Origin of the sequence: Caulobacter segnis, from assembly GCF_029543125.1 — a bacterium.
GTDB lineage: Bacteria > Pseudomonadota > Alphaproteobacteria > Caulobacterales > Caulobacteraceae > Caulobacter > Caulobacter segnis_D.
The window spans coordinates 1-57,671 of record NZ_JARQWW010000007.1 but is presented as its reverse complement, the minus strand read 5'-3'; the positions used below and the strand labels follow the sequence as shown (position 1 = coordinate 57,671).

Annotated in this window: 46 protein-coding genes (1 of these 46 running past the window's edge); 21 read left to right on the top strand and 25 right to left on the bottom strand. The window is 67.5% G+C overall.

What is annotated here, in order from left to right; genetic code table 11:
* Positions 1-589 carry the start of an acyl-CoA dehydrogenase family protein gene (locus P7B02_RS18380; protein WP_277787816.1) on the bottom strand. Its footprint begins 611 nt before the window's first position, so only the first 589 of its 1,200 coding nucleotides appear in the window; the start codon lies at positions 587-589; the stop codon falls past the left edge of the window.
* 82 nt (positions 590-671) lie between these two features.
* The gene (locus P7B02_RS18375) at positions 672-2,996 is read right to left on the bottom strand and encodes a TonB-dependent receptor (RefSeq protein ID WP_277787815.1); all 2,325 of its coding nucleotides are present in this window, start codon (positions 2,994-2,996) and stop codon (positions 672-674) included.
* A 135-nt stretch (positions 2,997-3,131) separates the two neighbouring features.
* On the opposite strand from P7B02_RS18375, the gene P7B02_RS18370 reads away from it, so the two are divergent.
* Positions 3,132-3,869, top strand: coding sequence for a helix-turn-helix transcriptional regulator (locus tag P7B02_RS18370; RefSeq protein WP_277787814.1), 738 nt, complete (start codon positions 3,132-3,134; stop codon positions 3,867-3,869).
* A gap of 74 nt (positions 3,870-3,943) precedes the next feature.
* Here the strand turns inward: P7B02_RS18370 and P7B02_RS18365 are convergent, their stop codons facing one another.
* The 5 genes from P7B02_RS18365 to P7B02_RS18345 all read right to left on the bottom strand — a co-directional run bounded on the left by P7B02_RS18365 (position 3,944) and on the right by P7B02_RS18345 (position 15,611).
* Complete coding sequence (locus P7B02_RS18365; RefSeq protein WP_277787813.1) at positions 3,944-4,729, bottom strand: SDR family oxidoreductase; 786 nt, start codon at positions 4,727-4,729, stop codon at positions 3,944-3,946.
* Positions 4,730-4,792: 63 nt separating this feature from the next.
* A complete protein-coding gene (locus tag P7B02_RS18360; RefSeq protein ID WP_277787812.1) occupies positions 4,793-6,430 on the bottom strand; it encodes a tetratricopeptide repeat protein in 1,638 nt (545 codons plus the stop codon).
* Positions 6,427-8,460, bottom strand: coding sequence for an N-acetylglucosamine transferase (locus tag P7B02_RS18355; RefSeq protein ID WP_277787811.1), 2,034 nt, complete (start codon positions 8,458-8,460; stop codon positions 6,427-6,429). Before P7B02_RS18355 ends, P7B02_RS18360 begins: the two co-directional genes overlap by 4 nt.
* Before the next feature lie 176 nt (positions 8,461-8,636).
* Complete coding sequence (locus tag P7B02_RS18350) at positions 8,637-14,564, bottom strand: beta strand repeat-containing protein (RefSeq protein WP_277787810.1); 5,928 nt, start codon at positions 14,562-14,564, stop codon at positions 8,637-8,639.
* A gap of 405 nt (positions 14,565-14,969) precedes the next feature.
* The gene (locus tag P7B02_RS18345) at positions 14,970-15,611 is read right to left on the bottom strand and encodes a response regulator transcription factor (protein WP_277787809.1); all 642 of its coding nucleotides are present in this window, start codon (positions 15,609-15,611) and stop codon (positions 14,970-14,972) included.
* A 210-nt stretch (positions 15,612-15,821) separates the two neighbouring features.
* Here P7B02_RS18345 and P7B02_RS18340 point away from each other — a divergent pair, with 210 nt between their 5' ends.
* The gene (locus P7B02_RS18340) at positions 15,822-16,367 is read left to right on the top strand and encodes a helix-turn-helix domain-containing protein (protein WP_277787808.1); all 546 of its coding nucleotides are present in this window, start codon (positions 15,822-15,824) and stop codon (positions 16,365-16,367) included.
* Between the two features lie 3 nt (positions 16,368-16,370).
* Here P7B02_RS18340 and P7B02_RS18335 read toward each other — a convergent pair whose 3' ends face one another.
* The gene (locus P7B02_RS18335) at positions 16,371-17,369 is read right to left on the bottom strand and encodes a 4-hydroxyproline epimerase (protein ID WP_277787807.1); all 999 of its coding nucleotides are present in this window, start codon (positions 17,367-17,369) and stop codon (positions 16,371-16,373) included.
* Positions 17,370-17,391: 22 nt separating this feature from the next.
* Positions 17,392-18,297, bottom strand: coding sequence for a dihydrodipicolinate synthase family protein (locus P7B02_RS18330; protein WP_277787806.1), 906 nt, complete (start codon positions 18,295-18,297; stop codon positions 17,392-17,394).
* A gap of 59 nt (positions 18,298-18,356) precedes the next feature.
* On the opposite strand from P7B02_RS18330, the gene P7B02_RS18325 reads away from it, so the two are divergent.
* The 5 genes from P7B02_RS18325 to P7B02_RS18305 are packed head-to-tail and all read left to right on the top strand — an operon-like array spanning position 18,357 to position 24,739.
* Positions 18,357-19,619, top strand: a complete 1,263-nt coding sequence (locus P7B02_RS18325; protein WP_277787805.1) for an NAD(P)/FAD-dependent oxidoreductase — start codon at positions 18,357-18,359, stop codon at positions 19,617-19,619.
* Positions 19,616-20,818, top strand: a complete 1,203-nt coding sequence (locus P7B02_RS18320; protein WP_277787804.1) for a M24 family metallopeptidase — start codon at positions 19,616-19,618, stop codon at positions 20,816-20,818. The genes P7B02_RS18325 and P7B02_RS18320 overlap by 4 nt, the downstream gene beginning before the upstream one ends.
* Positions 20,819-20,868: 50 nt before the next feature.
* The gene (locus P7B02_RS18315) at positions 20,869-22,284 is read left to right on the top strand and encodes an amino acid permease (RefSeq protein ID WP_277787803.1); all 1,416 of its coding nucleotides are present in this window, start codon (positions 20,869-20,871) and stop codon (positions 22,282-22,284) included.
* Entirely contained in the window at positions 22,281-22,934 is a 654-nt protein-coding gene (locus tag P7B02_RS18310) for a GntR family transcriptional regulator (RefSeq protein ID WP_277787802.1), read from the top strand. The genes P7B02_RS18315 and P7B02_RS18310 overlap by 4 nt, the downstream gene beginning before the upstream one ends.
* A 35-nt stretch (positions 22,935-22,969) precedes the next feature.
* Complete coding sequence (locus tag P7B02_RS18305; RefSeq protein WP_277787801.1) at positions 22,970-24,739, top strand: DUF885 domain-containing protein; 1,770 nt, start codon at positions 22,970-22,972, stop codon at positions 24,737-24,739.
* A 172-nt stretch (positions 24,740-24,911) separates the two neighbouring features.
* On the opposite strand, the gene P7B02_RS18300 is transcribed toward P7B02_RS18305, so the two are convergent.
* The 3 genes from P7B02_RS18300 to P7B02_RS18290 all read right to left on the bottom strand — a co-directional run bounded on the left by P7B02_RS18300 (position 24,912) and on the right by P7B02_RS18290 (position 28,262).
* Positions 24,912-26,483, bottom strand: a complete 1,572-nt coding sequence (locus P7B02_RS18300) for a leucyl aminopeptidase (protein WP_277787800.1) — start codon at positions 26,481-26,483, stop codon at positions 24,912-24,914.
* 84 nt (positions 26,484-26,567) lie between these two features.
* Positions 26,568-26,972: a hypothetical protein gene (locus tag P7B02_RS18295; protein ID WP_277787799.1), complete on the bottom strand. Its 405-nt coding sequence runs from the start codon at positions 26,970-26,972 to the stop codon at positions 26,568-26,570.
* 141 nt (positions 26,973-27,113) lie between these two features.
* Positions 27,114-28,262, bottom strand: a complete 1,149-nt coding sequence (locus tag P7B02_RS18290; protein ID WP_277787798.1) for an acyl-CoA dehydrogenase family protein — start codon at positions 28,260-28,262, stop codon at positions 27,114-27,116.
* Positions 28,263-28,406: 144 nt separating this feature from the next.
* Between P7B02_RS18290 and P7B02_RS18285 the strand changes: the two genes are divergently transcribed.
* On the top strand, positions 28,407-28,835 hold the full coding sequence (locus tag P7B02_RS18285; RefSeq protein ID WP_277787797.1) for a hypothetical protein: 429 nt from the start codon (positions 28,407-28,409) through the stop codon (positions 28,833-28,835).
* Positions 28,836-28,905: 70 nt separating this feature from the next.
* Here the strand turns inward: P7B02_RS18285 and P7B02_RS18280 are convergent, their stop codons facing one another.
* The 3 genes from P7B02_RS18280 to P7B02_RS18270 form a co-directional block, all read right to left on the bottom strand.
* Positions 28,906-30,948, bottom strand: a complete 2,043-nt coding sequence (locus P7B02_RS18280) for a S9 family peptidase (protein ID WP_277787796.1) — start codon at positions 30,946-30,948, stop codon at positions 28,906-28,908.
* A gap of 106 nt (positions 30,949-31,054) precedes the next feature.
* The gene (locus P7B02_RS18275) at positions 31,055-32,710 is read right to left on the bottom strand and encodes a sensor histidine kinase (RefSeq protein WP_347276667.1); all 1,656 of its coding nucleotides are present in this window, start codon (positions 32,708-32,710) and stop codon (positions 31,055-31,057) included.
* Between the two features lie 75 nt (positions 32,711-32,785).
* On the bottom strand, positions 32,786-35,062 hold the full coding sequence (locus P7B02_RS18270) for an NADP-dependent malic enzyme (protein WP_277787795.1): 2,277 nt from the start codon (positions 35,060-35,062) through the stop codon (positions 32,786-32,788).
* Positions 35,063-35,299: 237 nt separating this feature from the next.
* Between P7B02_RS18270 and P7B02_RS18265 the strand changes: the two genes are divergently transcribed.
* Together P7B02_RS18265 and P7B02_RS18260 are read left to right on the top strand one after the other, a co-directional pair.
* Positions 35,300-36,523: a parallel beta-helix domain-containing protein gene (locus P7B02_RS18265; protein ID WP_277787794.1), complete on the top strand. Its 1,224-nt coding sequence runs from the start codon at positions 35,300-35,302 to the stop codon at positions 36,521-36,523.
* Positions 36,520-37,620 (top strand): SO2930 family diheme c-type cytochrome, encoded by a 1,101-nt coding sequence (locus P7B02_RS18260; RefSeq protein ID WP_277787793.1) that lies wholly within the window; start codon positions 36,520-36,522, stop codon positions 37,618-37,620. Before P7B02_RS18265 ends, P7B02_RS18260 begins: the two co-directional genes overlap by 4 nt.
* 133 nt (positions 37,621-37,753) lie before the next feature.
* Here P7B02_RS18260 and P7B02_RS18255 read toward each other — a convergent pair whose 3' ends face one another.
* Genes P7B02_RS18255 through P7B02_RS18235 form a run of 5 tightly spaced genes read right to left on the bottom strand, consistent with a single transcriptional unit; the run spans position 37,754 to position 42,737 of the window.
* Positions 37,754-38,368: a TetR/AcrR family transcriptional regulator gene (locus tag P7B02_RS18255; RefSeq protein ID WP_277787792.1), complete on the bottom strand. Its 615-nt coding sequence runs from the start codon at positions 38,366-38,368 to the stop codon at positions 37,754-37,756.
* A gap of 6 nt (positions 38,369-38,374) precedes the next feature.
* Positions 38,375-40,030 carry a M28 family peptidase gene (locus P7B02_RS18250; protein WP_277787791.1) on the bottom strand — a complete coding sequence of 552 codons (1,656 nt, stop codon included), beginning with the start codon at positions 40,028-40,030 and terminating at the stop codon, positions 38,375-38,377.
* Positions 40,031-40,087: 57 nt separating this feature from the next.
* On the bottom strand, positions 40,088-40,600 hold the full coding sequence (locus tag P7B02_RS18245; RefSeq protein WP_277787790.1) for a lipocalin family protein: 513 nt from the start codon (positions 40,598-40,600) through the stop codon (positions 40,088-40,090).
* Positions 40,597-41,379 (bottom strand): DUF1365 domain-containing protein, encoded by a 783-nt coding sequence (locus P7B02_RS18240; RefSeq protein ID WP_277787789.1) that lies wholly within the window; start codon positions 41,377-41,379, stop codon positions 40,597-40,599. The genes P7B02_RS18245 and P7B02_RS18240 overlap by 4 nt, the downstream gene beginning before the upstream one ends.
* On the bottom strand, positions 41,379-42,737 hold the full coding sequence (locus tag P7B02_RS18235) for an NAD(P)/FAD-dependent oxidoreductase (RefSeq protein ID WP_277787788.1): 1,359 nt from the start codon (positions 42,735-42,737) through the stop codon (positions 41,379-41,381). The genes P7B02_RS18240 and P7B02_RS18235 overlap by 1 nt, the downstream gene beginning before the upstream one ends.
* A gap of 119 nt (positions 42,738-42,856) precedes the next feature.
* Between P7B02_RS18235 and P7B02_RS18230 the strand changes: the two genes are divergently transcribed.
* From P7B02_RS18230 to P7B02_RS18215, 4 genes are read left to right on the top strand one after another with little or no spacing between them, the layout of a single operon-like run.
* Positions 42,857-43,873, top strand: a complete 1,017-nt coding sequence (locus tag P7B02_RS18230) for an SAM-dependent methyltransferase (protein WP_277787787.1) — start codon at positions 42,857-42,859, stop codon at positions 43,871-43,873.
* Between the two features lie 11 nt (positions 43,874-43,884).
* Positions 43,885-44,289 carry a DUF2177 family protein gene (locus P7B02_RS18225; protein WP_277787786.1) on the top strand — a complete coding sequence of 135 codons (405 nt, stop codon included), beginning with the start codon at positions 43,885-43,887 and terminating at the stop codon, positions 44,287-44,289.
* Positions 44,290-44,349: 60 nt separating this feature from the next.
* Complete coding sequence (locus P7B02_RS18220) at positions 44,350-44,913, top strand: sigma-70 family RNA polymerase sigma factor (RefSeq protein ID WP_277787785.1); 564 nt, start codon at positions 44,350-44,352, stop codon at positions 44,911-44,913.
* Positions 44,910-45,611, top strand: coding sequence for an anti-sigma factor (locus P7B02_RS18215; protein WP_277787784.1), 702 nt, complete (start codon positions 44,910-44,912; stop codon positions 45,609-45,611). Before P7B02_RS18220 ends, P7B02_RS18215 begins: the two co-directional genes overlap by 4 nt.
* A gap of 112 nt (positions 45,612-45,723) precedes the next feature.
* Here P7B02_RS18215 and P7B02_RS18210 read toward each other — a convergent pair whose 3' ends face one another.
* Positions 45,724-46,998 carry a M20/M25/M40 family metallo-hydrolase gene (locus tag P7B02_RS18210; protein WP_277787783.1) on the bottom strand — a complete coding sequence of 425 codons (1,275 nt, stop codon included), beginning with the start codon at positions 46,996-46,998 and terminating at the stop codon, positions 45,724-45,726.
* 134 nt (positions 46,999-47,132) lie between these two features.
* Here P7B02_RS18210 and phnD point away from each other — a divergent pair, with 134 nt between their 5' ends.
* From phnD to P7B02_RS18190, 4 genes are all read left to right on the top strand, one after another.
* Entirely contained in the window at positions 47,133-48,119 is a 987-nt protein-coding gene (gene phnD / locus P7B02_RS18205) for a phosphate/phosphite/phosphonate ABC transporter substrate-binding protein (protein WP_277787782.1), read from the top strand.
* Positions 48,120-48,226: 107 nt separating this feature from the next.
* Positions 48,227-49,207: a methionine ABC transporter ATP-binding protein gene (locus tag P7B02_RS18200; protein ID WP_277787781.1), complete on the top strand. Its 981-nt coding sequence runs from the start codon at positions 48,227-48,229 to the stop codon at positions 49,205-49,207.
* The gene (locus P7B02_RS18195) at positions 49,207-49,872 is read left to right on the top strand and encodes a methionine ABC transporter permease (protein WP_277787780.1); all 666 of its coding nucleotides are present in this window, start codon (positions 49,207-49,209) and stop codon (positions 49,870-49,872) included. The genes P7B02_RS18200 and P7B02_RS18195 overlap by 1 nt, the downstream gene beginning before the upstream one ends.
* A gap of 19 nt (positions 49,873-49,891) precedes the next feature.
* Positions 49,892-50,695 (top strand): MetQ/NlpA family ABC transporter substrate-binding protein, encoded by an 804-nt coding sequence (locus tag P7B02_RS18190; protein ID WP_277787779.1) that lies wholly within the window; start codon positions 49,892-49,894, stop codon positions 50,693-50,695.
* Positions 50,696-50,820: 125 nt separating this feature from the next.
* Here P7B02_RS18190 and P7B02_RS18185 read toward each other — a convergent pair whose 3' ends face one another.
* The 3 genes from P7B02_RS18185 to P7B02_RS18175 form a co-directional block, all read right to left on the bottom strand.
* Positions 50,821-52,560, bottom strand: a complete 1,740-nt coding sequence (locus P7B02_RS18185) for an ATP-binding protein (RefSeq protein ID WP_277787778.1) — start codon at positions 52,558-52,560, stop codon at positions 50,821-50,823.
* A gap of 113 nt (positions 52,561-52,673) precedes the next feature.
* Positions 52,674-53,459, bottom strand: coding sequence for an SDR family oxidoreductase (locus P7B02_RS18180; RefSeq protein WP_277787777.1), 786 nt, complete (start codon positions 53,457-53,459; stop codon positions 52,674-52,676).
* A gap of 103 nt (positions 53,460-53,562) precedes the next feature.
* Positions 53,563-55,074 carry a CoA-acylating methylmalonate-semialdehyde dehydrogenase gene (locus P7B02_RS18175; protein ID WP_277787776.1) on the bottom strand — a complete coding sequence of 504 codons (1,512 nt, stop codon included), beginning with the start codon at positions 55,072-55,074 and terminating at the stop codon, positions 53,563-53,565.
* A gap of 134 nt (positions 55,075-55,208) precedes the next feature.
* Between P7B02_RS18175 and P7B02_RS18170 the strand changes: the two genes are divergently transcribed.
* Entirely contained in the window at positions 55,209-55,580 is a 372-nt protein-coding gene (locus P7B02_RS18170) for a DUF4180 domain-containing protein (protein WP_277787775.1), read from the top strand.
* Here P7B02_RS18170 and P7B02_RS18165 read toward each other — a convergent pair.
* Positions 55,577-56,227: a glutathione S-transferase family protein gene (locus P7B02_RS18165; protein WP_277787774.1), complete on the bottom strand. Its 651-nt coding sequence runs from the start codon at positions 56,225-56,227 to the stop codon at positions 55,577-55,579. The genes P7B02_RS18170 and P7B02_RS18165 overlap by 4 nt on opposite strands.
* On the opposite strand from P7B02_RS18165, the gene P7B02_RS18160 reads away from it, so the two are divergent.
* Together P7B02_RS18160 and P7B02_RS18155 are read left to right on the top strand one after the other, a co-directional pair.
* Positions 56,226-56,963, top strand: a complete 738-nt coding sequence (locus tag P7B02_RS18160) for a class I SAM-dependent DNA methyltransferase (protein ID WP_277787773.1) — start codon at positions 56,226-56,228, stop codon at positions 56,961-56,963. The two genes, P7B02_RS18165 and P7B02_RS18160, sit on opposite strands and share 2 nt — an antisense overlap.
* 77 nt (positions 56,964-57,040) lie before the next feature.
* On the top strand, positions 57,041-57,598 hold the full coding sequence (locus tag P7B02_RS18155; protein ID WP_277787772.1) for a DUF4287 domain-containing protein: 558 nt from the start codon (positions 57,041-57,043) through the stop codon (positions 57,596-57,598).
* The last annotated feature ends 73 nt before the right edge of the window (positions 57,599-57,671 follow it).

Sequence of the window (57,671 nt, the reverse complement as noted above, 5' to 3'; positions counted from 1 at the left end):
GCAGGTCCATGGGCAGCAGCAGGAAGGTGATCCCCGCCTGCGGCTTGCCCTCCGTCGACGTCCGCACCAGGCAGAACATGTGGGTCGCCCACTGGGCATGGGTCGTCCAGATCTTCGAGCCGTTGAGGACATAGTCGTCGCCGTCGGCCACGGCCTTCATCTGCAAGGACGCCAGGTCGGAGCCGGCCCCGGGTTCGGAATAGCCCTGGCACCAGTAGTCCTCGCCCGACAGGATGCGCGGAAGGTAGTGCGCCTTCTGCTCCGGCGTGCCGAACTTCATGATCACCGGCCCGACCATCTTCAGCCCCATGGGGGCTAGGTTGGGCGCGCCGGCGCGGGCGCATTCGGCGGTGAAGATGTAGCGCCGCATCTCGTTCCAGCCCGTGCCGCCGTACTCGACCGGCCAGGACGGCGCGACCCAGCCCTTGGCGTGCAGGATGCGCTGCCAGGGGGTGCTGTGACGTTTCTCGGTGAAGACGCTGGTGGCGTGACGCCCGACCTCGCGCAGTTCGGGGGTCAGGGATGCATCGAGGAAAGCCCGCACCTCGTCGCGGAACTTCCGGTCCTCCGGCTCCAGATCTAGGTTCAAACGATACTCCAAGCGGTCCGGAGGAAGGAACGCCGACACCGGCAAGCCGGCGTCGGCGTGAGGTTTCCCGAGGTGGGAACGACTAGAAGTTCACGCGCAATCGCAAGGCCACCGAACGCGGCCGCTCGATGGTCGCGAAGTAGGAGCCGGTGGCCAGCGGCACGTCGTTGGCGGTCTGGAAGGTGTGTTCGTTGGTCAGGTTGCGCATGACCAGATCCAGCGCCCAATCGCGGTCCTGCGGACCCACGCCCACCAGCAGGTTCACCTTGGTCGTCGCCTTCTGCAAGGTCCGGGGATCGAGATCCTGGGCGCCGTAGAAGTCGTCGACATAGTTGGCCTGGCCGTCGACCGTCAGCTCGTAGTTCCCGATCGGCTTCACCCAGCGCACGCCGAAGCTGATCGTCCATTCGGGCGTGATCTGGTTGGTGCGGCCGGTCAGGTCGTTGACCCCGGCGGCCGAGCACAGCGCGCCGTTGGCGTAACCGCCCGCCGCGATCTGGGCCACGGTGCAGCCGGCGTTCTTGTAGTCGGTATACTCGAAGTCGATGTAGCCGAGGGCCGCGGTCAGGGTCAGTTCGTCCACCGGACGCCAGCGGCCATCCAGCTCGACGCCCCAGGCCTTCGCCGCCGCCGCGTTGCCGACGACATAGGAGGTGCCGCCGGTGAACTGCGACGTCTGGATGTCGTCGTACTTCACATGGAAGATCGCGCCGTTCAGCTCCGCCCGGCCGCCGAAGCGCAGCTTGGCGCCGGCTTCGTAGGAGGTGGCCTTCTCCGGCAGATAGGCGATCTCGCGCAGCATGCGCTGCTGATACTGGTCGGCCGTCTCGCCGGGCCGCGCGCCGCCGGTGCCGAAATACGCGGCGTTGAAGCCGCCGCCCAGGGTGCTGTGCGCGGCGCTGATGTAGAAGCTGGCCTCGTCCGTCGGCTTCCACCGTAGGTTCGCCGACCAGGAGGTGTCGTTCTCCTTCATGCTCGGCCGCAGCACGTGCGGCGTCGCCTCCAGCACCGCGTTGGCCAGGGCCGCCAGGACCGGGGCCGGCAGCGGGCCGCCGGTCGTCGCGTTGGTCAGGGTGATCTCCTGCAGTGCGTCCTTCTTTTCGGAGGCGTAGCGGATGCCGCCGGTGGCTTCGAGCTTGTCGGTCAGGTCGATGGTCGCTTGGCCGAAGATCGCCCACAGCTTGCTTTCCTGCTGGAAGCGGCCGAAGCGGCTCAGCGGCGGGAACGGCACGCCCAGGGGCACGGTGTTGGCGTAGGTCCAACCGTCGTTGTCGAGCTGTGACTTCTGCAGATAGACGCCGGCCAGCGGCCGCACCTTGCCCACCGAGGCGAAGTTGATGCGGCTTTCCAGGCTGTACTGCTCGTACTTCTCGTCCTGCTTTACCTGCAGCACGTCGAGCGGGCCGAGATCGGCGTCGAAGGCGCGCAGGAAATCGTAGCCGGAATAGGCGCCGATGGTGGTCCATTCGCCGATGGGCGTGCGCCAGTCCAGGCGCGCCATCACCTCGTCCGTGCCGCCGTCCATGACGAAGGCCGAGCCGAGATCCAGGAAGGCGGAGCTGTTGCCCTGCCGCGCCTTGCCGTCGATGTTCCCCTCGACGCCCAGGCTGGACAGCAGCGGCGCCAGCGGCCCGCCGAGATGAATGATCTCGATCGGGTTGCCCTTGGTGTCGAAGTCGCTGTGGTCGTAGCGGACGTAGAGCTTGGCGTCCTCGCTGACGTCCAGCTCCGCCGACAGGCGGCCGGCCCAGTTGGTGTAGCGGGGCTGCGCCTCGTCGTAATAGCTGTTGTCGACCCAGCCATCCTTCATCTGGTTGTACTGGAAGCCGCCGCGCACCCGCAGGCGATCATTGATCGGCCCGGTGATGTAGCCCAGCACCTCGGTCTCGCCCTGCTCGAACTCGTAGCCGGCGGAGATCGAGCCGTCGAAGACAGAGGACGGCCGGGCGGAGTTGATGTTCAGCGCGCCGCCCACGGTGTTCTTGCCGAACAGCGTGCCCTGCGGTCCGCGCACCACTTCCAGCGAGCCCATGTCGAGGAAGGCGAAGCGGGACTGCACCCCGCGCCCGCGATAGACGCCGTCGACGAAGGTGGCCACCGCCTGCTCGCCCGCCGCCTGCAGGTCGGAGTTGATGCCCCGCATGGAGATGACGTCGGAGATCGGGCTCTGCGAGACCGTGAAGTTGGGGATCGTGCCGGTCAGGTCCTGGAACCGGGTCACCCCCTGGGCCTGCAAGGTCTCGCCCTTCACGGCGGTGATCGACAACGGCACCTCCTGAAGGGTCGCCGTGCTCTTGGTCGCGGTGACGATCACCTGATCCAGTGTGTTGTCCTGCGCAGAGGCGACGCCGCCAGCGCACAGGGTCGCAAGGACGGCGCTGGACGCTGTCCGAAGCCAAAGCCTCATTCCCGTTCTCCCTCAGGCCGCGGCTCGCGCGCGGCTCCTCCGACCCGAGCTTCATCGTCTCGAGTTCCACCGGAGCTTGCGGAAGGGGTTCAGGCGGAACAAGCTGTCGAAAATGATAGGGCGGGAACGGGCGACGTGGGGGCAGGTCTCGAACTTGTTGAAGAGCTGGCGCGTGACGCCGCCCGGCTAGGCGTCGAGACGGGCCTGCCGTTCATCGCCGCCAGCGCGGACATCGGCAGCCCGGAGCCCATGGTCGGCCTGGATGGCCGCCCCCTGGCCGAGACGATCTTCCAATGGGTGGACCCGGCGCTGGAGTACTGGCGCGACCGAGGATTCGCCCTACGCTCGCCCTTCGTCCACGCGGCGCGATTCAGCGCGGAGCCGTTCTACTATCACGACCGGCGGTTCGGCTCCTGGCGCCCCGCCCCCTGGATCGAGACCTTCGGGCGGGTGGAGACGCCGGACACCTTCGGCGTCGGCGCGGCGATCATCGCCCCCGCCTATCACCCGCGTGGGGTTATCGGGGCCATCGTCTGGGCGTCGCCCGATGCGGACGTGGATGTGAAGGCGGTGTTCGACGCAAAGGCCGGGCTTTTCCACGCCACGGCGTTGAAGCTGACCGGGGCCTATCAGGACGTCCGCCGCAGCATCCGGCCGGAGCCGGCCCGCCTGACCCGCCGCGAGATCCAGTGCCTGAAATGGGCGGCGGCCGGGAAGACGGACATGGAGATCGGGACCATCGTCCGCATCTCCACTCCCACGGTGCGCTTCCACATCACCAATGCAGCGGGAAAGCTGGGCGTTGGCGGCCGGTCGCAGGCGGTGCTGCGCGCGGCCAACCTCGGCTACATCGGCGCCGCCGCAGCGGGCTAGAGCCTACGGCTCTAGTCTTCTAAAAGTGAAGCGCGTCACGCGGCGAAACCGCTCACACTTTCGCCTGACGCGCTTTAGCCGAAACCGGTTCCGCCCAGGACCGAGCCGCCGTCGCAGTCGATGATCGTGCCGGTGATGTAGGCGGCGTTGTCGGTGCTGAGGAACAGGGCCACGTCGGCGATCTCGCGCTTCTCGCCATAGCGGCGCAGGGCGATGTTGTCCTTGATGCGCGCCTCAGCTTCCGGCGTCGGCGCCAGGCGCGCCATGCCCTCGGTGTCGGCGATCGGGCCGGGCGAGATGGCGTTCACCCGCACGCCCATGGCGCCCCACTCCATGGCCAGCACCTTGGTCAGCATGTTGATGCCGGCCTTCGCCGCGCAGACGTGGGCCTGCATGACGCTGGGCTTCACGGCCTGGGGCGCAGTGATGCTGATCAGGGACGCCCCCGGCTTGCGCAGGAATTCGAAGGACGCGCGCAGGACGTTGAAGGTGCCGATCAGGTCGATGTCCACCACGGTCTTGAAGCCGTTGGACGACATGCCCAGCGCCGGGGCGACGAAGTTGCCGGCGGCGCCGGACAGGATGATGTCGATCTCGCCGAACGCGTCGTGCGTGCCCTTCAGCGCCGCCTCGACCGCCGCATAGTCGCGCACGTCGGCGGCGAAGCCCACGGCCTCATGCCCCTTGGCCTTCAGGCCCGCCACGGCGGCGTCGACCTTGTCCTGGCTGCGGCTGATCACGGCGACCTTGGCGCCCTGCTCCGCGAACCGCTCGGCCACGGCGAGGTTGATGCCGCTGGTCCCGCCGGCGACGAAGGCGGTCTTGCCGGCCAGCAGGCCGGGCTTGAAGGCGTCGTTCATGGGCTTCCCTCACGCTTTTGGCGGCATAGTGAGGGCTGACCTCACGTCATGGCAATGCGAGGTTCAGTCGAGCTGCAGGCTCGACATGTCGAAGCCGTGGTACAGCGACAGGAACCGGAACGGGTTCTCCTGCCACGTCCGGTACATGACGTTGTTGATGTCCGAGGTGACGTCGAAGTAGCGCAGCTGCGCCTGCGGATGGCGGGCGCGCAGGTGGTGGCGGCCCAGCATCAGCGCCACCTGATCGACCCAACGGGTCAGCTCCTCGCGCTCCAGGACGCGAGCCAGATAATCGCTCACAAAGCGGAAGAAGGCGTCGGTCGTCGGGGTCGGATAGGCCAGGACGAGATTGGCGGTGATGCGTGCGCCGGCGTTCGCGCTGTTCTCGTTCTCGTTGAACATCAGATCCGCGCCGCGATTATCCTCCAGCAAATCCGAGACGCCGCGCTGCAGCAGCAGATCGATGTCGGAGATGAACAGCGGACGCTGCAGACGCCGCAGCCAGGCGCCCGCCTGCAGGAAGCGGATCGACTGGAAGTGGCCGATGGGACGCTTGGCCAAGCCCTTGGGCGGGGCGTCATAGACCTTGGTGCGGACCGTCGTCTCGTCGAAGGCGTCGCCGGCGAAGATCAGACGCTCGTCGTCGATCCCAACTTTTCGGGCGACCGGCTCCAACCGTCCCGCCCCGCCGATCACATGCACCACCACCAGGAACGGCACGTCGCAGTGTTTGATGACCGAGCGGGCGTACAGCCGGGCGTACTGATCCACATAGGCTTCGTCGGCTGCGACCAGGAACACCGCCTGCGCGCCGAGGCGTTCGGCCCGCGCGGCGACCTTCTTCCAGTCCAGCGACTTGCCGGCGCTGTCGGCGAGTTCGGTCGACGGCTCAGGCCCCGCATCAGGCGTGGGCGCGCGCACGGCGTCGAGATCGACCGACTTGAGCATGAGCCGGTAGTGCCGCGCCCAGCCCGGCCAGTCGGTGTCTTCCGGATCGTCGACCTGATGCAGGTCCGAGGCGACCAGCATCCGCTCCAGCTCCGCCTCGCGCTCGGGATCGAGAACCCCGCACAGAATGCTGCTGGCGACGTCGTGAACGTCCTTCAGACGCACCAGGGGATGGAGATGCGGCCGTTCCAGCAGGGCGAAGCGCCGGCGATGCTCCAGATCCCCCGCGGCATCCCCCCTGCCCCTGCAGACCTCGGCCATCGCCTCGTGAGCCGGAATGCACTCCGGATCGAGGATAAGCAGGTGCCGGGCGTAGCGCTCCACCAGGTCCAGACGGTTGAGGGTCTGGTTGCAGTTCATGGCCGCCTTGATCATCTCGACATTGGCCGGGACGACCAGGGCCAGGGCGGCGATGAAGGGTTCAGCCTGCTCAACCTCGCCCGCATTCATGTGGACGTTGAAACGGTCGATGGCGGGTTTGGCGTAGCGGGCGATGATCTCGCTGAGATTTTCAGCCGTCGGGTGCGCCGCGCGCAGCCGGGCCAGCGTCGTCAAGGCCTCTATCGAACGGCCTGACGCGTTGTAGGTCTGGGCCAGACCCTTGAGCGCCGCTTCGCTGTCCGGCCGCAGAGCGACGGCATGCTCGAACAGGGTCGTCGCATCGCTCCATCGATGCTCATCCCGCAACCGCGCCGCGAGGGTCAGCACCGGCTGCAGGTCCAGGATGGATCCGGCCGGCGCGGCCGCGTTCATCGGCGATCCGCCGCTTCGACATCTTCGGCGGTCCAGAGCCGGCTGTCGGCATGGAGCGGACGCAGGCGATGTCTCTCGGCGAGTTTGGAGCGGTAGAGGCCGTTGTAGTCCTCCACAGTCAGCATCTCGGTCGCTTCATGATCGAAACCGAGCCCCACGGCCAGATACTGTTCAAGGTTGGTCAGGTCAGGCTTGAAGACCTGCCCCGCCTGATGGTCCGCGCACATCTGCGCGTAGAGGTCTTCGAGGCTCAGGACCAGCCGATCCATGTCGAACAGCATGCAGGTGTCGCGATTGGCCTTCAGCCGCTCACGATACCCCGCCAGTTGCGCCGGATCATTGGCCAGCTCGATCGCACGGTCCACGTACTGCTGCGGCGTGGTGCAGATGAGCTCCTCCACACCGGCCGCACGGACCAGACTGCCGCAGACGCGCGAGGCGAAGCTGCGGCCCGCCAGGGTCAGGACCGGCACGCCCATCCAAAGCGCGTCGGACGCCGTGGTGTGCGCGCCATACGGTACTGTGTCGAGGAACAGGTCCGCCAGCACGTAACGCGCCAGGTGGAAAGGGTTGTACTGCTTTGGCGCGAAGACGAGGCGCTCAGGCTCTATGCCGGCGTCCGCCGCGTGCTGACGCAGCCGCGCGTTGGTGGTCTCGTGATGGTCCAGCAGCCAGAGCACGGAGCCCGGAACCTGTTTCAGGATCTCCATCCAACGGGCGAAGGTGAAGGCGGTGATCTTCTGGGAGCCGTTGAAGCAGCAGAAGACGAAGCCGTCATCCGGCAGACCGGCGTCGCGGCGGCTCGGCGGCTCCGGCGCGACCACGCGCTTGCGGTCGTTGGCTTGGTAGCAAGGCAGGCGGAGCACCTTCTCCGAGTAGTAGATCTCGAATTCCGGCGGGATGATCCACTCGTCGGCGATGATGTACTGGTGGTAGGGCGAGCCCATGGTGCTGGGGAAACCCAGCCAGTTCACCTGGATCGGCGCGGCACGGCGGGCGAAGATGCCGGTTCGGCTGTCGCGCGTGTGTCCGTTCACATCCACCAGGATGTCGATGCCGTCGGCGCCGATGCGCAAGGCGGCCTCGTCGTCGGTCATGCCCCGGATGTCGACCCAATGCTCGACCGCCGCGTGGATGCGCGGGCTGATCGGGCTTTCGGCCGGGCCGCAATAATAGGCGAAGACCTCGACCTTGCTGCGGTCGTGCAGCTCGAACATCTCCGACATCAGATAGCCGATGGCGTGGTCCCGCAGGTCGGAGGAGACATAGCCGACCCGGATGCGGCGGTCGGTCAGGTCGATCGGTGCGTCACGACGGTCGAAACGCGCCAGATCGAACGTCTCGTCCGTGGCCCGGATCGAGTACTGCACCGCCGACGCCAGTTGCAGAAGAGGGTCATCCGTATAGGCCGCCAGGGACAGCGGGTGGATGCCGCCGACCAGCTTCTGGCGATCAAACTTCTCCCAAGGCGTGACGACCGGCCATTTGCAGCCGCTGAGGCGGCGCGCGGTGTATTGCTCCTGGACGTCATGCAGATCGGGGTTGAGGTCGAGCGCCTGACGAAGCACCGCCTCGCCGTCCATGTCGAGGCCGTGCTCGCCGATGGCTCTGCCGAGCTGCTTGAGGGCGTTGATCTTGTAGTCGAGGGTCTGGCCGTTCAGCTGCACGGGCCGGTCAATGGCGGCCTGCCAGAAGGTCACGGCTTCATTCACCGCCCCCTGCCGCTCCAGGACGCTGCCGAGGTTGATGTAGCCGGGCAGGAAATCAGGATTGATCTCGATCGACTTGCGCAGAGACACCGCGGCGCCAGGCACATCCCCGATCTGCTGCTGCAGGACCGAGTTGTTGAAATAGGCTACGTAGGCGTGCGGATCGTCAGGATTGAAGGCGATCCAGATCCGGTACAGTTGCTCCGCCATGGGCACCGAGCCGGCGCTGGTCAGCGCGCCCGCGTGCCCGATGACTTCGGCTATGGACATGGCTCGGCTGGTGACCGCTTGCACCGCCGCGACAAAAATCTTCTCGGACATAACGCTTTCGAGGACGCCCCGGGGATCCGCAACAAGTCCCCGCCCGCATCGCGCGCGCGGAGAATCTCAGCGCGAGTGCAAGCTGGTTGCTCGATTCGATCAAGCGCAACTTGATGGAGAAAGGGCCGGACGCTTTCGCGCCCGGCCCCTCATTCCCATTGCAGTCTCTTAGTCTATCAGCCGGCGCTCAGAGCCGCCGAGCGCTGCTCCGCGGTCATCCAGGTGTTCACCTGCGTCACGTTGAAGGCGTTCACCTGCTCCGCAGACATCGAGGCGATGTTGGTGGTGGTCAGCGCCTCGATCTGAGCCTGGGTGAGACCCGGGATCTGGGTCGCCGTCAGCTTGTCGATGTCGGTGGTGCTGAAGGCGCCCACCGCCGTCGAGGACAGACCGCTCAGGGCGCTGTTGGTGAGCGAAGCGACCTGGGTGGCGTCGAACTCACGGAAGTCCGTGACGCTCAGCGCCGCCAGTTGCGACTGCTTGAGACCAGCCGTCTGGGTCGAGGTCAGGGCGCCGATCTGGGTGGAGTTCAGACCGGAGACACCCTCGGCGTTCAGATTGCCAATTTGCGCCGCAGACAGAGCGCCGAGCTGGGTCGTGGACAGGTCGCCCACATCCGTGGAGCTCAAGCCCGTGATCTGCAGCGTGCTGAGCGAACCGACCTGGGTCGAGCTCAGCGACTGGAACTGCGTCCGGTCAAGAGCCGAGAGATTGGCGGCCGTCAGGCCCTTCAGCTGGCTGGTCGTGAGCGCCGACAGCTGCGCCGTCGAGAACTCGCCCATGTCGGTGGTGCTCAGGCTCGAAAGCTGGCTGGTCGTCAGGCCCTGGACCTGGGTGGTCGACAGGCTGCCGAAGAGCGTGGAGTCCATGCCCTTCAGGTTGGTGGTCGACAGCTGGCCGATCTGAGCCGCCGAAAGCTGGCGGATCTGGGTGGCGGTGAAGTCCGCGAAGTCCGTCGTGCTCAGGCTGTCGCCCAGTTGCGAGGCGCTCAGACCAGCGATCTGGGTTTCATCCAGCGAGCGGACCTGAGTGCTGCTCAGAGCCGAGAAGCTGGTGGTCGACAGACCGCCAATCTGGGCCGCCGAGAGAGCATCCAGATGCGTGGTCGACAGAGCGCCCACGTTCTCAGCGCTCAGCGCGCCAAACTGGCCGGAGGTCAGCGACGCGATCTGCGTGGCGCTGAATTTGCCCATGTCGGTGGTCGAAAGCGCGCCGATCTGGGTCTGGCTCAGCCCCTGGACCTGTGCGGTTCCAAGCGCGCTGACCTGGGTCGAGGTCAGGGCCGAGACGTTGGTGGTGCTGAGGGCCGCGACCTGGCCGGCCGTCAGGGCCGACAGCTGGGTCGCGCCGAATTCGCCGATGTCGGTGGTCGACAGATTGGCGAATTGCGTGGTCGTGACCCCCTTCATCTGCGTGGCGTCCAGCATGCGGATCGCCGTCGAACCGATCGCCGAGAAGGCCTCGGTGCTCAGGGCGCCAAGCTGCGTGCCGGTGAACTCGGCGATTTGCGTCGCCGTGAACTCCGCCATGTCGGTGGTGCTCAGCGATTTCAGCTGGTTGGCCGTGAGGCCGCGCAGCTGCGCGCCATCCAGGGACTGGATCTGCGTGCTGGTCAGCGCCGTCAGGTTGGTGGTCGACAGACCGGCCAGTTGCGAACCCGTCAGGCCATCCAGGTCAGTCGCATCCAGCGAGCTCACCGAAGAGAGCGCACCGAGTTGCGCAGCGGACAGGGCGCTAAGCTGCGTGGCGGTGAATTCGCCGATGTCGGTGGCGTCGAGACCGCTGAGCTGAGTGGTCGTGAGCCCCTTCAGTTGGCCGGGCGTCAGGCCGCTGAACTGGGTGGCGTTGAGCGCCGACAGGTTGGTCGACGACACGACGCCGAGCTGAACGGTCGTCAGAGCGCCGATATGGGTCGAGCTCAACTCACTGATGTCGGTGGTGGAGAAGTTGGCGACCTGCGTGGTGGTCAGTGCCTTGACCTGCGCCGCCGACAGGGCGCCGACCTGAGTGCTGTTCAGCGTCGAGAAGCCCGTGCCCATCGCAACCAGCTGGGTGGTGCTCAGAGCGCCGAGTTGGGTCGATTGCAGCGCGCCCAGATCAGCGGCGTCCAGGCTGCTGATTTGCGTTGCGGTCAGGCCCTTGACCTGGTCAGCGCTGAGCGAACCCAGCTGCGTGGAGGTCAGCTTGGCGAAGTTGTCAGCCGACAGCGCGCCCAGTTGCGCCCCGCTGAAGGCGGAGACTTGCGTGGTCGAGAAGTCGTCGAAGTCCGTCCCGCTGAGCTGGGTCAGTTGACCCGCGGTCAGCCCGGCCAGCTGCGTCGTTTCCAGCGAACGCACCTGCGTGCTGCTCAGACCGGCCAGGGCCGTGCTGGACAATGCGGCCAAGTGAGCCGAGGTCAGGCCGTCGAGGTCGGTTGCGTCCAGGTTTTCGAGGCTGGAGAGCGCTCCGAGCTGCGGCGCGGTCAGCGATCCGATCTGGGTCGAGGTGAACTCACCGATGTCGGTGGCGTTCAGGCCCTTCAGCTGAGTGGTCGAAAGCGTCTTGACCTGCGCGGTCGTCAACGCCCCGAACTGAGTGGCGTCGAGAGCGGACAGGTTCTCCGGCGAGATCCCGGCCAACTGAGAGGTGCTCAGCGCGCTGATCTGCGTCGTGGTGAACGCCGCCATGTCGGTGGTGCTCAAGCCCTTCAGCTGCGAGGCGGTGACGCCCTTCATCTGGGCTGCGCTCAGCGCGCCGAACTGGGTCGAGGACAGCGCCGACAGGTTGGTGGAGGAAAGCGCGCCCAGCTGCGCAGTGCTCAGCGCCTGGATCTGGGTGCTGGTGAACTCGCCGACGTCGGTGGTCGACAGCGCCTGCAGCTGCGCGTTGGTGATGCCCTTCAGCTGGGTCTCATCCAGCGAACCGACAACCGTCGAGCTCAGGCCCGAGAAGGCGGTTGCAGACAGGGCGCCAAGCTGGCCCGCCGACATGCTGGAGAGCTGGGTGGTTGTGAACTCGCCCAGGTCCGTGCTGTTCAGGCTCTTAACCTGGCCCGCGGTCAGGCCCTTGAACTGGGTCGTGCTCAGATGACCAATCTGAGTGCTGCTCAGCGCCGATAGATTGGCGTTTGACAGGCCGCCGAGCTGGCTGGCGGTCAGGGATTCAATCTGGGTCTGCGACAGCCCCGAAACCGCGCCGGTCGTGAAGGCGCTCAGTTGCGACGCGGTCATCGAACCGATCTGGGTGCTGGTGAACTCACCAACATCGGTGCTCGACAGGCCCTTCAGCTGCGTGGCGCTGATCGCCTTCAGCGCAGTCGATGAGATCGCGCCGACTTGCGTGCTCGTCAGCGCCGCAAAGGCTTCGCTGCTCAGGCCATTCAGCTGAGCCGCCGACATCGCGCCGATCTGGGTGGTGCTGAATTCGCCCACGTCGGTGGTCGACAGCCCCTTCATTTGGACGGCGGTCAGGTTCTTGACCTGATCAGCCGAGAGCGAGCCGAACTGGGTAGAGGACAGCGCCGACAGGTTGGTGGCGGTGAGGCCGGCCAGTTGCGCCTTGGTCAGCGACCCCAGCTGGGTGGTGGTGAACTCACCCATGTCGGTGGTCGACAGCGCCTGCAGCTGCGCGGTGGTGACGCCTTTCAGCTGGGTCTCGTTCAGGGCGCCGACGACCGTCGAGCTCAGGCCCGAGAAGGCGGTTGCAGACAGGGCGCCAAGCTGGCCCGCCGACATGCTGGAGAGCTGGGTGGTTGTGAACTCGCCCAGGTCCGTGCTGTTCAGGCTCTTAACCTGGCCCGCGGTCAGGCCCTGGAATTGCGTGGTGCTCAGATAGCCGACCTGGGTGCTGCTCAGCGCCGACAGGTTGGCGTTGGACAAACCTTTCAGCTGGCTTGCCGTCAGCGACTGGATCTGGGTCTGCGACAGGCCCGACACCGCGCCGGTGGTGAAGGCGCTCAGTTGCGCGGACGTCAGCGAACCGATCTGGGTGCTGGTGAACTCACCGACATCGGTGCTCGAGAGGCCCTTCAGCTGCGTGGCGCTGATCGTCTTCAGCGCCGTCGCTGAAATCGCGCCGACTTGCGTGCTGCTGAGGCTGGAGAAGGCGGTGGAGTTCAAAGCATTGAGCTGCAGGCCGCTCAGAGAGCCGATCTGCGTGCTGTTGAACTTGGAGATGCCGGTCTGGCTCAGCCCCTTCATCTGAGTGGCCACCAAGCCTTTCAGCTGAGTGGCCGACCACCCCTCCACGTTGTGAAGCTCGAGCAGCTTATCCATGGCGTCCGTGGACAGCGCGCCGATCTGCGCCGCGCTCATGGCGTTGATTTGAGTGTGGTGAAGCTCGCTGATGTCGGTGGTCGACAGCGCCTTGATCTGCGCGGCGGTGACGCCGGCGAACTGGGTGGAGGTGAGCGTATCGAAAACGGTCGCGCCCAGCGCGCTGAAAGCCGTCACCGAGAGCGCGCCCAGCTGAGAGGCCCCCATGGAGGCGACCTGGGTCACCGACAGTTCGGCTGCATCCGTGGTGTTCAGACCCTTGATCTGAGCCACCGTAAGGCCCTTGACCTGCGTCGCGTCCAGGAACCCGACCTGGGTGCTGCTCAGCGCTGACAGATTGGCGGCGGACAGGCCGCCGAGCTGGCTGGCCTTCAGCCCTTGAATCTGGGTCTGGGACAGGCCCGAAACCGCGCCGGTAGTGAAGGCGTTCAGCTGCGCCGCGCTCAGGGAGCCGATCTGAGTGCTGGTGAACTCACCGACGTCGGTGCTCGACAGCCCCTTCATCTGCGTCGCGCTGATCGTCTTCAGCGCCGTCGCCGAGATCGCGCTGACTTGCGTGCTGCTCAGCGAGGCGAACGCCTCGGCGGTCAGACCGTTCAGCTGCCCCGCCGTCATCAGGCCGATCTGAGTGGTGCTGAACTCACCCACGTCAGTGGCCGACAACCCCTTCATCTGCGAAGCGGTGACGCCCTTGAGCTGCGTCGCGGTCAGGGAGCCGATCTGGGTCGAGGACAGCGCAGAAAGGTTGGTGGCGCTGAAGGCGCCCAGCTGGGCGGCGCTCATCGACGCGAGCTGCGTCGTGCTGAACTCGCCCATGTCGGTGGTCGACAGGCCCTTGAGCTGCGTGGCGGTGACGCCCTTCAGCTGGGTTTCGCTCAGCGCCCCGACAACCGTCGAGCTCAGACCAGAAAACGCGGTCGACGACAGCGTGCCGATCTGGGCGGCGGTGAAGCTGGAGACCTGGGTCGTCGAGAACTCGCCGAAGTCCGTGGCGCTCAGCGCCTTCAGCTGACCGACCGTGATGCCTTTGATCTGAGTGCCGTCAAGGAAACCGACCTGGGTGCTGGTGAGCGCCGACAGGTTGGTGTTCGACAGGCCGCCGACCTGGGCGGCGGTCAGCGACTGAATCTGCGTCTGATTCAAGCCAGCCATGGCCGTGGACGACAAGGCATTGAGCTGAGCGTTAGTCAGCGCCGCCACCTGAGCGCCGCTGAACTCGCCCACGTCGGTGCTGGACAGGGCGCTCATCTGGCTGTTGGACAGCGCCTTGAGCTGCGAGGTTTGCAGCCCGCTGACCTGCGTGGCGCTGAGCGCCGACAGATTCGTGCCGGAAACCGCCTTAAGCTGCGTCGCATTCAACACGCCGAGCTGATCGGCGCTGAACTCGCCCATGTCCGTGGTCGACAGAGCCTGCAGCTGAGACGTCGAGAGCCCCTTGACCTGCGTGGTCGTGAGGCTGGAGATCTCCGTGGCGTCGAGCGCCGAGAAGTTGGTGGCCGAGAGCGCGCCGATCTGCGCGGCGTTCAGGCCGTCGAGGTCCGTGACGTCCATCGCCCCGGCCTGGGTCGTGGTCAGCGCGCCCATCTGGGTCGTGCTGAAGGCCGAGAGCTGGTCGCTCGAGAAGGTGATGGTGCTGGCCAGCAGCGGGATCTGGGCTGCGGTGAGCCCCTGAATCTGCGTTCCGGTGAGCGCTGCGATCTGCGTGTCGGCCATCGCCTCGATGGCGGTGACGTTGATCGCTCCGAGCTGCGTTTTCGACAGCTCCTTCATCTGGGTGGTCGACAACCCCCGGATGTCGGTCGCCGTGAGGGCGGCCATGGCGGCGGGAGTGTAGGTCGAGATGATCGACATTTGACCGTTTCCTAGTCAGTAGCCCGAGCGACGTTCTGTGGCCCAAAACAACAGATTCGGAGGCTGCACTCCACCTAAGAGCGCTATCCCCCAGTGCCCACTACCCACACCACCCTTTCCAATTTGTTACGAAGTTCCTTCTCAGCGATGAATTTGAGAGAAATCGCGCGGCATTCCAAAAGAAGGCGACAGCTGAATCCCTGATCTTTCGTGCGCGGTCAGAGCCATCCGCCACCGCCGCCCAATAACAGCCGTCATGAAGCCTTCAATATTCGCATCACCTGCATGACGTGAGGTGCGAATAGAGTAAAATTGAAATTATCCAATTTCGAGCGCACCTAGATTCGTTTGATCTATATCAAACGACATCATAGATATCAGCGAATTTACCGTACTCTTCAGAACCTAGGCTTGCGGGCCTTCGACTCCGAGAGCTTCGGCCATGCGCACCAGGTCGGCCACGGAACCGGCCTCCATCTTCCGCATCATGTTGCCGCGGTGAATTTTCACTGTGATCTCGCTCAGCCCCATCAGATGAGCGATCTGCTTGTTCATGAGCCCGGCGGTGACGTGGACCATCACCTCGCGCTCCCGGGGCGTCAGGGCGGCATGCAGGCCACGCAGGTCGGCCACGGCGTCGGCCTCACGCCGGCGCTTGCGGTCCCGTTCGATGGCGGCGGCCACGGCGTCCAGCATGTCCTGATCGCGGAACGGCTTGGACAGGAAGTCCACCGCCCCCGCCTTCATGGCCCGCACCGTCATGGGGATGTCCCCGTGGCCGGTCATGAAGATGATAGGCAGGTCGATGTTCAGGGCCTGGAGTTGAGCCTGGAAGTCCAGTCCGCTGATCCCGGGAAGGCGGACGTCCAGCACCAGACAGGCGGCGTCGTCCTGGCGCTGGTGCTGCAGAAACTCCAGCGCCGAGCCATAGGTCTCCACCTTGTGGCCGACAGAGCGCAGCAGGCTGTCCAGGGACGCGCGGATCGAGGCGTCGTCGTCAACGACGAACACCCGTGACTGATCCGTGGCCGATGCGCTCAGATTCATGAAACCCGACTCCTCTGGCCAATCTGCCGCGAAACCCCTTGGCGGAAAAGGGGCCAGCTAACCGCGTTCAGCCACGGCCCTAAACCGAAGTATAGGTTGGTTAGACCAATGCCGTATTCCGCACCCACCTAGGTTGAATGGTGCGACATCCTGTCAAACCGCAATCTCAAGTCATCGAAACACACCGGCCCAGCCGCAGGAGATGACGAGATGACCTACCAAGCTTCCGCCTCCACCTTCGCTTCCTATTCGGCCGCCGGCGCGCCGGTGATCGCCGAACTGCTCGCCAACGCGCAGAAGACTCTGGAATCCGATCTGGACGCCGCCCGCAGCTATGTGGCGCGCGTCGCGGCCCTGCTGAACGGTGAAACGAGCGTCGAAGGCCGCGCGGCCATCAGCGGCGGCCTGGCTCCCTGGCAAGCCAAGAAGGTCGAGGCTTTCATTGAAGAGAACCTGGACGGCGGCATCACCATCGACAGCATGGCGGCCCTGGTGCGCCTGAGCGCCGGCCACTTCGGCCGCGCCTTCAAGGACAGCTTCGGCGAAACGCCCCACGCCTATGTGATGCATCGCCGGGTGGAGCGGGCCAAGCGCCTGATGCTGAGCACCCGCGAGCCGCTGAGCCAGATCGCCATCGCCTGCGGTTTCGCGGATCAGGCGCACTTCTCCAACCTGTTCCGCAAGCAGGTCGGCTCTACGCCGAACGCCTGGCGCCGGACCAACTGGGTTGAAACCGAGCTGGCCCAAGCCGCCTAGACGTCAGGTGACGACGAAGCCCCTCCAGAACGTGTCGGCCTGGTCGATCCAGATCTGATTGAAGCCGGTGGAGATCGCCGAACCCTCGATGGAGGGGATGATCGCCGGCTTGCCGCCCAAATCCGCCGCCGCCTCGACCCGACCGATGAAGCGGCTGCCGATATAGCTTTCGTGGACGAAACGGTCCCCGACCTTCAGCCGCCCCTTGGCCGCCAGATGGGCCAGACGGGCGGAGGTGCCAGTGCCGCAAGGGCTGCGGTCGATGGCCCGCTCGCCGTAGAACACCGCGTTGCGCCCGTCCGCCCCCTCGCCTTTCGGCTTGTCGGCCCAGAGCACATGGCTGACGCCGCGGATGGTGGAGTCCAGCGGGTGAACGGGCTCATAGACCTCCCGCACCAGCTTCCGGACGATCGGCGACAGCTCCAGAATCTTGGCCGCGCCCAGGTCGTCCAGGCCGGTATAAGCGCCCTGGGTCTCGATGATGGCGTAGTAGTTGCCGCCGTAGGAGACATCGACGCTCAGCGGACCGAAGCCCGGCACGTCGATCTCGATCCCTTCCGCCGCCAGATAGCTGGCCACGTTGCGGATGCGGACCCAGGTGACCTTCTGGCCTTTCCAGCCATATTCGATGTCGATGACGCCAGCCGGCACCTCGACCTTCAGCTTGCCCGGCTCACGGGGCTGGATGAGGCCGTTCTCGATGCCGAAGGTCATCATGCCGATGGTGCCGTGCCCGCACATGGGCAGACACCCGCTGGTCTCGATGAACAGCACCCCCACGTCGGTGTCGTCGCGGGTCGGCGGGTAGAGGAAGCCGCCGGACATCATGTCATGCCCGCGCGGCTCGAACATCAGGCCGGTGCGGATCCAGTCGAAACGGGCCTGGAAGTCGGCCCGCCGCTCGCTCATGGATCCGCCGCGCAGAAGCGGCGCGCCGCCCGCCACGAGGCGGACCGGGTTTCCGGCCGTATGGCCGTCGATGCAGAAGAAAGTGTGGCGCATTCCCAACTCTTGAAGCGGTGACTTAGGCCAGGGTGGGACGAGTCTCGGCCGCGCGCTCGACCATCTTGGTCACTTGCTCGCGACGCGCGCCCGACAGCGGCAGGCGCGGCATGCGCACGCGCTCCGAACCACGGCCCATGATCTGCTCGGCCAGCTTGATCGACTGAACCAGGTCATGCTCGGCGTCGAGATGCAGCAGCGGCATGAACCAGCGGTAGATCTCGCGGGCGCGGACCAGATCGCCGGCCTTCAGCGCGGCGACCAGCGCCAGCGATTCTTGCGGGAAGGCGTTGGTCAGGCCCGAAACCCAGCCCTGGGCGCCCAGCAGCAGGCCTTCCATGGCCACGTCGTCCAGGCCGGCGAACAGGGTGTAGCGATCGCCGAACTCATTATAGAGGTCGGTGAAGCGGCGCGGATCCGGTGCGCTTTCCTTCACGGCCACCACGTTCGGCACGTTGGCCAGCGAGGCCAGGGTCTTCATGGAGACGCTGGTCCGGTAGGCCGGCGGGTTGTTGTAGAGCATGATCGGCAGCGAGGTCGCCTCGGCCACCGTACGGAAGTGGGCGTGCAGCTCTTCTTCGGTCGGCACATAAACCATGGCCGGCAGCAGCATGATGCCGGTCGCGCCGATCTTTTCCATGTCTTTGGCGAAGGCCACGGCGCGGCTGGTGGTCAGTTCTGCGCAGCCAGCGATCACCGGAACGCGGCCCTTGGACGTTTCCACGGCGGCGCGCACGACGTCGCGCTTTTCCTGCGGCTCCAGGGAGTTGTTCTCGCCCACGGTGCCGATGATGATCAGACCGTTGACGCCGTCATTGATCAGGCTGTCCTGAACCTGCTGAGTGGCGTCCAGGTCGACCGCGAAGTCGGGGGTGAACTGGGTGGTGGCGGCCGGGATGACGCCGGACCAATCGCAGGTGGAAGACACTTGTTTCTCCTTCAAGATCGTCTACCGTATACGATATCGAAGACGCGACGGATGGCAAGGTGCCTCGGAAGGCTAAATCAGCGCTGGTGATCGGAGGGGGCGTGGTCGGTGCGGCCAGCGCCTTCCGCCTGCGCCAGCTGGGCCTCAGGACGACCCTGGTCGATCCCTGCGACGGCTCGGCCGCCTCCCTGGGCAACGCCGGCCATATCGCCGTCGAGCAGGTGGCCCCCCTGGCTTCCTGGCCCACGATCATGTCCGCCCCCCGCCGCTGGTTCGGCCGCGGCGGCGCGTTGGACGTCAGCGATCCGATCGTCTTCCTCCCCTGGGCCAGCCGCTTCATGGCGGCCGCGCGTAAGGAAAGCTTCCAGTCCGGATCGGACGCCCTGCGCTCTCTTCTTCTGCACGCCCTGCCCGCCTGGCGCCGCCTGGCCAAGGAGATCGGCCGCACCGACCTGCTGTCGGAAGCCGGCCACCTGCTGGTCTGGGAAAGCACACAGACCGCCAGCAAGGGCCGCGCCGCCTGGGAAGCCGCCGACACCGGCACGGCCCGCATCCAGCCCCTGCCGGAAGCCACCCTCGACAGCCTGTGGGGCCTGACGCGCAACCGCCCCGTCGACGGCATCCGCTTTTCCGGCACGGCCCAGGTATCGGACCTCGGCGATCTGGCCAACTCCCTGGAGGCCGCCTTCCTCGCCGCCGGGGGCGAGATCATCGCCAGCCGCGTTGAGTCGCTCTCCAACAAGAACGGCGCGGCGAGCGCTCATCTGGCCAACGGCCAGAACCTGACCGCCGACATCGTCCTGGTGGCGGCAGGCGTCGGCTCCGCGCGCCTGATGAGCGGCCTCGGCCATCGCGCCCCGCTGATCGCTGAGCGCGGCTACCACCTGCGCTGGACCGATCACGACTGGCCGGCCGACCTTTCGCCGATCGTCTTCGAGGACCGCTCGATGATCGTCACCCGCTTTGCCGGCGGGCTGCAGGCGGCCAGTTTCGTGGAGTTCGGCACGGCGGGACAGAAGCCGGATCCCCGCAAATGGGCCCGCCTGGCCGCCCACGTGAAGGCCCTGGGCCTGCCGGTGCGCGGCGAGCCCAGCGCCTGGATCGGCTGCCGCCCCACCCTGCCCGACTATCTGCCGGCCATCGGCCGCTCGGACACGGCGCAGAACCTCTACTACGCCTTCGGGCACCAGCATCTAGGCCTGACGCTCGGCCCCATCACCGCCGAGATCGTCGCCGCTCTGGCCGATGGTCGAGAGCCGCCGGTCGCGCTACAGCCATTCGACCTGAACCGTTTCGAGTCGAGAAAGGCCAAGCGCGCATGACCAAGGGCGTCGGGGGCTCCACCGCACAGATTGAACTGTCCCAACTGTCGGCGCCCGCCCAGCGGGTGCGGCGGATCGGAGCCGACGACCACCTGCAGCGCCTCGACAAGGCCCGCCGCCTGATGAACGACCACGGCATCGACGCCGTGATCGTCAACGCCGGCCACAGCCTGCGCTATTTCACCGGCCTGGCCTGGGGCGCGACGGAACGTCTGGTCGCCCTAGTCCTGCCCCGCAAGGGCGAGCCGGTGATGATCTGCCCCGCCTTCGAGATCGGCTCCCTGGAAGCCGGCATGAAGATCCCCGCAGCCGTGCGCAGCTGGGAAGAAGACGAAAATCCCTACGCCATGACCGCCGCAGTCCTGGGCGAGATGGGCGTCGACACCGCCGCCCTCGATCCCCTCGCCTCGTTCCTGACCGCCAACGAGCTGCGCAAGCAGGCCGGCTCCATGAGCCTGGTCGACGCCTCGCCGGTCATCGACGGCTGCCGCATGATCAAGTCGGCGGCTGAACTGGACCTGATGCGCGAGGCCAAGGCGATCACGCTGGAAGTCCATCGCCGTACGGCCCGCATCCTCGCTCCCGGCATCCGGGCCAGCGAGGTGAAGCACTTCATCGACAGCGCCCACCGCGCCATGGGCGCCGATGGCGGCTACAGCTTCTGCGCCGTGCAGTTCGGCGAGGCGACCTCCTATCCCCATGGCGTTCCCGGCGACCAGCAACTGGCGGAGGGCGACATCGTCCTTATCGACACCGGCTGCCTGGTCGACGGCTACAACGCCGACATCACCCGCACCTACGTCTTCGGCGAACCCACCGAGCAGCAGGCCCGCATGTGGGAGCTGGAGCATCGCGCCCAGAAGGCCGCCTTCGACGCCGTGCGTCCGGGCGTTCCCTGCGAGGAGATCGACGCGGTCGCCCGGCGGGTGCTGGAGAGCGCGGGCCTCGGCCCCGATTATCGTCTGCCGGGCCTGCCGCATCGCACGGGCCACGGCATCGGGCTTTCGATTCACGAGCCGGCCTATCTGGTGCGCGGGGACAAGACCCCGCTGGCGCCGGGCATGTGCTTCAGCAACGAGCCCATGATCGTCATTCCGGGGGCCTTCGGCATCCGGTTGGAAGACCACTTCTACGTCACCGAGGACGGCGCGGCCTGGTTCACAGAACCCTCGCCTTTCCTGGAGGCGCCGTTCGGCTGATCCCGCCGCCTCTGGGGGAGGCGTCGGACAACAACAAGTAAGGGGGCTAGATGCTAGGCCGCAGAAAGATCGTAGACTCGCTGTTCTCACACGAGGCTGATCGCAAACTGATCCCGACGCTGAGCTGGCCGCACCTGGTCGCCATGGGCGTCGGCGCCATCGTCGGAACCGGCATCTACACCCTGACCGGCGTCGGCGCCGATCGCGCGGGTCCCGCCGTGATCCTGGCCTTCGCCATCGCCGGCGCCATCTGCGCCTGCGCCGCCCTGGCCTATGCCGAGCTGGCCACCGCCCTGCCCGCCGCCGGCAGCGCCTACACCTATTCCTACGTCGCCCTGGGCGAAGCCGTCGCCTGGGTGATCGGCTGGAGTCTCGTGCTCGAATATTCCGTCGCCTGCAGCGCCGTCGCCGCCGGGTGGTCGGCCTATGTCTCAGGCCTGATCCAGGCCGTGAATGTCCCCATACCCGACGCCTTGCTGGCGGGACCACACGCGGGCGGGATCGTGAACCTGCCGGCCGTGCTGATCTCCCTGGCCGTGACCGCCCTGCTGGTGGTCGGCGCCAAGGAAAGCGCCACGGTGAACCTGGTGCTGGTGGGCGTGAAGCTGGTGGCCCTGGCCGCCTTCGTCGGCTTCACCATCTGGTACATCAAGCCGGAGAACTTCCAGCCGTTCATGCCCTACGGCTTCGGGGCGCACTCGGTTGACGGCGCCATGAAGGGCGTCATGGCCGCCGCCGCCATCGTGTTCTTCGCCTTCTTCGGTTTCGACGCCGTGTCGACCTCGGCCGAGGAGGCCAAGAACCCCGGCCGGGACCTGACCATCGGCATCATCGGCTCCATGGCCCTCTGCACCGTGATCTACATGGCCGTGGCCGCCTGCGCCGTCGGCGCCTGGCCCTTCCAGGAATTCGCCAAGAGCGGCGAGCCCCTGGCCTTCGTCCTGCGCAGCCTGGGCCATCCGGTGGCCGGCACCATGATCGCCGCCGCCGCCATCATCGCCCTGCCCACCGTCATCCTGGTGATGATGTTCGGCCAGAGCCGCGTGTTCTTCGTCATGTCGCGCGACGGCCTGCTGCCGCGCGGCCTGTCCAAGGTGCATCCGAAGTTCGGCACCCCGACCACGATCACCATCATCACCGGCTGCTTCGTGGCCGCGGTGGCCGGCTTCTTCCGCCTGGATGAGATCGCCGAACTGTCCAACGCCGGCACCCTGGCCGCGTTCGTGGCCGCCGCCGTCTGCATGATGGTGATGCGCAAGACCCACCCGGATCTGCCGCGCGTCTTCCGTTGCCCGCTGCCCTGGGTGGTCGGCCCGCTGACCATCGCCGGCTGCCTGTACCTGTTCATCAGCCTGCCGCCGTCGACCATGCTGCGCTTCCTGGCTTGGAACGTGATCGGCCTGCTGATCTACTTCTTCTATGGCCGCCGCCACAGCGCGCTGGCCGGAGAAAAGAAGCCGGCATGAGCATCGTCGTCCGCACCCTCTCTGATCAGGTCTACGGGCTTGTCCGCGAACGCATCCTGTCGGGCACGATAGCGCCCGGCGGGGTGATCCGGCAGGACGCCCTGGCCGCCGAGCTGGGGGTCAGCAAGATCCCCCTGCGCGAGGCCATGGCCCGATTGGAGCAGGACGGACTTCTGACCTCGCACGCCAACCGCGGTTTCTTCGTCGCGCCCCTCAGCGCGACGGAGGCCGAGGAGGTCTTCGCCCTTCGCCTGAAGATCGAGCCGGAGGCCGCGGCCCTCGCCTCGCGCAAGGCGACGGACGACGACCGCGTGGCGGCCCGCATGGCCCTGGTGGCCATGGACTCCCAGATCGATCCTCGCGCCCCAGAGGCGGTCGACCTGAACCGCGAGTTCCACATCAGCATGGTCCGGCCCAGCGGCCTGATGGTGACCACCCAGCTGATCGAACGCCTGCATGTCCTGGCCGAACGCTATGTGCGCATCCATCTGGAGCCGCAGGAGCGCCACGGCCGCGCCCACGACGAGCACCACGCCCTGCTTGAAGCCTGGCTGGCGGCGGACGGCGCCACGGTCGAACGCCTGGTCCACGACCACATCGCCGGCGCCCGCGAGGACCTGCGCGTGCAGCTCGCCCGCACCGCCGACTGATCCCTCACACAAGAACACCTGAACCGGGAACGACGATGAAGAAGATCCTGAGCGCGGCGGCCGTTTCGGCCGCTCTCCTGATGTGCGGAACGTCGGTTCACGCCCAGACCGCCGCCGACACCCAGTTCGAGGCCGTCTACAAGCGCGAGTGGGCCTGGCGCCAGGCCGAGCTGCGCGGCGAGGTGGACGAAGACAACCAGGACGCCGTCTCTCCCCGCCTGGCCAAGGTGGACGCCGCCACCCAGGCCGCGCGCCTGAAGTACTGGGAGAACATCGACGCCCAGTTGAAGGCGATCAAGACCGCCGACCTCTCCCCCGAGGCCGCCGTGAACTACGCGGTCTATCAGGCCCAGATCGAGGTGCTGATCAACAACCAGCGCTTCAAGGACTACGAGAAGCCGCTGAACGCCGACACGGCCTTCTGGAGCAACCTGTCCGGCGTCGCCCGCCGCCAGCTGCGGACCGAGCGCGACTACCGCAACTACATCGCCCAGCTGAACGACTTCCCGCGCTATTTCGACGAGCAGATCACCAACATGCGCGCGGGGCTGAAGCGCGGCTTCACCCCGCCCAAGGTGACGCTGGAAGGCCGTGACTCCACCATCATCTCGGTGACCGACGCCAAGACGACGGAAGACGTCGCCTATTACGCGCCGTTCAAGACCTTCCCCGCCGGCTTCTCGTCTGAGCTTCAGGCCGAGCTGCGCGCCCAGGGCGTGGCGGCGATCAAGGGCGGCGTCCTGCCGGCCTATGGCAAGCTGAAGACCTTCTACCAGACCGAATACGCGCCCAAGGCGCGCACCGAGCTGGCGGCCGAGACCCTGCCGAACGGCAAGGCCTACTACCAGGCCAAGATCAAGGAGTTCACGACCCTCGACCTGACCGCCGAGCAGATCCACGAGATCGGCCTGAAGGAAGTCGCCGCCATCAACGCGCGGATGAAGGACGTCATGGCCCAGACGGGCTTCAAGGGCGACCTGCAGCAGTTCCTCGACTTCCTGCGCACCGACCCGCAGTTCTACGCCAAGACGCCGGAGGAGCTGCTGATGCGCGCGGCGTGGATCTCGAAGAAGTTCGACGGCAAGGCCGAGCAGTACTTCGGCTACCTGCCGCGCAAGCGCTTCGCCATCATCCCCGTGCCGGCCGACATCGCGCCGTTCTACACCTCGGGCCGCGGCGGGCCGGGCGTCTATCTGGTGAACACCTACAACCTGCCGGCGCGGGGCCTGTACTCTTTGCCGGCCCTGACCCTGCACGAGTCCGCGCCGGGTCACGCTTTCCAGATGCCGCTGGCCGCCGAGCAGCAGCAGCCCGACTTCCGCCGCAAGAGCTACATCTCCGCCTTCGGCGAGGGCTGGGCGCTCTACACCGAGAAGCTGGGCGAAGAGATGGGCATGTACGAGACGCCCTACGAGCTGTTCGGCATGTTGAGCTACCAGCAGTGGCGCGCCTCGCGCCTGGTGGTCGACACCGGCATCCACGCCAAGGGCTGGACCCGCAAGCAGGCCCAGGACTACCTGGCCTCCAACACCGCCCTGGCGCAGCACGAGATCACCACCGAGGTGGATCGCTACATCGCTTGGCCGGGTCAGGCCCTGTCCTACTATCTGGGTGAGATGGAGATCGTGAACGCCCGCGCCCGCGCGGAGAAGGCCCTGGGGCCGAAGTTCGATATCCGCAACTTCCACGACACCGTGCTGCAGCTCGGCTCGGTGACCCTGCCGGTGCTCAACGCCCGGATCGACCGTTTCATCGCCGAAGGCGGCCCGAGTCCCTACACGAAGGCCGACATCGACCGTCCCTAAGAGCCTGCCCGGTTCGGGTCCCCCGAACCGGATAAGCAGGCTCGTAGCTTGATAGTTGGAGCGTGATAGCCGCCGAAACCGGCTACCACTTTCGGCTATCACGCTCTGGCGTGAGGGGGACTGCGGGGAAAGGATGGGCGGAGACTTCGGTCTCCGCCCATTTTCGTTCGGCCTACTGCGCTTCGCTCTGCGCGGTCGGCACCGGCTTGAAGTCCCGCACGAAGCGGTCCAGCAGGCGGACGCCATAGCCCGTCGCGCCCTTGGGCGTGGTCGGCAGGTCACCGTCGGCCCAGGCCGTGCCGGCGATGTCCACGTGCGCCCACGGCATGTCGGGGCTGACAAAGAAGCCGATGATCTGGGCGCCCAGGCCCGCGCCCGGACCGGGCTCGCCGGTGTTCTTGATGTCGGCGATGTCCGATTTCACGCGCTCGGCGTAGGACGGGTGCATGGGCAGACGCCACAGTTCCTCGCCCGAGGTCTTGCCCGCCGCTTCCAGCTGGTCGGCCAGGGCGTCGTGGCGGCTGAACACGCCGGCGTAGTCCGAGGCCAGGGCCCCGACCACCGCGCCGGTTAGGGTCGCCACGTCGACGATGGCCGCCGGCTTGTAGCGCTTCTCGGCCCAGGCCACGCCGTCGGCCAGAACCAGACGGCCCTCGGCGTCGGTGCTCCAGATCTCGATGGTCTTGCCGGTCATGGTCTTCAGCACATCGCCGGGGCGGATGGCGGCGCCGTCGGGCATGTTCTCGGCCAGGGCGGCGATGGCCACCACGTTTACCGGGGCCTTCGACTTGGCCAGGGACAGGACCGCGCCGGTCACGGCGGCGGCGCCGGCCATGTCGTCCTTCATCTTCCACATGCCGGGGTTCGGCTTCAGCGAGATGCCGCCGCTGTCGAAGGTGATGCCCTTGCCGGCCAGGGCGACCGGAGCGGCGGGCGAGCCGGCGCCCTTGTAGTGGACGGCCAGCATGCGCGGCGGACGCTTGGAACCCACGCCGACGCCGAGGATGGCGCCCATGCCTTCCTTCTCCATGGCCGGCACGTCGAGCACCTCGATGGTCACCCCCGGCACGCCTTCGAAGGCCTTGCGGGTGCGGGCCACGAACTCTTCCGGATAGACGGCGTTGGCCGGCTCGGTGACCAGATCGCGGGTGAAGGACACGGCGTCGGCCAGGGCCAGGCCGTCACGATCCCAGGCAGCCTTGGCGGCGGCGCCCTGGCTGGTGACGATGGTCAGGGCCGCCTGCTTCTCGGGCTTGCGGTCGGCCGGGTCGGACGGCGGCTGCTTGTAGGTGTCGAAGCTGTAGCCGGCCAGGGTCGCGCCCAGGGCGATCTGGGCGGCGTCGCCCGAACCGTCGGCGATGATCGACACCGGTCCCGGCTCCTTGCCGGTCTGCTTGGCGGCCGCGCCGCCCAGGTCGGCGGCCTTGGACGGCGTCAGCGGCTTGGTCCCCGTGCCCAGCACCACGATCTGGTCATAAGCGCCGATGCCGCGCAGGGACAGGACGGCCTTGGGCTTGTAGGTGAACTTGGCGGCCGTCAGCGCCTTGGCGACGGCGGCGCGGGAGGCGGGATCAAGGGCCGCGCCGCGCGTCTCAAGATCAGCGGCGGACGACAGCGGCAGGACCAGCGCGCCCGTTGCGGCGGCTTGCGGCGCGAAGACGACGGGACGCGGCGCCGCTTCGGCGGCGGTGGACAGGGCGGCGCAGGCCGCGGCGGCGAGAAGGCTCGCCGTCAGGCGTTTCATGGGTAGCTCCCCTTGTTGTTCAGCTGTCCCTTTATGGACGCCGCCAAACCACGGGGGCAATGCAACTCGTGCTTTGCGCGTCGATCAGCGTGACGAACGCGGGGGCTTCGCCTTTCCAAAGGCGCTGAACATCGCTTTCAGGTCAGTGCCGTCGGCCTTCGGCGCCGCCGCCGGCGCGGGCGCCTGGGCCTCGGGTTCAGGGGGCGCTTCCGGCGACCAGGCCCGGAGCAGCTTCCCGCCCCCGGCTGGGCTGGCGGGCTTGGCGAGGGGGACTTCCGCGGGCTTCACAACGGCGGCGACAGGCTTGGTCGGCGGAACATCCAGCTTGCGCGCCAGCTTCTTCACATCGGCGACGGTCGGCGCGTCCTCGTCCTGCAGGGCGAGGTCAAAGCTGTGATAGCCCAGGTCAGGCTGGGATATCCGCCGGAACAGTTCGCTGACGTCTTCGCTGGCGTCGTCGTTCGGATTTTCGCTGGCTTGCTTGGGCATGCCGACTTGACCTCTCGTTCCACCCTTAAGCGTACCGCGAATGTCGCCAGTTCCCAAGGTTGCGGTTCGCTTCCAGGCCATGGCGTCCCCTTCCGTAGCCGCAGTAAGCCGCAATTCGGCGGAACCCGCCAGAGCGTGGCCTTAGCCCCCGCGCTTCATGGTCTCCCGCGCGATGACCAGCTGCTGAATCTGGCTGGTGCCTTCGTAGATGCGGAAGATGCGGACGTCGCGATACAGGCGCTCGATCCCGTAGTCGGCCACATAGCCGGCCCCGCCGAAAATCTGCACCGCCCGGTCGGCCACGCGGCCCACCATCTCCGAGGCGAACAGCTTGGCCGCCGCCGCCTCCAGGGTGACGTTGTCGCCGGCGTCGCGCTTGCGGGCGCTGTCGATGACCAGGGCGCGTGCGGCCAGGCTTTCGGTCTTGCTGTCGGCGATCATCGCCTGGATCAGCTGGAAGCTGGCGATCGGCTGGCCGAACTGCTTGCGCTCCGCCGAGTAGGCCACGCAGTCGGCGATCAGGCGTTCGGCCACGCCCACGCAGACGGCGGCGATGTGCAGGCGGCCGCGATCCAGCACCTGCATGGCGACCTTGAAGCCCTCCCCTTCCTCGCCCAGGCGCATGGAGGCCGGGACGCGGACATTGTCGAAGGTGACGTCGTGGATGTGGGCGCCCTGCTGGCCCATCTTCTTCTCGGCCTTGCCCACATGCAGGCCCGGCAGATCGCGCGGCACGATAAAGGCGCTGACGCCGGAGCCGCCCTTGGCCTCGGGATTGGTGCGGGCCATCACGGTGAAGAGTGAAGCCTTGCCGGCGTTGGTGATGAACCGCTTGCCGCCGTTCAGGACGTAGTGGTCGCCGTCGCGGGTCGCGCGGGTCTGCACCGCCGCGCTGTCCGAACCCGCCTCCGGCTCGGTCAGGGCGAAGGAGGTGATCACCTCGCCCGAGGCGATGCCCGGCAGCCACTCGGCCTTCTGCGCCTCGGTCCCGAACATGGCCAGGCCCTGGCTGCCGATGCCGACATTGGTTCCGAACACAGAACGGAACGCCGGCGAGGCGCGGCCCAGCTCGAACGCGACCAGCGCCTCCTCCTCCATGGACAGGCCGAGACCGCCGTAGTCTTCGCTGATCGACAGGCCGAAAAGACCCAGTTCGCGCATCTCCGCGATGACGTCCTCGGGCACCGCGTCGTCCTCGGCGACCTTGGCCTCCAGCGGCCGCAGCCGCTCCGCCACGAAGCGCCGGACCCCCTCCAGCAGTTGTTCGCGGGTCTCCAGATCCAGGGCCATGCATCCTCCAGCGCTCTAACAGGCGTTTGAATGCACGTTAGAGGCTGACGCGCCCAAGGTGAAGAGCCCCCGAGTCACGTTGCCGCACCGGGGTTTTCCCCAAGGCCAAGTTTGGTTACTCGGGAAATTCTAGGGGAGGCACTCATGCGCAAGATCATCGCTATCGGACTTTTGGCGGCCACGGCCGTCGCAAGCTCGGCCCACGCCGAAGCCGGCTGGATCTGCCAGATCCAATCCAAATCGGGCCGCAACCCGACCTATGCCGAGAGCCTCTACAAGTACGCCATCATCGGCGACCGCCTGCAGCTGATCGAGGACGGCGTCGAGCAGGTCCGTACGGTCCAGACCAGCTACCGCATCGTCGAGAACGATGTGCGCGCCCTCACGGCGATCAACCCGACCGCCTCAATGTCGGAGGTTTCGATCGAGGGCCTGACCGCCCCCAACGCCACGCGCGCTTCGCTGGCGGAGATCGTGACGCTCAACAAGCGCACCGGCGTCCTGACCCGCGCCATGATCATTTCCGACACCACCGACCTTCAGGCCCAGCGCGGCAGCTGCCGCTCCTACTGACGCCGGACGCAGAAACGAAGAGGGCGGCGAGCCGAAAGCTCGCCGCCCTTCGTCGTACTCAGGCTCGCGCCTATTTCTTGGCGCGATAGCGGTCGAACCAGGCCAGGATGGCGTTGGTCTTGGCCGCCGACTGCGACGGCCGCGCCGCGAAGCTGCCGTGGCCCGCGCCCGGCACCTTGACCAGGGTGGTCGGCACCTTCCGGATCTGCAGGGCGGTATAGTACTGCTCCGCCTCGCCCACCGGGGTGCGCATGTCCTGCTCGCCGACCACGACCATCGTTGGGGTGGTGACATTGCCCACCAGCGAAAGCGGCGAGCGCCTCCAGTACCCTTCCGGATCCTCCCACGGCATCTTGCCGAACCAGTACTTGGACTGGGTCACGGCCCCGTCGCTGGTCAGGATCTGGCTGGACCAGTTGATCACCGGCTTCTGCACGGCCGCCGCCTTGAAGCGGTTGGTCTTGCCGATGATCCAGGCGGTCAGCACGCCGCCGCCCGAACCGCCGGTGACGAACAGGTTGTCCGGATCGACGAAGCCCTTGGCGATGGCCGCATCCACCGCGCTGATCAGGTCGTCATAGTCCTGGCTCGGATAGTTGTGGTGGATCAGGTTGGCGAACTCTTCGCCGTAGGACGTCGAGCCGCGCGGGTTGGTGTAGAGCACCACATAGCCGGCGGCGGCGTAGAGCTGCACATCCGTGGCGAAGGCCGGGCCGTAGGCCGAGAACGGCCCGCCGTGGATCTCCAGGATCAGCGGGTACTTCTTGGTCGGGTCGAAGTTCGGCGGCGTGGCGATCCAGGCGCCGACCGGACGCTGGTCGAAGGACGACTTCACGGCCAGGGGCTCGACCTTGGCCAGCGACTTGCCGGCGAACAGGCTCTGGTTCAGGCGGGTCAGCTGACGGACCTTGCCGCCCTGCACCACCGCGATATCCGACGGCTGGGTCGGCGTGCCCACGGTGACGGCGATGGCGCCGTTGTCCGCCACGCTATAGGCGCCGCCGCTGTACGGACGGTCCATGCCCTCGCCGGTCAGGCCGGTGGCGACGGTCGAAAAGCGGCCGTCCAGGGTGACGCGGCCAACCTTGGTCACGCCCTCGTCGTCATAGTCCACATAGAGGCTCTTGCCGTCGGCGGACCATTGCGGCGAGCCGACGCTGCGGTCCAGCGAGCCGGTCAGCACGCGGCTGTTCGAGCCATCGGCGTTCATCACGTAGAGCCGGCGGTTGTGATAGCCCATCAGCTTGTCGTCATAGCCGGTGTAGGCGATCAGCTTGCCGTCCGGCGACATGGCGGGCTCATCATCCGGGCCGTTGCGGTTGGTCAGGGCGGTCAGCGTCCCGTCCACTGCCGACAGCTTGTAGACCTCCGAATTGCCGTTGCGCCGCCAGTCGTCGCCCCGACGAGCGCTGAGCAGGATCGAGCGGCCGTCCGGCGTCCAGGACAGCGGGCCGCGGTCGTCGAACTCTCCGAAGGTCAGCTGGCGCGGCGCGCCGCCGTCGGCCGAGACCGTGAACACGTGGGTGAAGCCGGTGCGCAGGATGCCCGCGCCGTCGGCCTTATAGTTGATCTCGGTCGTCACCTTCAGCGGTTCGGCCCACTGGGCGCCTTCCGGCTTGGCCAGGGGCGCGCCCAGCTTCGGCGCGTCCGACGGGACGAACATGGAGAAGGCGATGGTCTGGCCGTCCGGCGACCAGGCGATGGAGCCCGGCGCCTGCGGCAGGGAGGCGACGCGAACCGCCTCGCCCGAACCCAGCCAGCGAACGAACAGCAGGGGACGGCCTTCCTCGGTGGAGACATAGGCCAGGCGCTTGCCGTCCGGCGACCAGCGCGGGCTGCCATAGGAGCCGGCGCCCGCCGCCAGAGGGCTGTGCGCGCCGCTGGCCACGTCGATGGTCCAGATCGCCCGCTTCGCGCGGTCGGTCATGATGTCGTAGCTGTTGCGCACATAGACGATGGTCTTGCCGTCAGGGCTGATCTGCGGATCGCCCGCATACTCAAGACCGAAGATGTCCTGCGGTTGGAAGATCCTGGCCGGCGCTTCCGCCGGCGCGGCCACGACCGGCGAGACGGTGGCCAAAAGCAGCAAGGCCGCGAGCGATGCACGACGCATTAGAGCGTACTCCCCCTGGGTGAACAGGCGGCGGAGACTAGATCGTATACGGAGCTTGTGGAGTCGGATTGCGACGGCGCGGTGAATAAAACGCGGATCGACGAGATCAGCCCAGCGACACCCGGTCGGACAGCGGCAGGATCATCACGCGCTCAAGGCCTTTCGGGCTGTACTCGGCGAACGTCTCGCCCCCGAACTCGCGCAGGATGCTGGACTCGATCAGGCGCGATCCGAAGCCCGTTCCAGCAGGTTTCTGAACCACGGGACCGCCCCGCTCGCGCCACAGGATCTTCAAGCGCCCGCCCTCCACCGACCATCGCACCTCGACGACGCCGTCATGGCTGCTCAGGGCGCCGTACTTGGCAGCGTTGGTGGCCAGTTCATGCAACACCATGCTCAGGGTCACCGCCGCATTCGGCGCCAGGTGAACCTCCGGCCCCTCGCCGCGAGCGCGGGAGCCGTAGGGCTCCAGGGTCTGGGTGATCACATCCTCAAGCTCGGCGTTCTCCCACACCCGCCGGGTCAGCAGATCATGAGCCCGCGACAGGGCGGCCAGACGGTCGGCGAAGGCGTCAAACAGCGCCCGGTCATGCTTGCGGCCCAGGCTCTGCCAGGCCAGCGACTGCACGGTGGCCAGGGTGTTCTTCACCCGATGGTTCAGCTCGTTGATCATCAGCTGCTGGCGATTGTCGGCAGCCTGCCGCTCATTCTCCCGTTCCGCCAGGGCCTGAGAGACCTCCCGCAGAGCGCCGCGCACCTCAGCGGTCTCGAAGAGGTCGCGGGGACGCTCCTGCACCACGCCGCCGCGCCCGATGGCGGCGGCGTCGCCCATCAGGCTGACCACCTCCCGCGAGATGCGGCGGGACACCATGATCGCCGCCGTGACGCCCAGGGCCAGCAGGGTCAGGAACGCCGCCGACAACAGGGCCAGGGACTTGAAGATCGTCCCCTCCAGCTCCGCCCGGGGAACGCCGACGATGAACGCCCAGCCATAGGCCGGCGAGCGTGCGAAGCTCGACAGGGTCGGGGTGCCGTCCAAGGTCTTGCTCTGGATGACGCCCTGCTCCGCCTTCTTCATGGCGGTCCGCATGTCGCGGCTGGCGTGCCGGCCCAGATACTTGTCAGCCTCCTTGGAGCGCGCCACCACCGCCGCCTCGCGGTCGACGATGGTGCCCGTCCAGCTGGCGGGCAGCTTCTGGGCGTTGAAGATGGACTGGAAGGCCCGCGGCTCCTGCACGTAGCCCAGGGCGTACAGCTTGCCTTTCACCCGCACGGGCAGGGCGATGACGATGATGGGCCGGTCGGCCACAGGCCCGATATAGAGGTTCGACACCAGCGTCCGGCCGGACTGCAGCGCCGGCAATCCCCGCTCCGGAATGCCGACCATGGGAAGCGGCGTCCCCGGGGGCGCATGGGTGTTCACGACCTGCCGCTGCTCGTCCATCAGGACGATCCAGCCGTCGCGTTGCGCCGTGGCCGCCCGGGCCTGGCGGGCGAAGGCGGGGAAGTCTCCCTCGGCCAGGGCGGGCGACACCGCCAGGGCCTGCAGAGTCGCCGTGCCCTGGGCGATCTGACGGTCGGTGGCGACCGCCAGGGCCCGGGTCATGGCCACGAGCTGCTCTTCAAAGCGGCGACGGCTGTTGTCGTATTCGGTCTGGACCAGCAGACCCATGAAGACCAGCGCCGGAGCGATCAGGCTGACCGCCATCAGCAGCAATCGGCGCCGAACCGTCGGCGCCGGCTTGATCCTGGTCTTACGCACGTCCGCTTACTTCCCTAGCCCGGCACACGGCCACATGCAGGCACGCATGCCCGCACGCGCCGGTCAAGGCAAAGGTCAGGCCTTTGCCTGGTCCTGAACCTGGGCGACCACAAGGGCGGTCATGTTGACCACGCCGCGCGCCGTCACGCTGGGCACCAAGGCATGCAGCGGCTTTGACAGCCCCAGCATCAGCGGGCCGACGATCTGGCTTTCGGTCGCCGCGCTCAGCAGGGTCAGGGCGATATTCGCCGCATCCAGGCTGGGCATGATCAGCAGGTTGGCCGAGCCGGTCAGCGGGCTGCTGGTGACGAAGCGGCCGCGCAGGGCCTCGCTCAGGGCCGCGTCGGCGTGCATCTCGCCGTCCACTTCCAGGTCCGGCGCCCGTTCGCGGATCAGGCCGAGGGCCTGGCGCATCTTGCGGGCGGTGGGCGAGTTGGACGCCCCGAAGCTGGAATGCGACAGCAGGGCCGCCTTCGGCGCCAAGCCGAAGCGGCGCACCGCCTCCGCCGACAGCAGGGTCGACTCGGCGATCTGCTCGGCGGTCGGATCGACGTTCACATGGGTGTCGGTCAAGAACAGGGTGCCGCTGTTCAGGATGATCGCCGACAGGGCCGAGATGCGGTCCACGCCGCTGCGCGCCGGAACGATCGGCAGGGCATAGGTGACGTGCTTCCACCAATCCCCGGCCCCGCCGACGAGGGCGGCGTCGACGATCCCGGCCTTCAGCAGCATGGCGGCCGCCACGGTTGGACGCGTCGCCACGCGGCGGGCGGCGGCCAGGGGCGGCACGCCCTTGCGCGCGATCAGGGCTTGGTAGTCGGCCACCAGGGGATCGAACACCTCGCGGTCGGCGGTGGGGTCGAACACCTCCACGTCCTTGCCGATCTTGAAGCGCAGCCCGAGCGAGCGGGTCGTGGCCTCGATCACCTCGCGGCGGCCGATCAGGACGGGACGGGCCAGACCCTCATCCAGCACCGCCTGCACGGCGCGCAGGACGCGCTCGTCCTCACCCTCGGCGTAAGCCACGCGGGCCGGCGACTTGCGGGCGCGGTCGAACACCGGGCGCATCAGCTGGCCGGAGCGATAAACGAACTGCTCCAGCTCGCTGCGATAGGCGTCGAAGTCCTCGATCGCCCGGGTGGCGACGCCGCTGTCCATGGCGGCGCGGGCCACGGCGGGGGCGACCTCCAGGATCAGGCGCGGATCGAAGGGCTTGGGGATGATGTAGTCGGAGCCGAACACCGGGGCCGAGCCATAGGCGCCGGCCACTACTTCGCTGGCCTCCACGCGGGCGAGCGAGGCGATGGCCTCCACCGCCGCGGCCTTCATGGCCTCGTTGATCTCGGTGGCGCCCACATCCAGCGCGCCCCGGAAGATGAAGGGGAAGCACAGGACGTTGTTGACCTGGTTCGGATAGTCCGAGCGCCCGGTCGCCATGATCGCGTCGGGACGCGCCTCGGCCACCAGTTCCGGCAGGATCTCCGGCTCGGGATTGGCCATGGCCAGGATCAGCGGCTTGTCCGCCAGCAGCGGCAGCCATTCCGGCTTGAACACGCGCGGCGCCGACAGGCCCAGGAAGACGTCCGCGCCGGAGATCACCTCGCCCAGGGTGCGGGCGTCGGTCCTGCGGGCGTAGCGCGCCATGTTCGGCGGCATGTTGGCCTGGCGGCCCTCATAGACCACGCCATCGATGTCGGTGAGGGTGACGTTCTCCGCCGGGAGGCCCATGGCCACCAGCAGGTCCACGCAGGCCAGGGCGGCGGCGCCCGCGCCGGAGGTGACCAGCTTGATCGACTTCAGGTCCTTGCCCTGTAGCACCAGAGCGTTGCGGACGGCGGCCGCGCAGACGATGGCCGTGCCGTGCTGGTCGTCGTGGAAGACCGGGATCTTCATCCGCTCGCGCAGGCGGCGTTCGATCTCGAAGCACTCCGGCGCCTTGATGTCTTCCAGGTTGATGCCGCCGAAGGTCGGCTCCAGGGCCGCGACCACCTCGACGAACAGGTCGGGGTCGTTCGCGTCGACCTCCAGGTCGAAGACGTCGATGCCGGCGAACTTCTGGAACAGGACGGCCTTGCCCTCCATCACCGGCTTGCCGGCCAGCGGCCCGATGTTGCCCAGGCCGAGGACGGCCGTGCCGTTGGAGATCACCGCCACCAGATTGCCGCGCGCCGTGTAGTCGCGGGCGGTCTCCGGATCGGCCACGATGGCCTCGCATGCGGCGGCCACGCCCGGCGAATAGGCGAGCGCCAGGTCGTGCTGCGTCGCCATGCGCTTGGTCGGCTCGACCCTCAGCTTCCCGGGCCGGGGGAGGCGGTGGTAGTCAAGTGCGGCCTTGCGGAAATCGTCTTTCATCGTCGCCCTGTCTGGCTGCGCCGGTTTCTTCTAGACCGGTCTGCGCCGGCTGTTGCGGTTCCATCGCCGCCCGGCGCCGTCGGGGCAACCCCTTTTCCCTGACTGACCGCCGAAAACCCTAGTTGGCGGCTTCTTCGGCACCGGCCCATTGCATTTCAATAATCATTGCTATCCCATGACGTCAGTACGCATGGCCTCGACGCCAGCGACGTAAGAAAAGCCGTGGGAGGCAGGGTCATGAGAAATCTTATGGTGGCGGTCAGCCTGTGGGCGATCGCCGGGGCCGCCAATGCGGCGGTCATCAAGGTCACGCCGGACGGCGACGCCCAGGAGAAAGTCCAGACCGCCCTGCTCGACGCCAAGCCGGGCGACGTGGTGGAGCTGGCGGCCGGCAAGTTCGTCTTCACCGACGGCCTGTCGCTGGACATCGACAATGTGACGGTGCGCGGGGCGGGTCCTGACAAGACGGTCCTGTCCTTCGCGGGGCAGAAGGGCGCGGGCGAAGGCCTGCTGATCACCTCCGACAAGGTCACGGTCCGCGACCTGGCGGTTGAAGATTCCAAGGGCGACGGGCTGAAGGCCAAGGGCGTCGACCAGATCAGCTTCCTCAATGTTCGCGTTGAATGGACCGGCGGGCCTAAGGAAAGCAACGGCGCCTACGGCGTCTATCCGGTCAGCTCCACCAACGTCCTGGTCGACCGCGCCGTGGTGCGCGGCGCCTCCGACGCCGGCATCTATGTGGGCCAGTCCAAGAACATCATCGTCAAGAACAGCACGGCGGAGTTCAACGTCGCCGGCATCGAGATCGAGAACTGCTGGAACGCCGACGTTTTCGACAATCTGGCGACCCGCAACGCCGGCGGCATCCTGGTCTTCGACATGCCCAGCCTGCCGCAGAAGGACGGCCACTCGGTCCGCGTCTTCCGCAACAAGGTGGTGAAAAACGACACCGCCAACTTCGCGCCCGAGGGGAACATCGTCGCCTCTGTGCCGACGGGCACCGGGGTCATGGTCATGGCGAACCGGAATGTTCACGTTTACGGCAACGAGATCGACGACAACCAGACCGCCGCGGTCATGCTGGTGGCGTTCCAGAAAGAGTATGACGACGCCGATTATAATCCCCTGCCCCGCGAGGTGGTGGTGCGGGACAACAAGATCGGCAAGAACGGGTTCTCTCCCCAGTTTCCGGGCGGCGCCGAGCTGGCCCAGGCGGTGGGCGGGGTGATCCCGCCGATCCTGTGGGACGGGGTGACGAGCTATTCCAAGGGGGCGCAGAAGGTGTCGATCCCGGCCAACATGCGCCTGACCGACGGGCCGGTGCTGAACCTCAACCTCGCCGCCCCGGCGGCCATGGACACCGCCAAGCCGGGGGTCGAGCCTACGGTCCAGGCCGGCGGCGCCATCGCCGAGCCGGCGACGGTCGTGCTGCCGGCGAAACAGGCCAAGCTCGCCTCGTGAGCCTCCTGCGCGTCCTCGCGGTCGCCGCCGTCGGCCTTTTGGCCCTGACGGCGGCGAGCCCGCCCGCTCCCGTCGCCGCCGACCTGCTGCTGACCGAGACTCCGGCGCAAACGCTTGACGCCTATGGCCTTTTCAAGGACGCCGGCGCGCGCCATCCGGCGGCGGGCGTCGTTCCCTACGACTTGAACACGCCGCTGTTCAGCGACTATGCCGAGAAGCTGCGCTACGTCTTCGTGCCGCCTGGACAGAAGGTTCGCTACGTCGAAAAGGGCGCGCTCGACTTCCCCGTCGGCTCCACCCTGATCAAGACCTTCGCCTATCCGGCCGACTTCCGCCGCCCCAACGAGAACGTCCGCTTCGTCGAGACGCGCCTGCTGATCCGCAAGGCGAACGGCTGGGTCGCCCAGACCTATGTGTGGAACGCCGAGCAGACCAAGGCGACTTTGAAGCGCGCCGGGGCGCGCATGGACATCAGCTTCATCGACGTCCACGGCCAGACTCATACCGTGGACTACGCCGTGCCTAACACCAACCAGTGCAAGGAATGTCATTCGCTGGATAAACAGGTGGCCCCGATCGGCCCCAAGGCGCGGAATCTCAACAGAGAATTCGACTACAGCGCCAAGGGTGATTTCAGAGACAACGGAGACAAGGCGAACCAGATCACCCGATGGACGAAGATCGGCCTGCTGGAGGGCGCGCCGCCGCCGGCCCGCATCCCGACCACCGCCCGCTGGGCCGATCCCAAGGCGCCGCTGGAAGCGCGGGCGCGGGCCTATCTCGACGCCAATTGCGCCCACTGCCACAACCCGCGCGGCATGGCGTCCAACAGCGGGCTGTTCCTGGATCTGGAGGAGACGCGCGCCAACCACCTGGGCGTCGGCAAGAACCCGGTGGCGGCCGGACGCGGCGCGGGCGGCTTGGCGGTGTCGATCAAGCCAGGCGATCCCGACGCCTCGATCCTGGCCTACCGCATGGCGTCCAAGGAGCCCGGGGTCATGATGCCCGAACTGGGCCGCAGCGTGACCCACCGCGAGGGGGTGGAGCTGGTGCGGGCGTATATCGCGGGGATGAAGACACACTTTCCTCCCCTGTAGCGAAGCGTACGCGAGAGGTGGATCGGCGCGTCAGCGACGAGACGGAGGGGGCGTCCGCGCGCTCTGAGCCCAGTCTCGCCCCCTCCACCACTTCGTGGTCCTCCTCCCCCGCTTTGCGGGGGAGGAGAAGGGATCAGTCCTCAAAAACCCGCCGCAACCATCTCGCGGCCTCGGCCAGGGCGGCTTCCGGCGGGATGCGGTCTTCCTCGGCCATCATCTCCTCGAGGCTGAAGCCGAACTCCACCGACAGGCGGACCCGGCGCCAGATCACGTCGCGCGGCAGGTGCGGCATCAGCGGGGCGTAGACGTCCGCCATCCGGTCGCTGACCAGACGGTGCGATTCCAGCCGCACATGGGCGAGCTGCGGCACGGCGCGCAGGGCCCGCAAAATCCAGATCGCGCCGGGCTCACTGGCGGTGACCTGGGCGTTGGCGAGGATCAGCTCCTCGATGTTCTCCGACAGCCCCGCCCACCCGTTCGGCGCGTGCCGGTCGAGCCAGGCGAACAGCACCTCGTTCTGGCGCGTCATCAGCCGCGCGCCAAGCGCCTCCAGAATCCCGTACTTGTCCTTGAAATAGCGATAGAGGGCCGGCGGGGTCATGCCCGCGCGGGCGCAGATCATGTTGGTGGAGATGCGTTCGATCCCCACCTCGCCCAGCAGCTCGCCCGCAACGTCGAGCAAGCGCTCATATGTCTGGCGCGCCCGCTCCTGCCGAGGGACCAGCCGCAGGCCTTCCATCACCGTCATCGGGTTCTACTTTCGCGCGGCGGCGGACTGGGCGCGGATCGGCTTGAATTCCGATCCCTCGTTCCAGTCGGGCCAGCGGTTGGAGTTGGCGACGTCCTGGCCCATCTCGAACAGCAGTTGAGCGTCCTGGGCCGCGCCCCGGAAGTCCATGTTCGGGCTCCAGGCGTCGCAGGTCTGGTGGTAGCACTTGGCCGTATAGTCGGCGACCCAGGCGTCGCCGGCCGCGCGGCCGCCCTCGACCAGGTCATGGCCGCCGCCCAGGCCCATCAGCAGCAGGACCGGCACGCCCCGACGGGCAAGCGAGAAGTGATCGGCGCGATAGAACAGCGCCCGCTCCGGCTTGGCGTCCGGCGTCACCACGCGGTTCTGCTTCGCGGCGGCCTTGGCGAGGTCGGCCTCCAGCTCGTTCTGGCCGTAGCCGATCAGCACCACGTCCTTGGCCAGACCGGCGGTCTGCAGCACGTCCATGGTGTAGTTGGCGGCTGTGGTCTCCAGCGGCAGGGTCGGGTGCGCGCCGTAGTATTCGCTGCCCAGCAGGCCGCGTTCTTCGGCGGTCCAGGCCGCGAACATCACGGTCCGCTCCGGCGCCGGGCCGGCCTTGAACAGGCGGGCGATCTCGATCATCCCGGCCAGGCCGATGGCGTCGTCCAGAGCGCCGGGGCGAATGGTCTTGCCGTCGGCCGAGGCCGGGCCAATGCCGTAGGCGTCCCAATGGCCGGCGTACATGATCGACTCGTTGGGCCGCTTGGCGCCCGTGATCTTGCCCAGCACGTTCTGGCTGTCGACCTGCTCATGCTTCAGGGCGTAGTCGGCCGAGAAGGTGGCGTCCTTCAGAACCACGGGCTGGAAGTCCTTGCGGCGAGCGGCGACCTTCAGCGCCTCCAGATCCTGGCCCGAGCGCTTCAGCAGATCAGCGCCGGTCTCGCGGCTCAGCCAGGCCTGCAGCAGGACCTTGTCCTTGGCCGGGTCGGCGCGGACCACATCGAAGCCCTCGCCGTTGCTGGCCGCCGCCGTGGTCCAGCCGTAACCGGCGCCCGGCGTCTCATGGATGATGATCGAGGCTATGGCGCCGCGACGCGCGGCCTCCTCGTGCTTGTAGGTCCAGCGGGCGTAGTAGGTGGCCGCCTGGCCGCCGAACTTGCCGATCGGGTCCTCGCCAGCCTTCGCCTCGAAATCCGGGTCATTGATCAGGAAGACCGCGACCTTCCCCTTCAGGTCGACGCCCTTGTAGTCGTCCCAGCCGCGCTCCGGCGCCGAGACGCCGTACCCGACAAACACCATCGGCGCCTTGGCGATGGTCACGCGGTCGGTGGGGCGAAGGGACAGGACGCTGATCTCCTCGCCCTGCCGCAGGGGCATGGCCTGCCCGCCGACGGCGAAGGACATGGCCGCATCCTTGGGAGCGAAGGTGTGCAGCAGGGCCACGCGCTGGGTCCAGCCGCCGTTCTCACCCGCCGGCTCCATGCCCGCGGCTTTGAACTGGGCGATGAGGTAGTCGATGGTCGGCTTTTCGCCCGGACCGCCGGGTGCGCGGCCCATGAACGGATCGGACGACAGGGCCTTGGTGATCTCCGACATCCGGGCGGGATCGACCGTCTGCGCCTGCGCCAAGCCTCCGAACAGAACGGCGGCGGTGGTGAGGGCGAGGGTGCGCAGACGCATGATCAAAACTCTCCAACGGGGACTCAGGGCGAACCTAGGCCTGCCGCGAGCCCAAGGCTAGCGCGCCACGATCAGCAGTTGATTCTTCACGAAGCCGAGGCTCCGCATCCGCGCGATCAGGGCCTGGACCTGCCCGTCGGGCATGGTCGGCTGGCGCGACAGCAGGGCGACGAAGTCCCCGTCCGCGGTGCTGGCGATCATCCAGCCGTAATCGTCCGACCGGTCGATGACCCAGTACTTCCGCCGCAGCAGGCCGCCGAAGAAGCTGGCCTCGAACTTGGCGTTGGTTCCGGGATCGAGAATGCGCGCCCGCGTCTCCACCAATCGCAACGGCCCGCTCGGCGATCCCTTGCGGCAGGTCTGGGCGATGTCGAAGGTCCCGTCCGGCCGCTGGGACCATAGCTGACTGGCCGAGTGGCAGTTCTTTTGCCCGTCATTGGGCGTGCGGACGATCTCGTACCAGCGGCCCATGAAGCGGTCGATCTCGATGGGCTTGCGCGGCTCGGGCGCGGCGGCGAAGGCGGCCGCCGGCAAGGCGAAGGCGACCATCATGGCGGCGAGCGTTCTCATGCGGCCGCCCCCGGCTGGCCGACTGTCACCCCATGCGGCGGCAAGGCCGGGCGATGGCGGAAGCCCACGCCCTTGCGCCAGATTTTCAGCGCCTCCCAATGGATGCCGGCCATCACCTTGAAGGTCAGCAGCGGATGGCTGAGCCAGGCGCGCAGAAGCTGGCCGTCAGTCAGCGGCCGCCGATCCCCGGCGAAGGACGCGGTCAGCATAGGTCCCTCCCCGTCCGAAACCGTGATCGTCACGCCGGTCCGGTCGGCCGGCGGCTGGACGGTGAAGGCGTAGGACAGGTCCATGTCCATGAAGGGCGAGACGTAGAAGCGTTTGGGCGCACTCTGGCGCACAGCCTCCTCGCTGCCCTCCGGGGTCGCGATCAGGTAGTCGTGCCGCTCGCCGAAGGTGTTGCTGACCTCATACAGGATGGCCGCCAGGGAGCCGTCGGGCCGGTGGCAGAAATAGAGGCTGAGCGGGTTGAAACCGTAGCCCAGGATGCGCGGCATGGTCAGCAGGCGGATCGGCCCGCCGGCCTCGGTCCCCGCCGCCGCCAGCTTCGCCTCCACCTGCTCGCGCAGGGGTCTGCCGCTGCGGTCGCCGTGGTCGGCGGCGCTGAAGCTCATCAGCCCGAACCGCCCGCGCCGAAGCAGCCTGAGGCGTCCCAGCAGACCATCGACCCGATCAAGGTCAAGCAGCAGCATGAACACGCGATAGCGCAGGGCATGCTCGCGCGGCCGCGTCCGGCGATGCCGCACCTCTCCCACATAGAGCGCGGAGGCGTCGTCCATCACACCGCCTCGACGGGCTCAGCCGGAGTGGGATCGCTCAGGAAGATGCGGCCGCTCTCATCCGCCACCTCCCACGGGCGACGCACGCCGCCCAATTGCTCGGCCACGGCCAGTCCCGCCTGCAATCCATCCTCGTGGAAGCCGGAGCCGAAATAGGCGCCGCAGAACCAGGTCCGCCGCACGCCTTGCAGCGACCAGAGCTGCTTCTGCGCCGCCATGGACCGGGCGTCATAGTGGGGGTGGTCGTAGTGTTCCGTGCGGACCACCGTGGCGGGGTCCGGTGCCTTGTGCGGGTTCAGGGTCAGGAATAGGGGCGTCGAGCGGCGCAGTCCCTGCAGCCGGTTCATCCAGTAGGTCACAGAACCGGAAGCCGGATCGGCACGCCAGCCCATGTGGTTCCAGCTGGCCCAGGCCACGCGGCGGCGGGGCATCAGGCTGCGGTCGCCATGCAGCACGGCCACGTTGGGGGTGTAGCGGAAAGCGCCGAGGATCGCCTGCTCCTCCGCCGACGCATCCTCCAGCATGCGCAGGGCCTGGGGCGCGTGGGCGCCGATCACTACGTGGTCGAACGTCCGCGTCTGCCCGTGGACGTCGCGCACCTGCACGCCGTCGGTTGTGCGCCTGACGGCGGCCACGCCGCAGCCCGTGCGGATCTCGCCCCGGAAGGTTTCGGCCAGGCGCGAGACATAGGCGCGGCTGCCGCCATGCACCGTGCGCCAGGTGCGCCGGCCCAGGAACCGCAGCAGGTCGTGATTGTGGAAGAAGCGGATGAAGGCCGCCGCCGGATGCTCCCTCACCCCGGCCACGGTGGCCGACCAGATGGCGGCCGCCATGGGCAGCAGGTGGTCTTCCTGCACCGCCGCGCAGTAGCCGCGCATGTGCAGGTATTCGCCGAGGGAGATGACCGGATCGAGGGTCGGCAGCTCCTCCGGCGCGGTGCGGTAGAAGCGGTTCAGGTCGCGCAGCATGGCCCAGAACCGGGGCCGCACCAGGCTGCTGGGGCGGGCGAAGAGCGAGGCCAGGTTGTGGCTGCCGTACTCGATCTCGCCGTCGTCCAGCGACACCGCCAGCGACATGTCGGCGTGCTTGGTCGCCACGCCCAGGTGCGCGAACAGGGCCGTCAGATTGGGATAGTTGACCTCGTTATAGACGATGAAGCCGGTGTCCACCGCCGTCACCTCGCCGCCGGGCTGGGGGGCGTCGACCGTGTTGGCGTGGCCGCCCAGGCGGTCGGCGGCCTCGTAGATCGTCACCTCGTGCCGCGATCCCAGCAGCCAAGCCGCCGACAGGCCGGATACGCCCGCCCCAATCACGGCGATGCGAAGGGGGCGTTCAGGGGACGGGACGGCTGACGGCATGCTTCCTCCAAGGGGTGTCTGCGGGGACAGCTACGGGCGGTGAAGCATTGCGGATGCGCGGCGCATCCAAATGTCGCGCGGCGTCGTAGCTGCCGTCAGGAACGGAGGACCGCCGACGCATGAATCTGATCAACGCCCTTCAGGACGCGCCCGCCCCCGACTTCGTCACCCGTCCCGCCATCGCCAGCCTGGTGGCCGGGGCGCGCCGGGGTCTGGCGACCGAGAACCGTCCTGATATCGACGCCCGCTTCGCCGCCGAAATGGCCGCCCGCCCGGTGGCGGAGCACACGGACGCCGCCAACGCCCAGCACTACGAACTGCCGCCCCGCTTCTTCGAGTGCGTGCTGGGGCCGCGCCTGAAGTACTCCTCCTGCCTTTACCCCGCCGCCGTCACGACCCTGGCCGAGGCGGAGGTGTTCGCCCTCGCCGCCACCTGCGATCACGCCGGACTGCGGGACGGCCAGCAGGTGCTGGAGCTCGGTTGCGGCTGGGGTTCGCTGTCGCTTTGGATGGCCGAGCAGTATCCGGCGTCACGCATCACCGCCGTGTCCAACTCCCGCCCCCAGCGCGAGCACATCGAGGCCCAGGCGCGGGCGCGGGGTCTGACCAACCTGCGGGTCATCACCGCCGACATGAACGACTTCGACATCGCCGAGTATTTCGACCGCATCGTCTCGGTGGAGATGTTCGAGCACATGGCCAACTGGCGCGCCCTGCTGACCCGCGCCAAGGGCTGGCTGGCGGCGGACGGGCGGATGTTCATCCACGTCTTCACCCACGCCACCACGCCCTATCGCTTCGAGGTCAGCGACCGCAGCGACTTCATCGCCCAGCACTTCTTCACCGGCGGCGTCATGCCCAGCCATGGCCTGATCCGGCAGTTCCCCGACCTGTTCGAGGTGGAGGCCGAATGGCGCTGGAGCGGCGAGCATTATGAGCGCACCGCCTATGACTGGCTGGCCAACATGGACGCCCATCGTGACGAGATCGCCGGTCTGATGCGCGAGGTCTATGGCGCCGACGCCAGGCTGTGGACGCGCCGCTGGCGGCGGTTCTTCATGGCCACCGCCGGCCTGTTCGGCGACAGCGGCGGAGACGTGTGGGGCGTCAGCCATTACCGATTGAAAGCCGCCTAGGGAGAGCGCCGGTGCAGTATGTCTTCGCCTATCTGGGAGCCGGCGTCGGTTTCGTGGTGCTGGACGCCATCTGGCTGACCCTGGCCACGCCGCGGCTGTACAAGCCGATCCTGGGCGAAATCCTCGCCGAGAAGGTGTCGATGCCGGCGGCGGTGGCCTTCTACCTGATCTATCTGGCGGGGATCGTGCTGTTCGCCGTCGAGCCGGGACTGAAGGCCGGGTCAGCGACGCGGACGGCTCTGATGGGCGCGGCGCTGGGCTTCGTCGCCTACGCCACCTACGACCTGACCAACCAGGCGACGTTGAAGGTGTGGTCGTGGAAGATCACCGCCGCCGACCTGACCTGGGGCGTCGTCCTCACCTGCGGCTCGGCGCTGGCAGGTTACGCAGCGGCACGTTTCTCCGAACGTTTCTGACGTTGCCAGCCGGCGCGGGTCATGCGACGCCTTGGCTCCTAGAAGGGCCAAGGTTGTTGCATGAGCGTGATCACGGCGGACGAACAGCGCGCCCAGTTGAGCCGCGCCCTGCTGCGCACCGCCGCCGGCGACCGGCGCGCCCTCGAAGACGTCTATAATCGCACCTCGGCCAAACTATTCGGCGTCTGCCTGCGTATCTTGAACGACAGGAGCGAGGCCGAGGACGTGCTGCAGGAAGTTTATCTCAACGTCTGGCGAAAGGCGGACCAGTTCGACCCGGACCGGGCCAGCCCGATCACCTGGCTGTCGACCCTCGCCCGCAACCGCGCCATCGACCGCCTGCGCGTGACCGGCCGCCGCGACGCCCGCCCCATCGACGAGGCGTCGCAGATCTCCGACGACAGCCCCTCCGCCTTCGACGGCCTGAGCGCGACCCAGGACGCCCAGCAGCTTTCCCATTGCCTGGACGAGCTGGAGGAGAAGCACCGCTCGGCCATCCGCACCGCCTTCTTCGAAGGCCGCACCTATGAGGAGCTGTCCAAGGCCGCCGCTGTGCCGCTGGGCACCATGAAGGGCTGGATCCGCCGGTCGCTCATGAAGCTTCGGATGTGTCTCGAGTCATGACCGACGCCCACGAAGACGGACAGGACATGACCGCCGCCGAGTACGCCCTGGGCGTGCTGGGCGCGGACGAACGCGCCGCCGCCCGCCGCCGCATGGAGCGCGAGCCGGGCTTCGCCGCCGAGGTCGCGGATTGGGACCGCCGCCTGGCGCCGCTGGTGGACGAGGTGACGCCGGTCCGTCCGCCGCGCACCGTCTGGATGCGGATCAAGGCGGGCCTGGGCGCGCCGGTGACGATCTGGAACAACCTGAATCTGTGGCGCGCGGCCACGGGCGTTTCGGTCGCCGCGGCGGCGGCCTGCCTGGTGGTGCTGGTGACGACGCCGGCGCCGGTCGCGCCGCCCGCGCCAGTGGTCCCCGAGCCGAAGCCGACGCCCATGGCGGTGGCCGCCCTGAAGCCGGAGGCCGGCCCGCCCGCCTTCGTCGTGGCCTATGACGAGGCCGGCAAACGGCTGATCATCGCCCCGGCGGCGGTGAGCCCGGACGGCGTCCATGACCACGAGCTGTGGATGCTGCCGGCCGACGGCAAGCCGGTGTCCATGGGCGTGATCAGCGCCGGCCAGGTCTTGGTGATCCCCACCGAGCGCTTCGGCCTCAGCCAGACCGGCACGCTCGCCGTCTCGGCCGAACCCCTGGGCGGCTCGCCCACCGGCCAGCCCACCGGCCCTGTGGTGGCCAGCGGCAGCCTGACGCCGCTTTAGTCTCCTAAAGCCCCCCCTCGATGGGGGAGGGTTGGGTGGGGGTGAAACCGCCGGCCGGTTCCGTGCGGCCACCCCCATCCGCGGCCCTTCCCCCATCAAGGGGAAGGAAGCTCTACTGGTTGGCCGCCGCCAGCAGGATGGCGAGGCCGGTGCTCATGCCCTTGAGGCTGGAGCCCTTCTCCACGTCGATCCATTCGTCCAGGGCGTGGGCGCGGCCGGCGGTGCCGCCCGAGCCGATGGTGATGCCCGGGATGCCGAGGCTCATCGGCATGTTGGCGTCGGTGGACGAGAACTGCAGCTCCGGCGACATGCCGCTGGCGCGGATGGCGTCCTGGGCGGCCTTCACCAGGGCGGTGTCGGCGCTGGTGGAGCCGCCCGGACGGTCGCCGATCATCTTCAGGTCGGCGCTGATCTTGCCGGCGCGGGTGGAGCGGGCGGCGTTCTCGCCCTCCACGGCGGCCGGAACGATCTTCAGGAACTGCTGGTGCAGCTTCTCAAGCTCTTCCGGGCTCTCCGAGCGCATGTCGAACTCCATCCACACGCTGTTCGGGATCGAGTTCACCGAGGTGCCGCCGCCGGTGACACTGGCCGAGTAGGTCGTGCGCGGCTTGGCCGGAACCTGGATCTTGTAGAAATCGGTGACCGCCTGGCTCATGGCCGTCATCGGGTTCACCAGGCCGAAGGCGCCGTAGCTGTGGCCGCCCGGACCGTTGAAGGTCACGCGATAGCGCTTGGAGCCCACGCCGCCGTTCACCACCCGCGACGGATCGGTGCCGTCCATGGAGATGAAGCTGCCGATGTTGTCCTTGTACTTGCCCTTGGTGAACAGGTAGCGGACGCCGCGCAGGTCGCCGGGGCCTTCCTCGCCCACATTGCCGACGAACAGGATGTCGTTCTTGGTCTTGATCCCGGCCTTGTCCATGGCGCGGATGTAGCCGAGCAGGACGGCCAGGCTGCGGGTGTCGTCGCCGATGCCGGGGGCCGACAGCTTGGTCCCCTCGCGCTTCACCTTGATCGGCGTGCCTTCCGGGAAGACCGTGTCGAGGTGTGCGGCGATGACGGTCAGCTTGCCGCCCTTGGCCGTGCCTTTGCGCACGCCCATGACGTTGCCTTCCTCGTCCATCTCCACGTCGGTCAGACCGGCCTCTTTCAGCATCGCCATATAGGCCTTGGCGCGCTCGGCCTCCTTGAACGGCGGCGCCGGAATCTCGACCAGGGTGATGATCTCGCTGACGATGCGGTCATGGTCCGCGTCGAGGGCGGCGACGGCGCTCTTGTAAGGCGCGCTGGCGACGATCTTCTCGGCGGCGGTCGGCGCCGCGAGGGCGAGACCCGGCGCGAGGGCCAGGGCGGCGATGAGGCTGAGACGGCTGACGGCGTGACGCATGAAACTGGACTCCCCCAAAACAGAGGCGCCTTGCTTAGCATCAATCCCACCCGCCAAAGCGCGGATAATCTGTAAGATCGCTGACACAAATGCGGCATAGGTTCGAGACCGCTGATCGTTGGGGGAAGCGTCACATGTTCAATCGTCGCCTGGTTGCCGCGGCGCTCGCGCCCCTGGTCCTGCTGGCTTGCGGCCCGCAGAAGCCGGCGGAGCAGAAGGTTCTGCGCTTCTCCATTCTGTCCACCGAGAGCTCGGCCAATCAGAGCGAGAAGTGGCAGCCGTTCCTGGACGACATGGCCAAGGAGACCGGCCTGAAGGTCGAGCCCTTCTACGCCAGCAACTACACCTCCCTGATCGAGGCCATGCGCTTCAAGCAGAGCGACGCCGGCTGGTTCTCGAACCAATCCGGGATGGAGGCGGTCCGGCGCGGCGGCGGCGAGGTGTTCGCCAAGTCCACCCACCCGGGCGGCAAGGAAGGCTACAACGCCCTCATCATCACCAAGCGCGGTTCGGGCGTGACGCTGGACAAGCTGCTGGCCTGCGGCAAGCGCTACTCGTTCGGCATGGGCGACGCCAAGTCGACCTCCGGCACCCTTGCGCCGCTGACCTATCTGTTCGGGCCGCGCGACATCGATCCGCAGGCCTGCTTCTCCAACCTGCGCTCGGCCAAGCACGAGGCGAACCTGCTGTCGGTGGCCAACGGCCTGCTCGACGCCGCCACCTACAACACCAACGACGTGGAGCGCATGCAGCGCCGCCACGACCCGAAGGCCGACGCGGTGCTGGAGCAGATCGAGGTGCTATGGACCTCGCCCAAGCTGCCCGAGGACCCCATCGTCTGGCGCAAGGACCTCGACCCCGAGATCAAGGCCAAGCTGAAGTCCTTCCTGCTGGGATATGGCGTCGGCGACGACGCCGACGCAGAGCGCGAGCGGAAGATCCTGACCGACCTCAACTTCGGCGTCTTCCAGGCGGCGGGCGACGATCATCTGATCCCGGTGCGGGAGATGGAGGCCGCCGCGAACCTTCTGGAGGCCCAGCGCAAGGGCGACGCCGCCGCCGCCGAAGCCGCCCGCAAGGCCATGAGCGAGCTCAGCGCCCGTCGCGGCGGCGCGCTGTAGGTCCGGAGCCCTCAGACTTTCTATAAGCTCGAAAGCGCATTTTTTAGCGCCGCCTTGGCGATTGTTGGGCTAATGAACCGCCCCTTCGCCAAGGACTCCTCTACTCCGTGATCGAATTCGAGCAGGTTCGCAAAATCTATCCCAAGGCCGGCGGCGCCGCCCTGGACGGCGTCTCCCTGCGCGTGGCCCAGGGCGAGGTGTTCGGCGTCATCGGTCAATCGGGCGCCGGCAAGTCGACCCTGATCCGGCTGATCAACGGGCTGGAGAAGCCGACCGACGGCCGCGTGGTCCTGGACGGCGCCGATGTGGGCGCCCTGCCCCCCGCCGGGCTGCGCGGTCTGCGCCGCCGCATCGGCATGATCTTCCAGCACTTCAACCTGCTGTCATCCAAGACCGTCGCCCAGAACGTCGCCTTCCCGCTGAAGCTGGCGGGGACGCCCCAGGCCGAGATCGACCGCCGGGTGGCCGAACTGCTGGCCCGCGTCGGCCTGGCCGACCATGCCGCCAAGTATCCGGCCCAGCTGTCCGGCGGCCAGAAGCAGCGCGTCGGCATCGCCCGCGCCCTGGCCACCAACCCGTCCGTCCTGCTGTGCGACGAGGCGACCAGCGCCCTCGACCCCGAGACCACCGACCAGATCCTGGCCCTGCTGGCCGACCTGAACCGCGAACTCGGCCTGACCATCGTGCTGATCACGCACGAGATGGAGGTCATCCGCCGCATCTGCCATCGCGTGGCGGTGCTGGAGCGCGGCCAAGTGGTGGAGACCGGCGAAGTGGCCGATGTCTTCCTGCACCCCAAGAACGCCGTCACCCGCCGCATGCTGGCCGACGCCGGGCTGGAGGATGACGCCATCCCCGCCGACGGCTCGGCCCTGCGCCTGACCTTCCGGGGCGCTTCGACCTATGAGCCGATCCTGGGCCGCATCGCCCGCGAGACCGGCGTCGACTATTCGATTCTGTCCGGGCGCATCGACCGCATCCGCGACGAACCCTATGGCCAGCTCACCGTCGCCCTGATCGGCGGCGATGTGGCCGAGGCCCGCCGCCGGCTGGAAGCCGCCGGCGTCCAGGTGGAGGCCGCGCGCTGATGGACAGCTTCTTCGCCAATATCGACTGGGCCGACATCGGCCAGGCGACCCTGGACACCCTGGCCATGCTGGGCGGCTCGCTGGCCCTGACCGTGGCCTTCGGCCTGCCGCTGGGCGTGGTGCTGTTCCTGACCGGCCCCCGCCAGTTGCTGGAGCAAAAGGCGGTTCACGCCGTTCTGTCGGTGATCGTCAACATCCTGCGGGCCGTGCCCTTCATCATCCTGCTGATCATCATGATCCCGCTGACCGTGCTGCTGGTCGGCACGTCGCTGGGCGTCGCCGGGGCCATCCCGCCGCTGGTCGTCGGCGCCGCGCCGTTCTTCGCCCGCCTGGTGGAGACCGCCCTGCGGGAGGTGGATCGCGGCGTCATCGAGGCCAGCCAGGCCATGGGCGCCACGCCCCGCCAGATCGTCTTCGGCGCCCTGCTGCCCGAAGCCCTGCCCGGCCTGATCGCCGGAATCACCGTCACCGCCATCGCCCTGGTGTCCTACACCGCCATGGCCGGGGTGGTCGGGGCCGGCGGCCTGGGCGACCTGGCCATCCGCTTCGGCTATCAACGCTTCCAGACCGACGTGATGATCGTCACCGTCGTGCTGCTTCTCGTGCTCGTGCAAGTGCTGCAGATGGTTGGCGACCGCCTCGTCGTCCGCGTCAGCCGCCGCTAGTTCAAAGGACCTTTCCCCGATGCTCGCCCGCCGCGCCCTTCTGATCGCCGCCGCCTCGACCCTGTTGCTGGCCGCCTGCAACCGCCAGCCGGCTCAGAGCGCCGCCGACACCCTGACCGTCGGCGCCACCGCCGTGCCGCACGCCGAGATCCTCGAAGTGGTCCGCCCGATCCTGGAGAAGGAAGGCGTGAAGCTGCAGGTGAAGGTGTTCAACGACTACGTTCAGCCGAACCTGCAGGTCGACCAGAAGCAGCTGGACGTGAACTACTTCCAGACCAAGCCGTACTTCGACGAGTTCAACAAGGAGCGCGGCACGCATCTGGTCACCGTGGTCGGCGTCCATATCGAGCCGCTCGGCGCCTATTCGCGCAAGCACAAGGCCCTGGCCGACATTCCGAACGGCGCCACGGTCGCCATCCCGAACGAGCCCAGCAATGGCGGCCGCGCCCTGCTGCTGCTGCAGAAGGCCGGACTGATCACCCTGACCGATCCGACAAACGCCCTGGCGACCCTGAAGGACATCGCCACAAACCCCAAGAACCTGAAGTTCCGCGAACTGGAGGCCGCCACCCTGCCCCGCGTCCTGGGCGAGCTGGACCTGGCGCTGATCAACACCAACTACGCCCTCGACGCCAAGCTGAACCCGACCCGCGACGCCCTGGCGATCGAGGACAAGGAAAGCCCCTATGTGAACTTCCTGGTCTCGCGCGAGGATAACAAGAACGACCCGCGCGTCCAGAAGCTGGCCAAGGCCCTGACCGGCCCCGAAGTGAAGGCCTTCATCGAGAAGACCTACGACGGCGCTGTGGTCCCGGCGTTCTAAAGGCTGAAGTTAAATCCTCCCCCTTGGGGGAGGTGGCCCAGAGGGCCGGAGGGGGACTGCTGAGCCAGAGCCCAGTCCTACCCCCTCCACCGCTTCGCGGTCCCCCTCCCCCAAAGGGGAGGATTTTAAGCCGCGCGGCGGTCGCCCTCGGCCGCCGCCGTCGACACAGCCTCGATCAGGCCGCGGGCGTCCAGGGGTTTGGTCAGGAAGGTCTCCACCCCCACCCGCAGCCATTGCTGGCGATGCTCCAGCAGGGCGTTGGCCGTCAGGGCCAGGATCGGCGTGTCCAGGTTGGCGCCGGTCTCGCGGATGCGGCGGGTCGCCTCGATGCCGTCCATGACCGGCATCTGCATGTCCATGAGGATGACGTCGAAGGCCTGGACGGCGGCGATCTTGACCGCCTCCTCGCCGTTCTCCGCCACCGTCACGCGGCAGCCCAGCGGCTCCAGATAAAGCTGGACGATCTTCTGGTTCACGGGATGGTCCTCGGCCAGCAGCACGTTGACCTGCCGCAGGCAGCCGTCGGCGACCTCCTCGTCATGCTCGGCGGAGATCGCGCCCTCGTCGCCGAAGACCAGCGGCAGCTCCAGGCGGAAGACCGAGCCGGCGCCGGGTTCGCTGCGCACGGTCAGGGAGCCGCCCATGGCCTCGGCCAGGTGGCGGCTGATGCTGAGGCCCAGGCCCGTGCCGCCATAGCTGCGGCTGGTGCCGGGATTGGCCTGCTCGAAGCGGTCAAAGATGCGGGCGGCCACTTCCGGCGTCATGCCCACGCCGGTGTCGCGCACCTCCACCCACAGCCGTGCGGGCCAGGTCAGCCGCCCGGCGTGCAGCTCGATGGAGCCTGCCTCAGTGAATTTCACGGCGTTGGACAACAGGTTCGACAGGATCTGCTGGAACCGCAGGGGGTCGGTGACGATGCGCGCCGGCACGTCGGCGAAGTCGCCGGACATGGTGACGCCCGCCGCCTCGGCCCGGCCGCGCCACAGGTGCAGGCTGGCCTCCAGCTTGGCGGGCAGGTCGATGGCGACCTCCTCCAGAACCAGCTTGCCGGACTCGATCTTCGACAGGTCCAGCACGTCGTTCAGCAGGCCCAGCAACACCTCGCTGGAATGGGACAGCATCTGCACATGCTCGGCCTGGGCCGGGGTCAGCTTGTCGTCCTGCAGCAGGGTGGCGGCGGCGACCACCGCGTTCATGGGGGTGCGGATCTCGTGGCTGATGGTGGCCAGGAAGGTGGACTTGGCGGCGCTGGCCTGTTCGGCGCGCAGACGCTCGGCGTCGGCCTGGTCGAGCGCTTGGCGAAGGGCGGCGTTGGTGGCCATGGTCCGCCGCACCGCCACGAACAGGTGCGTGCTGTAGAGTACGCCAGCGATGGTCACCGCCGTCATGGGCAGCATGTCGTCGCGCGGCGACAGCACGCCGCTGAGCAGCGGCAGGAACAGCAGGTAGGACAGATGCGGGATCGCGGCGGCCAGGAACAGCCGCCAAGCCGAGTGCATGTGCAGGGCGATGTGCAGCAGCCCGCCGGCCGGCTGCAGGATGGCGAACAGCTTGCCCGCCTCGCCGCCCGCGAACCACAGATAGACCGCGATGCCGGAATAGACCGCCGTGTTGAAGGTGGCCGAAAGGACGCACAGCCAGATGCGGACACGCGACGGTGCGCGGTCGGGATCCTGGCGGATGGGCTTGAAGGCGAGCCAGTCGATGGCCTGGGCTACGCAGACGCAACCGTACCAGACCGCCGGCCACAGCGGCCCGGAAAGCATGGTCGCCACGCCCGCCAGAAACAGGGCGAGCGCCAGGCGGGTCGGCAGTTCCTTGGCGCGAGTTATCGCCACCGCGCCGTAGTCTTCGGTCTTCGACACTCCAGGCTCTCCTCCCGGATAGGGGAGGAGCCTGCGCCTCAATGTTTAATCAAAGCCGCAGAAAACCGACTAACGCGCGAATATTTCGCCGCTTTCGCCAATTTTGATCCGGATCAGATACCGGGGATCATGCCCCCGTCCACCCGCACGATCGAGCCGGTGACATAGGCGGCCTGCCGGCTGGCCAGGAACGCCGCCACGGCGCCGTACTCCTCCGGCGTGCCCATGCGGCCGGCAGGAATGGCGGCGGTGGCCTCGGCCCGCACGTCTTCCTCGGTCCGGCCCTGCGCCTCGGCCCGCTTGCTGTCGAGAAAATGGATGCGGTCGGTGGCGATGCGGCCGGGCACGATGATGTTGGCGGTGATCCCGTGAGGCGCGACCTCCCGCGCCAGGGTCTTGGACCACCCCACCAGCGAGGCGCGCAGGGCGTTGGAGATGGCCAGGCCGGGGATCGGCGCCTCCACCCCCGACGAGGTGCTGGTGATGATCCGGCCCCAGCCAGCGGCCTTCATACCCGGCAGGACGCGGTCGGTGATGGCGATCACCGACAGCACCATGGCCTGGAACTGGGCGGTCCACAGGGCCGGGTCCTGTCCCTGGGCCTGCGTCGGCGGCGGGCCGCCGGTGTTGTTGATCAGGATCTCGACCGCACCGAGTTCTTCCTCGATCCAGGCGATGTTCGGCTCGATCTGCGCCGGATCAGCGAGGTCCCAGGTCAGAGGCAGGCAGCGGACGTTCCTGTCCCAGACCTGACAACAGGTCTCCTCGACGGCGGCGGCGTTGCGGCCCGCCACCGCGACCCGCACGCCCTCAGCCGCCAGGGCCCGCGCGATCCCTCTTCCCAGTCCGCCGCTGCCGCCCAGGACAAGCGCCGTTTTGCCGGCGATGCCAAAATCCATCAAACGCTCCGATCAAATCGTGCTCTGACAGAAGGGCGTCAGACCGCCCGACGCAAGGTCGTAAAAGCCGAGAGTTCACCGCTTGGCGACGAACACCGGTCGATCACCGCATGGTCGGGATGACGAAGGCGCTGTCCTCGCTCTCGCCTTCCGGCCAGCGGGCGGTGACGGTCTTCACCTTGGTGTAGAACTTCACGCCTTCCATGCCGTGCTGGTTGGTGTCGCCGAAGGCGCTGCGCTTCCAGCCGCCGAAGGTGTGATAGGCCACCGGCACCGGGATCGGCACATTGATGCCCACCATGCCCACATTGACCTGAGAGGCGAACTCCCGCGCCGCCCGGCCGTTGCGGGTGAAGATCGCCACCCCGTTGCCGTACTGGTGCTCCGACGGCAGGCGCACCGCCTCCTCGAAGGTCTCGGCGCGGACGATCTGCAGGACGGGGCCGAAGATCTCTTCCTGGTAGGTCTTCATGGTCGGCTTGACCTGATCGAACAGGGTCGGGCCGATGAAGAAGCCCTTCTCGTAGCCCTGCAGGGCGAAGTCGCGGCCGTCGACCACCAGCTCCGCCCCCTCCTCGGCGCCCAGGCGGATGTAGTCCGCCACCTTGGCGCGGTGGGCGCTGGACACCACCGGACCGTAGTGCGCCTCGCCGTCGGTGCTGACCCCAACCTTCAGGGTCTCGATGCCGGCCACCAGCCGCTCGCGCAGCTCGTCAGCCGTAGCCTTGCCCACCGGCACCACCACCGGCAGGGCCATGCAGCGCTCGCCGGCCGAGCCATAGGCCGCGCCCAGCAGGTCCTTCACCGTCTGGTCCATGTCGGCGTCAGGCAGGATGATCCCGTGGTTCTTGGCTCCGCCCATGGCCTGGACGCGCTTTCCGTTCGCCGTGCCCTGGGAATAGACGTAGTGCGCGATGTCGGACGAGCCGACGAAGCTGACGGCCTTGATGTCCAGGTGCTGCAGGATGGCGTCGACGCTGACCTTGTCGCCATGCACGACGTTCAGCACGCCCTTCATGTCCAGGCCCAGCTCGGCCCCGGCCTGCATCATCAGCTCGGCCAGGCGCACCGGCACCGACGGGTCCTTCTCCGACGGCTTGAGGATGAAGGTGTTGCCCACCGCGATGGCCACCCCGAACATCCACATCGGGATCATGGCGGGGAAGTTGAACGGGGTGATCCCCGCCGCCACGCCCAGGGGCTGGCGCATGGAATAGACGTCGATGCCCGGCCCGGCGCCTTCGGTGTATTCCCCCTTGAGGACATGGGGGATGCCGCAGGCGAACTCGATCACCTCCAGGCCGCGCTGGATGTCGCCCTTGGAGTCGGCGATGACCTTGCCGTGCTCGCTGGACAGCAGCTCGGCCAGCTGGCCCATGTTCGCCTCGACCAGGCGCTTGAACTCGAACATCACCCGGGCGCGGCGCTGCGGGTTCACCGTGCTCCAGACGCGCTGGGCGGCGACGGCGGCCTGCACCGCCGCATCGAGCTCGGCGGGGGTCGCCAGCTGGACGCGGGCCTGGATCTCGCCGGTGTTGGGACTGAACACGTCGCCGAACCGGCCCGAGGCGCCTTCAAAGGCCTGACCGTTCACGAAATGGTGGATGCTGCGCATGGGGCTCCTCCGTAATTCTTGTTTTGCGGAACGAGCTATCAAACCACGCCGCCTTGGGCGAATGATTTTCGCCGAATGCGGCGACCTAGGGGCGATGGCTGGCGCGGGACGAGCGAACTCCGGTATGAGCGGGCATGGAAGATCATTCGACGACATTGGGCGAGACCCGCGTGCTGGTCTTTTCGCCGCACGGTCCGCTGCTGGCGGCCGAATCCGACGCCAACGACTTCATCAGCGCGGCGTGGTCGCACGAGGCGGAGTGGCTCGTGATCCCAACCGCACGGCTGGGACCGGACTTTCTGCGGCTCAGCACCCGCATAGCCGGCCTCGTCATCCAGAAGTTCGTCAATTACCGACTGAACGTGGCCATCGTCGGCGACATTTCGACGGAGATCGCCGGCAGCGACGCCCTGCGCGATTTCGTCCACGAGTCGAACCTGGGCCCGTCAGTCTGGTTCGTTCCAGACCTGGCGGCGCTCGAACGAGGGCTGGCGGTCCGCGCCTAGGCCGGCGCGTACTTCTCGAACGTGGCCATCTGGTCGGCCAGGGCCTTCTGGAAGCAAGGCCGCGCCTCGCAACGCCGCAGATAGGCGCCCAGCACCGGATCGGCGGTGACCAGATCCGTGTGCCGCAAGTTGCGCAGCACCGTCGTCATCAAGAGATCGGCGGCGGTGAACCGGCCCGCGACCAGATAGTCGTCGCCCGCCAGATAGGAAGCCAGTTCGGTCAAGCGGCGCTTCACGAAGGCCTCCGCCTCCGGCCGACGCGCCAGCGCCCACGCCTGGCCGGGATGGAACAGGTCCAGGTCGGCCAGACCATCGAAGGCGGGCTCCATGGTGTTCATCGCGGCGAACAGCCAGGTGACCGTCTTCGCGCGCTGCTCCACGTCCGATGGCATCAGGGCTTCGGTGCGTTCCGCGATGTGCAGGACGATAGCCCCGGATTCGAAGAGAACCTGGCCGCGCTCTTCATAGGCCGGCACCTGGCCGAAGGGCTGCTTCTCGCGATAGGCCTCGCTTTCCTGATCTTCCGGTCCGATCAGCCTGATTTCATAAGGCCAGCCCGCCTCTTCCAGAGCCCAGCGGACCCGCAGGTCGCGCACCAGTCCCTGAGCGAAATCCGGAACCCATTTAAAAGCGCTGACCTTGATCATGGTCTTTTCTCCCTTCGTGCGGCTGAGCCGCTTCATCTCAAGGACGGACGAGGGGGAGGGTTTCCGACACGTCCCGGCAAATTCTCCGCGCCGCCTTGCCAGCCATGGGTCGGCTCGCGATCATCCGGCCATGCGGAAGGCGGCGGACGACATCATTGCGCTTTATGAGCGCCACGCGGAGGACTACGACCGCGACCGCGGACGCAGCCTGATGGAGCGGGGATGGCTTGCGGCCTTCCGCAAGGCCGCCAGTCCGGATGCGCCGATCCTCGACCTTGGCTGCGGCTGCGGCGAGCCCATCGCCCGACACCTGATCGAGGCGGGCCATGCGCTGACCGGCGTGGACTCCTCCACCACCCTCGTCGCGCTTTGCCGCAAGCGCTTTCCGAGCGGAGACTGGCGCGTGGCCGACATGCGCCGCCTGGACTTGGGTCGGCGTTTCGGCGGGATTTTGGCCTGGGACAGCTTCTTCCACCTGACGCCGGCGGACCAACGCGCCATGTTCGCGGTTTTTCGGGACCATGCCGCGCCTGGCGCGGCGCTCATGTTCACCAGCGGGCCCAGCGCGGGCGAGGTCGTCGGCGAATATCGAGGCGACCCGCTCTATCACGCCAGCCTGGACCGAACGGAGTATGAGGGTTTGCTGGCCAGCCACGGCTTTCGGGTGCTGCGGCATTTGGCCGACGACCCGAGCTGCGGGGGACACACCGTCTGGCTGGCTCGCTTCGAGAATTGATCAAAAGGCTTGAGCGGCCTGTCGGGTCGGCCGCCGCTCGTCCGTCCTAGGGCGGACAGACACCACGAGGAGCCCCTATGTCCTTCCAGGCCTATCTCAACGCCGTTGAGGCGAAGACCGGCAAGAGTCCAGACGCCTTGAAAGCGCTCGCCGCCGCCAAGGGGCTTGCCGGACCCGGCGTGAAGGCCGGCGACGTGGTGGCGTGGCTGAAGGATGAGTTCGACCTGGGCCGGGGCCACGCCATGGCGATCTTCGCCCTGCTCAAGGCCGATGTGGAGCCGCGCGGCGCGGCAGGCGACCGGATCGACAAGCTGTTCTCGGGCGGCCGTGCGTCCCTGCGCCCGCTGTTCGACGCCGTGGCGGAAAAGGCCAAGGCCCTGGGTGACGACGTCGACCTGGCCCCCACGGACACTTATGTCAGCCTGGTTCGCGGCACGCGGAAGTTCGCCATCGTCCAGCCGGTTGCGGGCCGTCTCGACATCGGCGTCAAGCGCAAGGCCGTGGCTCCCACCGAACGCTTCGCCGCCGCCGGCTCCTGGAACAGCATGGTCACTCACCGCTCCCGCCTGACGGACGCCGCCGAGATCGACGCGGAACTGGTGGAGTGGCTGTGGGCCGCCTACGCGGCGGCCTAGGTGTCGTTTCCAAGAAGGTTGTTCACCCGTTGCCAGGGTGTGAGGCCGGCGATGCCTGAGTGTGGTCGTTTGA

Coding starts and splice junctions, on each gene's coding strand:
- P7B02_RS18375 (WP_277787815.1), bottom strand. CDS start 2,996: ATGAGGCTTTGGCTTCGGACAGCGTCCAGCGCCGTCCTTGCGACCCTG.
- P7B02_RS18365 (WP_277787813.1), bottom strand. CDS start 4,729: ATGAACGACGCCTTCAAGCCCGGCCTGCTGGCCGGCAAGACCGCCTTC.
- P7B02_RS18360 (WP_277787812.1), bottom strand. CDS start 6,430: ATGAACGCGGCCGCGCCGGCCGGATCCATCCTGGACCTGCAGCCGGTG.
- P7B02_RS18355 (WP_277787811.1), bottom strand. CDS start 8,460: ATGTCCGAGAAGATTTTTGTCGCGGCGGTGCAAGCGGTCACCAGCCGA.
- P7B02_RS18350 (WP_277787810.1), bottom strand. CDS start 14,564: ATGTCGATCATCTCGACCTACACTCCCGCCGCCATGGCCGCCCTCACG.
- P7B02_RS18345 (WP_277787809.1), bottom strand. CDS start 15,611: ATGAATCTGAGCGCATCGGCCACGGATCAGTCACGGGTGTTCGTCGTT.
- P7B02_RS18340 (WP_277787808.1), top strand. CDS start 15,822: ATGACCTACCAAGCTTCCGCCTCCACCTTCGCTTCCTATTCGGCCGCC.
- P7B02_RS18335 (WP_277787807.1), bottom strand. CDS start 17,369: ATGCGCCACACTTTCTTCTGCATCGACGGCCATACGGCCGGAAACCCG.
- P7B02_RS18320 (WP_277787804.1), top strand. CDS start 19,616: ATGACCAAGGGCGTCGGGGGCTCCACCGCACAGATTGAACTGTCCCAA.
- P7B02_RS18315 (WP_277787803.1), top strand. CDS start 20,869: ATGCTAGGCCGCAGAAAGATCGTAGACTCGCTGTTCTCACACGAGGCT.
- P7B02_RS18310 (WP_277787802.1), top strand. CDS start 22,281: ATGAGCATCGTCGTCCGCACCCTCTCTGATCAGGTCTACGGGCTTGTC.
- P7B02_RS18305 (WP_277787801.1), top strand. CDS start 22,970: ATGAAGAAGATCCTGAGCGCGGCGGCCGTTTCGGCCGCTCTCCTGATG.
- P7B02_RS18300 (WP_277787800.1), bottom strand. CDS start 26,483: ATGAAACGCCTGACGGCGAGCCTTCTCGCCGCCGCGGCCTGCGCCGCC.
- P7B02_RS18295 (WP_277787799.1), bottom strand. CDS start 26,972: ATGCCCAAGCAAGCCAGCGAAAATCCGAACGACGACGCCAGCGAAGAC.
- P7B02_RS18290 (WP_277787798.1), bottom strand. CDS start 28,262: ATGGCCCTGGATCTGGAGACCCGCGAACAACTGCTGGAGGGGGTCCGG.
- P7B02_RS18285 (WP_277787797.1), top strand. CDS start 28,407: ATGCGCAAGATCATCGCTATCGGACTTTTGGCGGCCACGGCCGTCGCA.
- P7B02_RS18280 (WP_277787796.1), bottom strand. CDS start 30,948: ATGCGTCGTGCATCGCTCGCGGCCTTGCTGCTTTTGGCCACCGTCTCG.
- P7B02_RS18270 (WP_277787795.1), bottom strand. CDS start 35,062: ATGAAAGACGATTTCCGCAAGGCCGCACTTGACTACCACCGCCTCCCC.
- P7B02_RS18265 (WP_277787794.1), top strand. CDS start 35,300: ATGAGAAATCTTATGGTGGCGGTCAGCCTGTGGGCGATCGCCGGGGCC.
- P7B02_RS18255 (WP_277787792.1), bottom strand. CDS start 38,368: ATGACGGTGATGGAAGGCCTGCGGCTGGTCCCTCGGCAGGAGCGGGCG.
- P7B02_RS18250 (WP_277787791.1), bottom strand. CDS start 40,030: ATGCGTCTGCGCACCCTCGCCCTCACCACCGCCGCCGTTCTGTTCGGA.
- P7B02_RS18245 (WP_277787790.1), bottom strand. CDS start 40,600: ATGAGAACGCTCGCCGCCATGATGGTCGCCTTCGCCTTGCCGGCGGCC.
- P7B02_RS18240 (WP_277787789.1), bottom strand. CDS start 41,379: ATGGACGACGCCTCCGCGCTCTATGTGGGAGAGGTGCGGCATCGCCGG.
- P7B02_RS18235 (WP_277787788.1), bottom strand. CDS start 42,737: ATGCCGTCAGCCGTCCCGTCCCCTGAACGCCCCCTTCGCATCGCCGTG.
- P7B02_RS18230 (WP_277787787.1), top strand. CDS start 42,857: ATGAATCTGATCAACGCCCTTCAGGACGCGCCCGCCCCCGACTTCGTC.
- P7B02_RS18220 (WP_277787785.1), top strand. CDS start 44,350: ATGAGCGTGATCACGGCGGACGAACAGCGCGCCCAGTTGAGCCGCGCC.
- P7B02_RS18215 (WP_277787784.1), top strand. CDS start 44,910: ATGACCGACGCCCACGAAGACGGACAGGACATGACCGCCGCCGAGTAC.
- P7B02_RS18210 (WP_277787783.1), bottom strand. CDS start 46,998: ATGCGTCACGCCGTCAGCCGTCTCAGCCTCATCGCCGCCCTGGCCCTC.
- phnD (WP_277787782.1), top strand. CDS start 47,133: ATGTTCAATCGTCGCCTGGTTGCCGCGGCGCTCGCGCCCCTGGTCCTG.
- P7B02_RS18195 (WP_277787780.1), top strand. CDS start 49,207: ATGGACAGCTTCTTCGCCAATATCGACTGGGCCGACATCGGCCAGGCG.
- P7B02_RS18190 (WP_277787779.1), top strand. CDS start 49,892: ATGCTCGCCCGCCGCGCCCTTCTGATCGCCGCCGCCTCGACCCTGTTG.
- P7B02_RS18180 (WP_277787777.1), bottom strand. CDS start 53,459: ATGGATTTTGGCATCGCCGGCAAAACGGCGCTTGTCCTGGGCGGCAGC.
- P7B02_RS18175 (WP_277787776.1), bottom strand. CDS start 55,074: ATGCGCAGCATCCACCATTTCGTGAACGGTCAGGCCTTTGAAGGCGCC.
- P7B02_RS18170 (WP_277787775.1), top strand. CDS start 55,209: ATGGAAGATCATTCGACGACATTGGGCGAGACCCGCGTGCTGGTCTTT.
- P7B02_RS18160 (WP_277787773.1), top strand. CDS start 56,226: ATGGTCTTTTCTCCCTTCGTGCGGCTGAGCCGCTTCATCTCAAGGACG.
- P7B02_RS18165 (WP_277787774.1), bottom strand. CDS start 56,227: ATGATCAAGGTCAGCGCTTTTAAATGGGTTCCGGATTTCGCTCAGGGA.
- P7B02_RS18155 (WP_277787772.1), top strand. CDS start 57,041: ATGTCCTTCCAGGCCTATCTCAACGCCGTTGAGGCGAAGACCGGCAAG.